Annotated in this window: 41 protein-coding genes, 4 pseudogenes and 1 other annotated feature; of the genes and pseudogenes, 31 read left to right on the plus strand and 14 right to left on the minus strand. The window is 34.0% G+C overall.

The window, feature by feature from the left end; all coding sequences use genetic code 11:
* Positions 1-689 precede the first annotated feature (689 nt).
* Complete coding sequence (locus AC1VNJ_RS24575; protein WP_482641461.1) at positions 690-911, minus strand: DUF2188 domain-containing protein; 222 nt, start codon at positions 909-911, stop codon at positions 690-692.
* Positions 912-1,066: 155 nt separating this feature from the next.
* On the opposite strand from AC1VNJ_RS24575, the gene AC1VNJ_RS24580 reads away from it, so the two are divergent.
* The 4 genes and pseudogenes from AC1VNJ_RS24580 to AC1VNJ_RS24595 all read left to right on the plus strand — a co-directional run.
* Positions 1,067-1,255, plus strand: coding sequence for a hypothetical protein (locus tag AC1VNJ_RS24580; RefSeq protein ID WP_482641462.1), 189 nt, complete (start codon positions 1,067-1,069; stop codon positions 1,253-1,255).
* 41 nt (positions 1,256-1,296) lie between these two features.
* Entirely contained in the window at positions 1,297-1,419 is a 123-nt protein-coding gene (locus tag AC1VNJ_RS24585) for a hypothetical protein (protein WP_482641463.1), read from the plus strand.
* Between the two features lie 19 nt (positions 1,420-1,438).
* Positions 1,439-1,855 (plus strand): DUF3908 family protein, encoded by a 417-nt coding sequence (locus AC1VNJ_RS24590; protein WP_482641464.1) that lies wholly within the window; start codon positions 1,439-1,441, stop codon positions 1,853-1,855.
* 37 nt (positions 1,856-1,892) lie between these two features.
* Positions 1,893-2,003: pseudogene (locus AC1VNJ_RS24595) on the plus strand (DUF771 domain-containing protein); the annotation flags it as partial.
* Positions 2,004-2,287: 284 nt separating this feature from the next.
* On the opposite strand, the gene AC1VNJ_RS24600 reads toward AC1VNJ_RS24595, so the two are convergent.
* The 3 genes and pseudogenes from AC1VNJ_RS24600 to AC1VNJ_RS24610 form a co-directional block, all read right to left on the minus strand.
* Positions 2,288-2,743, minus strand: a complete 456-nt coding sequence (locus tag AC1VNJ_RS24600; RefSeq protein WP_482641465.1) for a hypothetical protein — start codon at positions 2,741-2,743, stop codon at positions 2,288-2,290.
* Positions 2,736-3,410: a S1 family peptidase gene (locus tag AC1VNJ_RS24605; RefSeq protein WP_482641466.1), complete on the minus strand. Its 675-nt coding sequence runs from the start codon at positions 3,408-3,410 to the stop codon at positions 2,736-2,738. Before AC1VNJ_RS24605 ends, AC1VNJ_RS24600 begins: the two co-directional genes overlap by 8 nt.
* A 495-nt stretch (positions 3,411-3,905) precedes the next feature.
* Positions 3,906-4,022, minus strand: a pseudogene (locus AC1VNJ_RS24610) (IS256 family transposase); the annotation flags it as partial.
* Positions 4,023-4,303: 281 nt separating this feature from the next.
* Here AC1VNJ_RS24610 and AC1VNJ_RS24615 point away from each other — a divergent pair.
* The 3 genes from AC1VNJ_RS24615 (at position 4,304) to AC1VNJ_RS24625 (ending at position 8,420) form a co-directional block, all read left to right on the plus strand.
* Positions 4,304-5,254, plus strand: coding sequence for a hypothetical protein (locus AC1VNJ_RS24615; protein ID WP_482641467.1), 951 nt, complete (start codon positions 4,304-4,306; stop codon positions 5,252-5,254).
* A gap of 182 nt (positions 5,255-5,436) precedes the next feature.
* Positions 5,437-6,246: a hypothetical protein gene (locus AC1VNJ_RS24620; RefSeq protein ID WP_482641468.1), complete on the plus strand. Its 810-nt coding sequence runs from the start codon at positions 5,437-5,439 to the stop codon at positions 6,244-6,246.
* Positions 6,247-6,962: 716 nt separating this feature from the next.
* Positions 6,963-8,420, plus strand: a complete 1,458-nt coding sequence (locus tag AC1VNJ_RS24625; RefSeq protein ID WP_482641469.1) for a DUF6602 domain-containing protein — start codon at positions 6,963-6,965, stop codon at positions 8,418-8,420.
* Positions 8,421-8,624: 204 nt separating this feature from the next.
* Here AC1VNJ_RS24625 and AC1VNJ_RS24630 read toward each other — a convergent pair whose 3' ends face one another.
* The 5 genes and pseudogenes from AC1VNJ_RS24630 to AC1VNJ_RS24650 all read right to left on the minus strand — a co-directional run bounded on the left by AC1VNJ_RS24630 (position 8,625) and on the right by AC1VNJ_RS24650 (position 16,345).
* Positions 8,625-10,244, minus strand: a complete 1,620-nt coding sequence (locus tag AC1VNJ_RS24630; RefSeq protein WP_482641470.1) for a GmrSD restriction endonuclease domain-containing protein — start codon at positions 10,242-10,244, stop codon at positions 8,625-8,627.
* A gap of 437 nt (positions 10,245-10,681) precedes the next feature.
* The gene (locus AC1VNJ_RS24635) at positions 10,682-14,683 is read right to left on the minus strand and encodes an Eco57I restriction-modification methylase domain-containing protein (protein ID WP_482641471.1); all 4,002 of its coding nucleotides are present in this window, start codon (positions 14,681-14,683) and stop codon (positions 10,682-10,684) included.
* Positions 14,676-15,464, minus strand: a complete 789-nt coding sequence (locus tag AC1VNJ_RS24640; protein WP_482641472.1) for a hypothetical protein — start codon at positions 15,462-15,464, stop codon at positions 14,676-14,678. Before AC1VNJ_RS24640 ends, AC1VNJ_RS24635 begins: the two co-directional genes overlap by 8 nt.
* A gap of 108 nt (positions 15,465-15,572) precedes the next feature.
* Positions 15,573-15,809: pseudogene (locus AC1VNJ_RS24645) on the minus strand (TIGR04540 family protein); the annotation flags it as partial.
* A gap of 335 nt (positions 15,810-16,144) precedes the next feature.
* Positions 16,145-16,345 carry a helix-turn-helix domain-containing protein gene (locus tag AC1VNJ_RS24650; protein WP_482641473.1) on the minus strand — a complete coding sequence of 67 codons (201 nt, stop codon included), beginning with the start codon at positions 16,343-16,345 and terminating at the stop codon, positions 16,145-16,147.
* A 130-nt stretch (positions 16,346-16,475) separates the two neighbouring features.
* Between AC1VNJ_RS24650 and AC1VNJ_RS24655 the strand changes: the two genes are divergently transcribed.
* The 4 genes from AC1VNJ_RS24655 to AC1VNJ_RS24670 all read left to right on the plus strand — a co-directional run bounded on the left by AC1VNJ_RS24655 (position 16,476) and on the right by AC1VNJ_RS24670 (position 18,011).
* Positions 16,476-16,628, plus strand: a complete 153-nt coding sequence (locus tag AC1VNJ_RS24655) for a hypothetical protein (RefSeq protein ID WP_482641474.1) — start codon at positions 16,476-16,478, stop codon at positions 16,626-16,628.
* Between the two features lie 69 nt (positions 16,629-16,697).
* Entirely contained in the window at positions 16,698-16,994 is a 297-nt protein-coding gene (locus AC1VNJ_RS24660) for a hypothetical protein (protein ID WP_368895022.1), read from the plus strand.
* Positions 16,995-17,326: 332 nt separating this feature from the next.
* The gene (locus tag AC1VNJ_RS24665) at positions 17,327-17,554 is read left to right on the plus strand and encodes a hypothetical protein (RefSeq protein WP_482641475.1); all 228 of its coding nucleotides are present in this window, start codon (positions 17,327-17,329) and stop codon (positions 17,552-17,554) included.
* Positions 17,555-17,612: 58 nt separating this feature from the next.
* Entirely contained in the window at positions 17,613-18,011 is a 399-nt protein-coding gene (locus tag AC1VNJ_RS24670) for a hypothetical protein (RefSeq protein WP_482641476.1), read from the plus strand.
* A 60-nt stretch (positions 18,012-18,071) separates the two neighbouring features.
* On the opposite strand, the pseudogene AC1VNJ_RS24675 reads toward AC1VNJ_RS24670, so the two are convergent.
* Positions 18,072-18,314 (minus strand): annotated as a pseudogene (locus AC1VNJ_RS24675) (IS3 family transposase); the annotation flags it as partial.
* A gap of 60 nt (positions 18,315-18,374) precedes the next feature.
* Positions 18,375-18,605 (minus strand): helix-turn-helix domain-containing protein, encoded by a 231-nt coding sequence (locus AC1VNJ_RS24680; RefSeq protein ID WP_025753619.1) that lies wholly within the window; start codon positions 18,603-18,605, stop codon positions 18,375-18,377.
* A gap of 371 nt (positions 18,606-18,976) precedes the next feature.
* Here AC1VNJ_RS24680 and AC1VNJ_RS24685 point away from each other — a divergent pair, with 371 nt between their 5' ends.
* Positions 18,977-19,462, plus strand: a complete 486-nt coding sequence (locus AC1VNJ_RS24685) for a hypothetical protein (protein WP_482641477.1) — start codon at positions 18,977-18,979, stop codon at positions 19,460-19,462.
* Positions 19,449-19,613 carry a hypothetical protein gene (locus AC1VNJ_RS24690; protein ID WP_482641478.1) on the plus strand — a complete coding sequence of 55 codons (165 nt, stop codon included), beginning with the start codon at positions 19,449-19,451 and terminating at the stop codon, positions 19,611-19,613. The genes AC1VNJ_RS24685 and AC1VNJ_RS24690 overlap by 14 nt, the downstream gene beginning before the upstream one ends.
* 326 nt (positions 19,614-19,939) lie before the next feature.
* On the opposite strand, the gene AC1VNJ_RS24695 is transcribed toward AC1VNJ_RS24690, so the two are convergent.
* Entirely contained in the window at positions 19,940-20,524 is a 585-nt protein-coding gene (locus tag AC1VNJ_RS24695; protein WP_280166646.1) for a helix-turn-helix domain-containing protein, read from the minus strand.
* Positions 20,525-21,661: 1,137 nt separating this feature from the next.
* Here AC1VNJ_RS24695 and AC1VNJ_RS24700 point away from each other — a divergent pair.
* The 14 genes from AC1VNJ_RS24700 (at position 21,662) to AC1VNJ_RS24765 (ending at position 38,790) form a co-directional block, all read left to right on the plus strand.
* A complete protein-coding gene (locus tag AC1VNJ_RS24700; RefSeq protein WP_482641479.1) occupies positions 21,662-23,632 on the plus strand; it encodes a primase C-terminal domain-containing protein in 1,971 nt (656 codons plus the stop codon).
* Positions 23,633-24,329: 697 nt separating this feature from the next.
* Positions 24,330-27,401, plus strand: coding sequence for a TraM recognition domain-containing protein (locus AC1VNJ_RS24705; protein ID WP_482641480.1), 3,072 nt, complete (start codon positions 24,330-24,332; stop codon positions 27,399-27,401).
* 115 nt (positions 27,402-27,516) lie between these two features.
* Positions 27,517-28,362, plus strand: coding sequence for a replication-relaxation family protein (locus AC1VNJ_RS24710; RefSeq protein WP_482641481.1), 846 nt, complete (start codon positions 27,517-27,519; stop codon positions 28,360-28,362).
* A gap of 14 nt (positions 28,363-28,376) precedes the next feature.
* The gene (locus AC1VNJ_RS24715) at positions 28,377-28,592 is read left to right on the plus strand and encodes a hypothetical protein (RefSeq protein ID WP_025753473.1); all 216 of its coding nucleotides are present in this window, start codon (positions 28,377-28,379) and stop codon (positions 28,590-28,592) included.
* 12 nt (positions 28,593-28,604) lie between these two features.
* Positions 28,605-29,741 (plus strand): conjugal transfer protein, encoded by a 1,137-nt coding sequence (locus AC1VNJ_RS24720; RefSeq protein WP_482641482.1) that lies wholly within the window; start codon positions 28,605-28,607, stop codon positions 29,739-29,741.
* A gap of 104 nt (positions 29,742-29,845) precedes the next feature.
* Complete coding sequence (locus AC1VNJ_RS24725; protein ID WP_217599852.1) at positions 29,846-30,037, plus strand: hypothetical protein; 192 nt, start codon at positions 29,846-29,848, stop codon at positions 30,035-30,037.
* A 12-nt stretch (positions 30,038-30,049) separates the two neighbouring features.
* On the plus strand, positions 30,050-30,451 hold the full coding sequence (locus tag AC1VNJ_RS24730) for a hypothetical protein (protein ID WP_482641483.1): 402 nt from the start codon (positions 30,050-30,052) through the stop codon (positions 30,449-30,451).
* A gap of 143 nt (positions 30,452-30,594) precedes the next feature.
* Complete coding sequence (locus AC1VNJ_RS24735) at positions 30,595-33,015, plus strand: ATP-binding protein (protein ID WP_482641484.1); 2,421 nt, start codon at positions 30,595-30,597, stop codon at positions 33,013-33,015.
* Positions 33,016-33,089: 74 nt separating this feature from the next.
* A complete protein-coding gene (locus AC1VNJ_RS24740) occupies positions 33,090-33,644 on the plus strand; it encodes a hypothetical protein (RefSeq protein WP_482641485.1) in 555 nt (184 codons plus the stop codon).
* A 20-nt stretch (positions 33,645-33,664) separates the two neighbouring features.
* Positions 33,665-35,983 carry a CD3337/EF1877 family mobilome membrane protein gene (locus AC1VNJ_RS24745; RefSeq protein WP_482641486.1) on the plus strand — a complete coding sequence of 773 codons (2,319 nt, stop codon included), beginning with the start codon at positions 33,665-33,667 and terminating at the stop codon, positions 35,981-35,983.
* A 14-nt stretch (positions 35,984-35,997) separates the two neighbouring features.
* Positions 35,998-36,573, plus strand: a complete 576-nt coding sequence (locus AC1VNJ_RS24750; protein ID WP_482641487.1) for a Tim44 domain-containing protein — start codon at positions 35,998-36,000, stop codon at positions 36,571-36,573.
* Positions 36,554-37,684, plus strand: coding sequence for a bifunctional lytic transglycosylase/C40 family peptidase (locus AC1VNJ_RS24755; protein ID WP_482641488.1), 1,131 nt, complete (start codon positions 36,554-36,556; stop codon positions 37,682-37,684). Before AC1VNJ_RS24750 ends, AC1VNJ_RS24755 begins: the two co-directional genes overlap by 20 nt.
* An 18-nt stretch (positions 37,685-37,702) precedes the next feature.
* Complete coding sequence (locus AC1VNJ_RS24760; protein ID WP_482641489.1) at positions 37,703-38,200, plus strand: hypothetical protein; 498 nt, start codon at positions 37,703-37,705, stop codon at positions 38,198-38,200.
* 203 nt (positions 38,201-38,403) lie between these two features.
* Positions 38,404-38,790 (plus strand): hypothetical protein, encoded by a 387-nt coding sequence (locus AC1VNJ_RS24765; RefSeq protein WP_325076151.1) that lies wholly within the window; start codon positions 38,404-38,406, stop codon positions 38,788-38,790.
* 764 nt (positions 38,791-39,554) lie between these two features.
* Here AC1VNJ_RS24765 and AC1VNJ_RS24770 read toward each other — a convergent pair.
* Complete coding sequence (locus AC1VNJ_RS24770) at positions 39,555-40,892, minus strand: PIN-like domain-containing protein (protein WP_482641494.1); 1,338 nt, start codon at positions 40,890-40,892, stop codon at positions 39,555-39,557.
* A gap of 262 nt (positions 40,893-41,154) precedes the next feature.
* On the opposite strand from AC1VNJ_RS24770, the gene AC1VNJ_RS24775 reads away from it, so the two are divergent.
* Entirely contained in the window at positions 41,155-42,657 is a 1,503-nt protein-coding gene (locus tag AC1VNJ_RS24775; protein WP_482641490.1) for a hypothetical protein, read from the plus strand.
* 476 nt (positions 42,658-43,133) lie between these two features.
* Here AC1VNJ_RS24775 and AC1VNJ_RS24780 read toward each other — a convergent pair whose 3' ends face one another.
* On the minus strand, positions 43,134-43,889 hold the full coding sequence (locus AC1VNJ_RS24780; protein WP_482641491.1) for a S1 family peptidase: 756 nt from the start codon (positions 43,887-43,889) through the stop codon (positions 43,134-43,136).
* 488 nt (positions 43,890-44,377) lie between these two features.
* On the opposite strand from AC1VNJ_RS24780, the gene AC1VNJ_RS24785 reads away from it, so the two are divergent.
* The 3 genes from AC1VNJ_RS24785 to AC1VNJ_RS24795 all read left to right on the plus strand — a co-directional run bounded on the left by AC1VNJ_RS24785 (position 44,378) and on the right by AC1VNJ_RS24795 (position 48,506).
* Positions 44,378-45,064 carry a hypothetical protein gene (locus AC1VNJ_RS24785; RefSeq protein ID WP_482641492.1) on the plus strand — a complete coding sequence of 229 codons (687 nt, stop codon included), beginning with the start codon at positions 44,378-44,380 and terminating at the stop codon, positions 45,062-45,064.
* A gap of 742 nt (positions 45,065-45,806) precedes the next feature.
* Positions 45,807-46,022, plus strand: a binding site (T-box leader).
* Positions 46,023-46,073: 51 nt separating this feature from the next.
* A complete protein-coding gene (gene argS / locus AC1VNJ_RS24790; RefSeq protein ID WP_482641493.1) occupies positions 46,074-47,762 on the plus strand; it encodes an arginine--tRNA ligase in 1,689 nt (562 codons plus the stop codon).
* A gap of 147 nt (positions 47,763-47,909) precedes the next feature.
* Complete coding sequence (locus AC1VNJ_RS24795) at positions 47,910-48,506, plus strand: GNAT family N-acetyltransferase (RefSeq protein WP_482641495.1); 597 nt, start codon at positions 47,910-47,912, stop codon at positions 48,504-48,506.
* The last annotated feature ends 102 nt before the right edge of the window (positions 48,507-48,608 follow it).

The following is a 48,608-nucleotide window of genomic DNA, read 5'->3' on the forward strand; positions in this document are numbered from 1 at the left end:
TAGGGGGAATACGTTATTAGTCTGGCCAGATTTATAGATTCATATACATATATCCTTAAAGATAAATGTTGTAATGGAGTGATTTTTTTAAAATAACCTTATATACGTTTTGTTATTCGTTGAGTAAATACTAAATTATTTTAGTTATTATTAAGGTTTCACTATTTACTCTAACTGACGACAAATACGCAGATTTCCCTCGTTAAATGTATGTATAAATGGTTTTCTTGGATGATATAGCTAACATGTCCATAACATCTTCAATGGTAATGATTTTACTGGGATATCAATCATACAACACATTCCTTTTCTTTCTATTATCTAATAATTTATTATATTATAGTAATACAAAGTTACAGATTAAAAGTTTTTATAGTAGCTGTGTAAAAGGTATAACTAACTTATAAAAAGTTAAGTTCTATCATTTACTCTTAGTGACGACAAATTGTGGGTTTTTCTACAAGATAGGTAAATATTAATATGTATTTTAAGATGGTAATTTACTAATTACCTCATAACATTTCATCCATATGTAAAGGTACTAACAAAATGTAAAACAAACAGAATTCTTCCTCTTAATATAGAACTTGTTGATTTTATACACATCATTGAATGAAAAAGGAGGTATTCATATATTTCAAAATAAACAAAATAAAAAGCGAACCTTTAGATAAAGTTCGCCTTCCCTTTTAGCCTTTAGGTGGATAAGGGTCATTACCATAACTATCTTTAGCTCTAATTTTCCCATTTTTCCCATGAATAACAACCTCTTGACCCTGATTCTTAGCAATCTTTTTAGCAGCGTCAATTGCTTCTTTTTGAGTATCGTGTATTGATGTTGCTTTTGAATTGCCAGCACCTTTTACCTGCCAACCTCCATCTTTACGGGGAGTTACATGTTGATCAGCCATTTATATCACCTTCTTAATTTTTACATTATTCGTCAATATATAAGACTATTCCTTCTCTAAAATTTATAACATTTTCAATTTTCAGTCAAATATATTCATTTTCAAAGAGGGGAAATGTCATAACTCGTCGTATTGTTAGACGGGGAGGTGATAAAATGAGTATATTTAATGCTATAGAAAAGAAGCTTAATCTTTTAGATACTGAATCTAAAGATGCACTTATATCAAATATTGTATTAGTTATAGACCAAGTTAAAACACCAGCTACTAAAGATTCGTATACTAAGTCAGAAGCTTATGATCGTATTCTTGAAGAATTAAAAGAATACCGTGTAATTGAATAATTAAAATTGATACATATGCAATTAGGGGCGGTGGTCAAAATATGAGTACGGCAGGACGTTGGGGATTATCTGACCTAGGCAGGGGCCGTAAGCCAAGTGCGTTAGATCCAAGTGGAATTAGCCCATTGAAAAGACCAGGTGCTATTGACCCAAGCGATATATAGAAATTAAAGAGGTGCGTATATGGCATATACCTTTGAAGAATTTAAGGGAAAAGTAAATGATCGGAATTTTTACGGAAGACGAAAGTATTTTTCTATTGTAGAAGATATTCAAAAGCTTTATGATGAATCGAAAATTAAGTTCTTTTATCCTAAAAACCTTATAAATGATAAAGAAAAGGAATTATATATTTTCTTCGAAGATGGATATGTGCTTGTACAAGTAAATGAGCAATCCCAAACCCAAAATAAGTATGAGCATTTCTATTGTAGGCCTGTATCCAAAACAATAGTTACATCAGAATATGGAGAAAATGAAGAATTAGAAATTAAATTTAATAACGATCATACTCTCGTATTCAATAGTCTTGCTGATTCTGATAGGGATTGGCGAGCGCAATATGCGGATTGTATTAAGGAATTATATAAAATAATTTAAGTAGAGAGCATCCAGACAATCGGATGCTTTTTTTGTTTTCTATCCCCAATCTAAAGATCAAACATGGGTGTTTCAAGCTAGTAGGATGTCAGATTTCCTTGAAAAGAACTTTTGTTTAATCTTTTTAAAAGAAAAAAATGAAGGCTAGAATATACATGATTTTATGCATTATAAAAAGTGCTACCCTCACATGGATTGCCCTTGAAATGTTGATAAATCAACAAATATATATAAACGTATGTATAGTAAATTTTTGGATGTTTTCAAAACCTTGATATATAAGGGTTCGAAAAATGGTTCCTGGAATAATGGTCATGTTAACTAAAAATGGATAATATATACATATTAAAAAGAAACCAACTATCTTCGTACAAAGATAGTTGGTTTCTACTAATAGTCTTACACATTAACATTGACTTATCCCTAAAATATTTACATTTCTGCCTCATTATCATCTGAGTAAAGTTCACACCATACATTTTTTCCAATACTGGTCATGCTCATAAATAACATTACTATAATTGGCGCTAGATATACCGCAGAAGCTCCTATGGAAGCAGCAATAGCTGCAGATACTCCTGATACTACTGTAGTATGTAGTGGCTTTATTTCACCTATAAATTTTTGTCGTTCCTCTGAGTATTTTTCATGACCACAAATAAAGTTATGAAATTCCTTTTTTACTTTATCTACAAATATGCTTTTTTTAGATCCGGCACCAAACGGCGCTGTGTGAGATGTATTTAAATTAAGATAAAGAGCAGTTGCCTCATCTAAATCCCCATGAGTATTCTCTACTAATCTAGAGACGAGATTTCTTTGATAATTAGGAAGAGCATTTAACCATTCTTCAGGTGATTCAAATAATTGATCTAATTCATTATTCATAGTCCATTAACTCCCTTATATATTCAGCTGAAATAATATGTGTAGCAGGGTGGAATGTTAATGGATCTAACCCACCAATAAGAATTCCACCATTCCCATTGTTAGGTACATATGACCCTACAAGTATGCCAATTAAATTAAGATTTACACTATTAAATACAGGGCTCCCTGATTGTCCTTTTCTAGATTGAATATTAATTACAGCGTGTTTTAATTTTTCACCACCATTTTCTAATAAAATCTTAGCACCAACATGAGTATGTTGTTGAGTTAATACCCGTTTGCCAAAATTCAAGTCTGGAAATCCAAACATAGTTACACTATCGCCTACATTTACCCCTTCAAGTGATGAAATATTAATATTCGAACTATAATCTTCATTTGTATTTACTTTTAAAATGCATAGGTCATGTAATGGATTAATAGCTACCATTCTTACATTAACATAACGGGCTTCTACTATCGAAGTATCTTGATATTCAGATAATCCATTAGTTTGAGGCATTAAAATAACTAAATTACTATCATCATTACCTGTAGTATGTGCTGCTGTAACAAAATGCCCTGACTTATTTAGCAAAGTGGCGGTCCCCAATAATTCACTTCCATTAGGAGTTACCCTTGCTACTGTTAGTACTACTCTGGTTATATCTTCAAATCTATTCATAATTAAATCTCCCCCTTTCCAGTAATAAATTTAACTTTACTATACATTTCCAAAAACATCCTCCAAAAACAGATATTTTGAATCTTTTCTGCATGAAAACACTGCATAAAAAAGACGTTTTTATGCAGTGTTTTTATAATAATTCGTTTGCTAATGCAGCCCTTTTTATAAGGTATATAGTAGGTGAAATATCATTAATAATAGAGATTAATGGTTATTATGGCATACTAGATATTTAACTATCCTTCAAAATATATATAGACATAAAATAATATTTATTGTCAGAAATGAAGCTCCTTTTGTACTTTATGGATCTTTTACTAAAATTCATTAATTAAAGGGGTTTTAATGATGAAAAAAAATATATCTAAAAAAAGCATTTTTAAACAAATTTTAAGTATATTTTAGTAAAATTGAATTAGATAGTTATTCATATAAAAATATAGGAATATAATGGATTTAATAGGGGACGTCGATAATTCTGTAAAAATAAAAATTTTTATTATTAAATTCAATGCGACTATATTTTTCATCGTTTAAGAAAGCTGTTAATTCGCTCACTAATAGCGTATTAACTGTACATTATTAGTGAAAACAAAAAATTCTCGTCATATCTTCTTTTTAGGCTGAAGCTTGAATAGAATCTGTTGTAAACTGATCTAGAGGAAGACTCTCTTTCTTTGAATTGGTGGTGGTGACTTAATTCTAGGAGAAAAAGTCTTTCTTTTTTTATTCATTTATACAAAATATTTTATGATCTTGTAGGGCATTTAGACAACTAGCAAAGAAAAAGGCATGTTTATAGGAGAATTATGAAAATAAGATTCATATAATTTATGTATATTTAAACCCTTATCATATTTATTGTATTTCAAAAGAGAGGATTAATTATTATGAAATTTAAAGCTGTAGTTGCTACAACACATATTGATAAACATCAGGTGAGAATAACCAAGGAAGCTTTAGAACAAGCTGGAAAAGATATTAGAGTTAGTGGTGCAGTGCCTGCTATAAAAATTGAGCATGACAATATTATTCCTCCTATTGGAAAAGTAATTGATGGATGGGTAGAAAAGAGAGAGGATGGCGAATATCAATTAGTTGTAGTTCAAGAAGTATTTAATAAGATTTCTGAAGTGAATCTACCTGATAGTTCAATAGCATATTGTGAGTCATCAGAAAGTGACAGCAGACCTTTTGTAGTAGAGAAAGAAGGTGATTTTTCAAAAGACCTAAAGATATCTGTTGATCTTGTGAATTTTGAAAAAAAGGAAGAATATGAAAAATTTATATATGAGATTAAACAGATAGGAGATTTTGATTCCGAAATTATTGGTAGAAAATCTTTCATTCCGGATCCTGAAATGATCATCGCCATTTCTAAATTAGTGTTAGTTACTTCTATTGGGAAAAAGGTTGTTGACAAATTAGGCGATAAAGCGATAGATACTGTACTGGACGATATAGTACCTAAAGCTTATCAGGTTATTAAAAAAGCAGTTTATTTAATGGCTCAGTATGCTATTCCAAAGAATAGGCCTATTACTTACATTTTTTTAATACCAGGTGATTTTAATATTAAATTAGCAGTGAGAACTAATGATCCGAATATAGCAATGACGGCAATTCTTCAAGAAAATATAGCTGAAGTCCTAGAAAAGGCGGAGGAGTTTAATGAAAATTTCGATGCTAGTGAAATCCAATTTTTATTTAATGATAAAGGAGAATGGGAATTCAATTTTCTATTAACCAATAAAGGGGAAGTTATAGGAACACCTGCAAGTTTTGATAAAAGAGAAAAAAGATTTCAATTATTACAAAAACAATCCCGAAATAAAGAATAAGGTTCTAATATAAAGATAAATTACAAACACAGGACGTGAGTTCATGTTAAATTTAAGGACTAGAATAGAGATAAGACATTAGCTGTAAGTGACTTAACACCTTTTTTTCAATACCTAAATTAAGGAGTATCAGAATAAAAAAGAAAAGATACATAGAAATATAAAAGGAATAGAGGGAAACGATGAGCCGGTGGAAAAATATAAGCGCTGAAACATTTGGAAGAAAAAGGGAACTTTATATATGGGAAAAAGAAAAATTGGAAAGTTCGGATTTTGAATTTATAGGGGCCTATGCATTATATGGTTATTACAATGATATCCTTTATACTGGAATAACCAAAAGTCGGGATGTTGGTTTAAGGCTAAGAGAGCATATTAAAGATACAAATGTAAGGGCTTCAGGATATTTATGTAAGGAACTGGTTCATTCTACAGGTAATTTTTCCGGAATAAATACAGGTTATGAAAAATACGTATATCGTATGGAAACATATGAGTTTAAGAAAGTGAATGCTCATATGTGGTACGAGCAATTTATGATTACAGAGCATAATCCTCCTTGTAATATGGAAGGAAGGACAAATTTAGTTGCTACTGATAATTTGGACAAGTGGAAGGAGTGGGATATTAAAAGAAAAGAGTATTTTACAACTAAGCTTCCAATTAATAAATGGAGTCTATATGAAAAAACGGCAGCAGAGAGAAAAAGAAAGATTGAAGAGATCGTATTAATGGAAGTTGCAAAGAAAATGGGATACGAGTTTCCATATTTCTTTGCTAATGATAATCCGATTGCTAATTTCAAGAGTAGAAACTATCCAAATGAACGGGAGTTTGTACAAGAACTCATTAAACAATGGAAAAACAAAGGAGTAGAATACACTTCAAAACAGATCTATCAATTAGCAAGGCAAATTGGATTGAGTGCTAATATGTATGAAAGAAAAAGATTAAATTTTGAGTCAAAAACAATTAATAATCTAATTCCTTAAATTATACCCTGAGTCAAGGTCTCGATTGTCTTACTGACTAAGCTCATAATTGGATTCTACCTCTTCCTTTAATACTGCAGTGTTTGATAGTATGAATACGGTAAAAAACAGTTTACATAATAAATATTTGTAGTATGCGAAGAAATACCTACTTGGTACTCAAGAGGTATTTTTTATGCATACACTCCAACCTTTATAAAATAGCATCAAGTGTAGTTTTCAATAAGAAGAGAAAAAGGTAAAACTTAAATATATAAATTAATTTTATGAGTCAGAATGTTTAATAAATTATATTTTTCTTATGCGGTCTAATTTTTATTTTATGAAGAAAATATTTCTTATTAACTATATAAATAGTTCTAAAGATGTATAATTAAAATTATAAGAGAGAATATATTTTTTTGAAATTTCTGGTGGAAGACGTATAAGTGTCGGTATGAAACGTTTTATTGAAGAAATAAATAATAGTGATTCAGCGCCTTTTTTGTTCTTGGGTTCTTAATTTCAAGAAGGTATATAAAAATACTTAAATGAGAGGGAAGGTACGGTTTGACTACAATATGTGTAAGATTAAGGTAGCTATAAACAAAATAAATTAAAAGTTACTCTTATAAATAAAATAAATTTAATTACTTATCTAATTTGTTTGTGCTTTATAACTTAATCTCGATTATATAAATCTATATTTAATTAACATGAAAAAGGCGTGAGTTAGTATGACTAGTAAAATTTTCGATGAAGTTTTAGATAAACATATTAAAGTGTTTGTTGAGGACTTTTGTTTTAGATCAATTGAATTATTTAAGCCCTCCCCAGAAGATAGGATTTTTCATAACGGAGAGTTCGGTATGCACCGTGAACAATTAGTCCGTACTTTTTTGAGAAAGCTTATTCCTACTAATTTAGAAATAGGTACTGGGTTTATCATTAATGATAAATCTGATGTGAGTACTCAGTGTGACGTCATTGTATATGATAAAATTAACACACCTCTTCAAGACGAAATTCCTTTCTTTCCAATTGAAACTGTTGTTGCAATTGGTGAAGTAAAATCCACTCTTGATACAAATAAATTAAAAGATGCCTTAAAAAAACTAGCAAAAATCAAAGAATTTAGAGCAACAGTTAGTATTCCAACTGTTTTGCGGAGAGAATGTCCAATAGATGCGCCTAATTTAACAAGAATTTATATATTTAAAATGGCTGATCTAATAAGAGAACATTCAGGCTTTTCTGCAGAGGATGAGTTTTGGGGATTACCTCTTCCCAAGTATAGTGCTGGATTTGTCGGTGGCCTGGAATCGTCAATCCAAGCAATGCGTGATTTTGTTATTAGTAAACCCTTCGATGAAGATACAACAAATAAATTGTTAATAATAATTAAAAAGTTAAAATACATATGCAGATTGCCAAATATATCAAATTATAATATTGAACATTATCACTTTGATCATATAACCTCATTCTTAATATGTGATAAAATTGATTTGAAAATGAATGGAAAAATGGAGGATTTACCCACTATTATAAATGACTGGTATGATGAATTAGATATTAAAGTCGAGCACCGGCATAATATGATTCTTAGCTTAAAAGATGGGCTACTATTATACTACGATCCAATTGATATAGATACAAAGGAGCCTAAATTTAAATCTTATCCTAAGGTGTGGAACGAACCATTAGATAATTTATTTTTTCCTTGCTTTGATCCATTAACACAGGTTATCGAAATAATAAATACTGAAATCTCCAATAAAAGAAAGGGACCAAAACCTAAAAAACCTAGAGATTTAAATGATGTACTTGCTCAGTTAGTTGATGGAATTAATATAAAAATTAAGGAAAAGATTCTTAAAGATGCTAAAGAAGCTGATATAGCTGTAGTCTTTCAAATTATTGACAATTTAATACATACATATATTAATGATTCTACATTTGATGATGAAAGTGAAAAGTTAAATTTGTATATTGAATTATCAAACCTTGCTTATAATCTTTTTCAAAGCATTCTACCAAAATATGAAAAGCAGGAACATTTAAGAATTTTCGCACACTACATTTGGTTGAATAGCGTTGATACTACTGTTCTACATACTGAAACTGCTATGTATATGTCTAGAATTAATTTACGGGAAAAGACATACCACTTACAAAAAAACATGATGACTTAAAAGATTAGACTATAATATTTAAAGTTCTCTGTTATTTTGGAGGAAGTAGTGCCCTCTGTTGTCTTAACGCATTTATTTGCATGTTTATCATTATTATTTTTCAACATGATAAGTAATTAATAGCAATAATTTTAATAAAATAATGAAAAAGCCCTTTTAAAAAATAAAAAGGGCTTTTTCACATACTACTATCTATAAGACATGTCAGTTTTTAAGTATTCCAACTGGTTGTTGAATAATTCTCTTTGTAAGCTCATTGCTAATTTTTTGAGCACGACAATCAAAAAACGCATCGTAATCATCATCCCATATACCGTAGATATTAAGGTCATCAATCAAATGTGTTTTCATTGTCTGAATTAGATCTTTATTTTCCTGTTTAAAAGCTGTCATATACTTTGAAGGTGCTTGCGCACGTATTCTTCTTTTATTTAGAAAATCATCAACAATTGTTATATTTGCGATGTGATTAATATAAAATTCGTCTTCGCCTTGTTTTTTTAGATAGGCACGTGGGAAAAAGTGGTGATAATTCCGACTATTTGCCTGCTTAAGCCAATCATTATTCATTCTGACAATTGAATTATCGTTGAATGATTTTGGCTCTTGGTATGCCATTAAACATAAAATGGCTTTAATAAAGCTACGATTAGCACTAAACCCTCCATTATTAATGATAAAATCTTTACTCGTGTCAACTTGAAATTCATACCTGGGTAGTTCGCTGTTTAGAATTAGATCAATCTTTTTAATATCTTGAGCTAACTTTGTTTCGGTTGAGCTTGAGTAGCGCTCTGACAATGACACCCGCCAGAAAAAATCATCTAAATAATTCTTAATATCATTAACAGGTTTATCTGGGTGATTATAAAAAAAGTAAGAAAAGGGTACAATTAATGCGTTATAAGGTAAAATTTTTGAAACAGGAATGCGATAGTAATTTCTAAAATATTCAACCGACCTCTCAATTGCATCTACTACATCATCCCAAATATCAATAAACCTCTGTTTATCTAGTTTTAATATATTTTTTCTAGTGCATTCCCTAACTAGAATTACTGAAATGGTCTGTAAAACTGTAATGTCAGGTATGGTTTCATAACCCACTTGTTCTAGCCGTGCTATTAATTGCTCATATTTTTGGGATAAATCGAATTTCTGGCTATCGTCAAATGTTTTAGCTACCATAATTTCAAAAACTGTAAGACTTTTCCCACCAACGTTTAGACGGGTAAATACTTCTGTTGCAATGTCTATAGATGCTCCTCTCAGTAAAATAGTAGAGAAACGGTATGTTTGTAACCTGTTTTTATATTCCTCTAATTTTTGATACATCGTTTTAGGGTACTCCATTAGAACAGGAATTCCCCCATGAAGTAAATTACGTAATGAAATTACTTCTGTGGCATTTCGGTCTTCAATATTTGTAATAATAATAGAATCTTCATCATTCGCCACCAAGTCTACATAAATTTCCGAAAAATCGTCTGATCCTTTTTCCCTCTGAACTTGTAAACCTTTTAAACTAGCATATAAGCTAGTCATTCTTTGTTGTCCATCTAAAACGTATTGAACCATTGATCCTACAGGTGTATCTGGTAAGTCAGCTCCACCGATATTACGAACAGAGCGAAGTTTTTCTTGAGATTCCCATAAAATAAATGTTCCAATTGGATAACCTTTAATAATACTGTCAATTAACTTAGCCGATTCTTCTATAGACCAAACAAAATCCCTTTGAAATTGAGGTATTTTTATAATACCTTTGTCTATATCATTAATTAATGTAGAGAAGGTGATTGAATGTGGTTCTGGTGAATACATATCGTTTCATCCTTTTAAAATAAGTTATTTCTTTCTATTTTACAGGAAATTAAAAAATATTTATACAAATCCAATACTGTCTAACATATACAAATTGTATAATTTCAAGGAGTTAGTAGGAAGTGCATTTAAGGTCATGTTTGAGGGGATAATCCTTTTTAAACAAATTTATTATATAAAAAAGAGTAATATAATTTTATTTTTAATAAAATTATTTACGCCGATATGGTTCTTACTTCCATAATCAGCCTTCCTCCTCCTAGACCTAAGCCTGTGTGAGCTATAAATTGATACACTACGGTGCTATTTTTTATTTATAGAAAAAAACCTAGATAAATCATCTCGCCTTCATTGATGTTTAACCAGGTTTTTTTATTATTCTTTGAGTTGCTTATCTTATGACGATGTATCGTTTGTTCAAGAAATTAATATGGGGTTTATTTCATAGGCTTTATTTTTTTATCAATATGTTCTATTTCTTCTTCTGTAAAACCATATTTTTTGTATAGTTGCTGATCTATTTCCTCAATTGTGTTAGACCAATTAATATCAGACCTATTTGAGAAATTTTGTAAAGGTATAAATCTATAAGTTAATTTAGTTCCATGTTGACTTGATTTGGCAATGCTATGAAGAAATCGCGAAAACTTTGTTTTTAAATAAATCGATAAATTTTTGGCACGTTCTTCATCTAAATCTAAATCTGCACCAATAACAACAAAAGTTTCCGTACAAATAGTTCTTGGTTTACCGATTATTGTATTAAAGTTGTCGTCTTTCAACTCAGTTCCGATGTTATTTGATTCAGCAGTATATACTTTCCATTTATCTATCCATTCTAACCTACTAGGAACTTCGGAACGCTCAACATATCCAACTGCGCCTTTTAAGCCATAACATTTGATTGGATCGAGTAGTCCATGATTTGTACTTCTAAACTTTTTATCCTTAACAAAAAAACCTCTAAAACCAAATGCTTTTGCAGAAGATACGTAATTCATCATTGTGTTATTAAGTTTAATTTCTTTATCCGTGTCATCACCATGAACCTTATATAGTAATTTTAAAGCTATGCTATCTCGAATAAAAATATCAACACCGGGAACTTTCATAGCTCTCATTACATCGGAAATGACCGTATTATTCTCGTGAGTGACCACTCTAATTTGATTTTGAGAATTTTCGTAACTATTATCTATTAAAAAATAGCACACTCCTCCACGAATATTTGTATTAGGGAAGATATCTTCAGGAGTTAACCAATCATGTAACTCTGTGAGGTGAGGGTCATTTAACATTTCTTCGCGGAAGTCATCTAATCCCTTACCTCCAACATACCATCGACTTGGAGTAATCATGGAGATATATTTAGGGTTCATAACTTTAGCTGCACGAACAAAGTTTTGATAAATAGGTCTTGCACTCACTTGTGCACCACCGTCTATCTCTTGATAAGGAGGGTTTCCTATAATGACATCAAATTTCAAATCTTTCTCTCCTTTGTAATTAAACATAGATTGAACAATTCTAAGAATCTCAGCTCTGTTATTTTTAACATCTTCCATTATCGATTTATAATAGATGACATTAGTATCCCAGGAATTATATCCACGTAATGTTCTTATAGTAATGGATTTTGCCATAGGTGTTTTTGCAATGACAAAAATATTATCTTTTAATGTTTCGGCCCAAAGTTTAAAGTGTGTATCACGATCTAGTACCTCGTAATATTTAGTTTCACGCCATACACGAACTTTTTCTCTATATATGTTATAACAAGCTAATAATGGATATAATCCTGATTTAGAATTTATTTCAAGAACCTTTGAATGTGTATTTGCTAAGGAATTTCTTGTAATGTTGCTTTTTACCTCTAGTCTCGTATTTTCACCATTGTGTAAAGCGTATTCGAAGTTTTCATCGAAGAAGGATTCTCCACCTAGTGTATTGACTAGATGTCTATTCACAACTTTCCATGGAGTTAATACAGTTTCTTTATCTGGATTTTTAAACGTTGAGAAAATATCTGCAATTTTCATTACTCGCTCTCTAACAGTATCAGCTTTATCTGCTACTTTTACCTTGCGGCGAATTTTCAGTCCTGCCTCCACAAAAACTTCAGCATCGTAGTACTTTATAAATTTTTTAAACATATCTTTTGTAACACCTTGAGGCATGAACTCTTTCCAAGATTCATCATCCACGATATCTACAAAGTTACGGATAGTTATTTCTTTTTCCATATCAATGGTTGCGCCATAAATCATCATTGGAATACGAATGCTAATCCCTCTAAGGATACTGATCATTGTTTTACGCTGCTTGCGAAGTTCTTGCATTTTTTCAAGCAAAGCTTGTTCTTCTGGCGTTCGTTGTTTCTTAGGTTTTTTTTGAGTCTCTTCAGCCTTTTCCCATTCTTCATCATTAAAACCTTGATTATTTACTGTTACATCTAAAGGTTTTTTTTCTTGCTTTGAGGTACCGATAATTTCTTTCAGATTATTAAAGTCTTGAATATCAACTTCATCTAATTTTAGTAATTCATCATTATATAAATTCATATCATCAAAGCCAGTTGTAACTACTCGATCAATGGCAGCTTTTTTTAGTTGACGTAACATATGTTCTACATTAATAGCAGCCATTTTGCTTTCATCAATACTAATAACTGAGCAATAATTTAGAAATGTGTTCATTGCCTCTTTTTGGGAAGGTGAATTTAAACTCCCTGCTTTTATATTTAAACTAGCAGCTTGTGCAACCATTTTTAGTGTTCTGTCTGGTGCAAAATCAAATACGTAACAATCGGTTTTTATTTTCCCACCGATATTTGCAGGAGTTTGGACACGAAAAGCTGTTTGTAAATATGTAGCTGGAGATGATGTGTTAGAAAGCATCAAGACACCAGTCCATGCAGGAACACTAACCCCTGTCGTTAATTTACCACAAGTAATAGTAATAGTATAAGCGTTATCAGGGTCATCACCAATTGCTTTTTTCACTTTGGCTAAGGCGTCTATATTTTCTGAATCATTACCACCTGAGCCTGCAACATTTACGATGTCAAAATTCCCAAATATAGCATGTTCTTTCATTAGTTCACTAAGTGCTCTAGCTTCTGAAACACCTGGGACTAACCATAATGTATTTTTAAGATTATCTCGATAGTATTCTGTAGAGAATGGGAAATTTGTTTTGTTGTTTTCAAACTGTCCTTTATGAGATATTAAGTCTAAGAATTTTAAAACATCTTCTTCATGAATAAATTTTCCTCTTTTTGAAATATGGGGATCATCATTACTATAAGTTCTGAAAAATTCTCTAAAGTTAAAAGCCTTATCTTCAATATCAATATATTTCTGTCCATTAAATTCTTTGTCTAATTGGTATGTAAAGATAGACAATTTAGGAAGACTTGCATAAGGATTAGAATCCCCAAAATTATTGATTTCCCATTCATATTTGGCTTTTTGTTCCATGACATAATCCCAGGTATAAATATCTTCCTCATCCTGGTAATCTTCAAATATATTAAAAGGAGTTCCAGAAAGTGCAAGCGTAAATGTTCGTTCAATATGTTTATGAACATTTCTAGCTAGTTCGGTCTTATTACCTTCGTGAGCTTCATCAATAATAACACAATCCCATGTCGTTTCAAAAATGTGATTATTTTTATTGAATTCGCCACCGATCAACGAGGAACCGCGTAAATCCTGCATAGAAGCGAAGTAGATAAATGGATTTTTCATACTATGTAGAACTTCAATTGTTTCTCCTTTTACTTTTGAACCATAACCATAATTAGATTCTACAAAGATTTTATGAAAATCTTCAAACCATCCTTCTGATACAACAGGTCTATGTGTGATAATAAGCGTTTTTTTAAATTCTGCACGTCTAATTAGTTCAAGGGCACTTACAGTTTTACCAAATCGCATTTTTGCGTTCCACAACATTCTTTCTTTGCCTTTTTGAATTAAATCTAAAGTTGATTTTATAGCCTCTTCTTGTTCAGGACGAAACGTAATTGTAGTTTTATTTTCAGTAATAGGTGCATGTCCTAAAGATCGTTTTCCATGCTTTACAGCTTCAATGGCTGAAATAGCAGTCTTTAAATCGATATTAAACCACTCTCTGCCTCTGCTCCCTTCAGTGGGGCTTATTCCTGAACGCTTCAAAACACTATGCACATCGTTGTCTCTAAAAGGAGCCCCTTTATAAGTGATTGCTAAATCAAAGTATAATAGCTCGTAATCAATATCTGCTGTTTTAGTGTACTGGTCAATCCTAGATTTGGCGCTTTTTTCTATACTGTCTTTGTCGTATGGATTTCCTTCAAACGTTGTTTCTCCGATTTTTAATCTACCTTTATGTGTTTCACTAGGAATTGTAAAGATATAGATAAGTTTGTGCTTAAAAGCTCGATAGTTCTCATTCATTTATTTCTCCATCCTCCACAACAATTGCGTTAATTAAATCTCTATATGAGGTTTTTTCAAACACCCTAATTGGCTTGGCAAATGTAACATAAGTATCAAAGTCAAATAAGTCATTTTCTAGATCTGAATCAAATAGACTTAATTGTAATGGCTCATTAGCCTTTAACATCTTTTCATAATAAAATCGATCCTCTTGTTCTTTAACAATATCCTGATATAAATATTCAACCCTTTTTATTTCTTTTGTTTCATAATCTATTTCCCATTCCGAAATTTTCCCTAATTTATTTGAATAAACTATATTTCCACAGTTGTCTCGAACTAATTCATTATTGTTAAAAATCGGTATTTTGTATGTTAGGGCATCCATATTGATTATATTTATGTTTATAACATGTTCTATTAACTTAAAGAATTCAATCCCAGTACCCAGCTTATACCGATGGATAAAGTAATACTCAACTAAATTAAGTAAGCGAGATTTGCTAATTTCCACATTATCTTTTAGTAATTCCAACCCGTAAATGTTAGTAATACCAACTATCGCGAAAAATTCTCGATCTTTTGTATCACTGTAATTATTAAATATTAATGTTAATTTTCTATTCAGTATTTCCAGTAGAAATGCTCCTTCACCAGAGCTATTTTCTAAATAGCGACTACTTATTTTTGTACCATCAGCTGGAATTAAATCTAGCATTTCATTAACTAACCAACTTGGAGTCAACACTTCACCATGATCTAGTACTCGATTTTTAGATTTTATTTGATTAATATCCATAAATTAAACACCTTGTTTCTCTTAATTAAACACCTTGATGCATTTCTTCTCTAGTTAGTACAGAACGTCTGTTAATTACGGACTATTGTTCATACCATAATTTTTCTTTTATACAGAAATAGAAGGCTTTTTATTCTCCTCTTTTAACTTCAAAATACAACTTAAGACATCTAACCTCTCTTTATCACACTGTTGACGAATATTAGCTATAAATTGTCCATCTTTCCCCATTTTAGCCTCATTTATTTCATATAACTTTTGGGTTAATTCTATCATGTATGACTCTTTATGCTCATCTCTCCAGTAGTTGTCTATTAATTCATTGTTAGACGCTGCCAAATCTTCTGTGTTCTTTGAAGTAGCTTAATTTCTGTGATAATTCCAACTCTAAATTTAGACTTTTTTATACTTTATTTTTATTTTATATGTAGTTCTTTAGTAACACAACATTTTGGCGGTGAAATTTTATAAGCCATTTTTGATTTTAAAAAGAAAGGTTACGTGTTTATTCAAACAGCTTGATATTAATGTTATTTATACTTTATTTTTAATGGCAGAAGAAATCATTGTAGACAATTTTCTAATGTACATAAAAAAGCAGTCAAATAAAATATTTTGACTGCTTTTTAGCAAAATTGAACAACTAGATTTTTAATTATATCATATTTTCCTTTAACGAATCATTCTTCTACTTCGAATAGGTCTTCTATTGATAATCCCAGAGCTTTAGCAATACTAAACAAATGCCAATCTAAATGTTGTTCGTTTTTGTCGAAACGAGAAATGCTTGCCTGTGGGATTCCTGTCATTTCTGACAATTGTCCTTGTGTAAGACCTCTTTTTTTTAGTAGCTCTCGCAATCTGGGCTTTATAGTTACCATTTTCATTCCTCCAACTTGATTTCAATTCATTATACAATAGTGAATTAATTTTGTTAAACTTATTTACAATCCTCAATCCACTATCGTATAATGGATTATAGTGAAAGGTTAATTTTATGAGGTTTCAAAAATGAAGATGAAAGAAAGTTATTATCGCTTAGTTTTACGCCATTTTCTGAAATACCCTAACGCAATGTTAAGCACTATGAATGATGATGATTGCGAAGAAGAATACAAAAAAATCGTTAGTAATGCTGCTTGGAATGAAAATTTTCACGTGTGAATAATTACGAAGTTTTACTACATTTTTAAATTCTAAATGTGTAGTAAAACCCAAAAAGGAGCTGGTTTTATGAAGGTTAAAACAACAGAGCCAGGGTATCTTGCAAAACAAAAATCAAAAGGAAAAACGTATTTGTTTATTAAAAAAACCTATCGTGAAGGAAAAAAAGTGAAGAGTAAATCATTATATAGTTTAGGAGCCATGCCGGAGGCTCTAGAACGTCTTTATTGGCTTCGCGATCATCCAGACTATTTTCCAAAGGATTTGGAGAAAGCAGGATTTACACTTGCTCATATATATAAGTGGGTTTTAGCTATTGAAATAAGACAAAAAGAGAATGGATCCCCTTTCGATGTGTTTAATTAATCTTCATACAAATAAAAAAGCCACTTTAAATACTAAGTGGCTTTTAGCTACGTTAAAATCGTCAAAAGGTAGCAACCTTACTGCGGTACCTGCATAGTATCTAAAGGCTATCTACTTCGTCATTAATCAGTCTCTACCTCGGTAGTGTTACCGCGTTAATACAGGCTTTATGAGCGTATTAGAGCTGATTTTAGAATTTGTAAGAAAAATGATTTGGAGAGGCGGAAAGGTGGAAAGGCAAATTAGGGAGTAAACTGATGTGTAGAGCAATGAATGTAAATGTGAGATAATTCAGAATATAGGGGGAAATCGCAGGATGGGAGATTAAAAGGATGGGCATTCGAAAAACAGAAATCGAACTCAAAAAATTGGTCTGTGTCTTTGATGGTCTGGAAGAGAAATTACATATTAAAAAAGAAGAAGAATATTACGGATTTGAGACTGCTGACGCAAGGGGTTACAACGTTTTTTCGGATATGAAAGTGGATAGGGATGTTTTATCTAATTGGATAGGAACGTATCCAAAGGCTTATTTTGAGATAGTTGACAATAACACATAGGTGATTGGGTTGGGAAAGTAGTAAAAATATAATCAACACATGTAAAGGAGAAGTAGCAATGTCATTCCACACGTTTGTAGAACACGTTCGAGATCCATACTTTCGCGGTGAGGTTGATCATACGGCTGATTTCGCTAAAATGCTAGATGAATGTTCAGCTGAGGATTTAGTTAAAAGAGCACAGCAACATGTAACAAATTTATTGGCAGCTCAAAGAGAATTGTTTTCTATCAAGATGTATGCCGCAATTGAGGAATACTTACATAATGACATTTTCTTGTTGCTTAGTCTGGTTGCTGATGCTTTGCACAATATGCCTCAGCATTTGACAAACTCGGATAAAGAAGAATTAAAAGTTGAGTTGCTACGATTTTATCAACTAAAGGAATTAATTCTAAATTATATAAGCGAGTTTGCGGAAAATAAGAACGTTAAAATTGTATTTGAAGGACTATAAAACCAAAGCATCTGATTAAAAGTTAGGTGTTTTTTGTATGTTGAAGTTGGTATGTCAACACTAAGCTAGACAGTTTTTTTGGTTTCTCATTTTGGATTCAACCGGACTCATATAATCAAGCGTGTCATGAATTAGCACGTAATTAAACTAATGGACATAGTCCTGGAGCTCCTTTGTTAATCCTTCTAAGTTAGTAAAATGTCGTCCTTTCACAAATCCCGTTTTGATACTTTTAAAAGTCGCTTCAGCGACGGCATTGTCATATGGACAGCCTTTCATGCTTAATGATCGGCTAATCATAAACTATAAGATACTCCAAATAAAGTAAAAAAGATTCATCAAAAAAACAGAATGAATAATATTTTACATATCCCAAAAATCACTATAATCTACTATTGGATCATGCTTTTTGAGAAATTTAATAATCTTTTTAGCGTTTTTAAGGCTAGGCTCGTACCCCTTCGGGTCACATAAACGACTAATCGTACTTTTGCTAACTCCACTTTCTTCAGCTATTTCCTGTTGAGTAATCGAATTTTTATCAAGATATTTACCAAATCGTGATCGCTTCTTTCCTAAACCTAACCAGTTCATATAAAACACCTTCCGTTATGTAATTAGTATTCATTATGTCCAACCCTCCTACTTTTAAAACATTTTCCAATCCATAGGAATAGTGGACAAGCCATAGCACATATCATTTAGTAAGACGTCAGCAAAAGACGTCCCTAAAAACAGCATGAATGGAGCGAATACACATGACTAAAGAATTGGCTATCTCTTTATTAAATTCAAAACGTGTCTATCTGACGTTAGAAGGAAAACAAATGTTAGAGTTCATAATAAAAGAAAAAAAGGCTTAGAAAGGAAAATGAGAAGTTGGAAAACCATATTCAAAACTCCTGCATAGATGTTAGTGGAGTTATTCCTTTTAGAGGTTATTCTATATAAGGAGGTGTGTTTCAATGTACAGACCCACTGTCCGTTACGATGATATCTATCGTACATATGTAGATGATTTATTTAAAGCCACCAAGTTAGATCGAAATCAGATTCTTCGCTGTGCTTTATTTGCAGCTGCCTATAATCATCAATTTTTAACCTTGATGAAACACTATAAAAAAGATGACGTCCCTCTTCCCTCCCCTCCATGGAGCCATTCCTCACACCAATTATGGTTGGAGCAAGAAGCAAATAGAGAAGAGAATGGAGGAAGTGAGCTTGATTACATTGAACGAAAAAGAGCGTCTTCAAACATTACTGAGATATCTGGAGTACCAGGAGTTAGCCGATCAATACCAGGAACAGCTTTTTCATCGAAACCCCAACATTCTTCCAACCGTGAGACGTCACAGCAAAATAGACGTCAGCAACCGATTGAGAGACGAGCAAGGACGCTTCCTGCCGTCCAATTATCAAATAATGGAGGAATCCGAATTGACTTTCGATAAGGAGCAAGATATGCAGCGCAAATTAAAAGTAAAACCAATTGCTGACTCTTACAATAGCTATGTAATTGAAGAGAAAGAAAAACGAGATTGGAGTGGGAACATTTATTTAGGGTGTGTAGCAGCGATTTTGGCCATTGCGTTTTTTAACTGACGTCTTTTAGAATAATGTCGATATTTTTGTCATAATCATATAGCATGAATACAGTTAAGACCGCCTTATACACTGATACGTAATGGGCGGTCTTTGTTCTAGATATTCGTATTTTAATAGAAAAAAGCCTTGTTCTTATAAAAACAAGGCTTTTTTCTATTGTGCACAACGGGATAAGATCGTTTTAGTATACCACTTTTTGAAAATGTTTTTTAGCTGTTATAAAACTATTCCTTTATTATATTAAAAGTAAAAATTCCTAAAAGGCAATTACAGGTTTTTCACTACTCGCTCCTGCAACTTAAGATTTTACTTTTTTAAAACTCTTACTTACCTAATAATCTTTGAAACCAACCTTTCTTCATAGGTTGTTCTTCATGCTGGCTTACTGCAGCTAGCTTTTTACCTTCTAACATCTCGCGCATAGCAGTAGTAAGATTTTCATTTCTTTCTTGCAATGTATGTTCTATATAAGTATTTTGCTTATTAAGCTGTTCTGCTAAGTTCATAAGTATTTCATCACGTTTTTTATCACGCTCCTCTAACTGATCAAGGCGTTCTCTCATCCTTCTCATTTCATCAGCTAATATGGAATCAGCGCTGATTTCTGGAACAGGCTTAAATGCTTCTCCTCCAGTGTCAAGGTATAAAGCTATCTCTTTAAGTGTATACTCTTGATCTCGGTTTAGATGTTTAATTAATTGAAATCTTTCTAACCCCTCTTTTTTAAAAATACGATATCCATTTTTCTTTTTGGTGAAAGGAATATAACCTTCAAGTTCTTTTAACCAATTACGTATGGTATGTGGCTCTTCTTCTAAAATTTCAGATATATCCTTTATAATGTATTCACGTTCATCATTTTGTCCTTCAAACTCTTGATTCTCAACTTGATTATCATCAGTATTCATGTTTTTACCTCTCTTTCTATCAATATAACTATACAGCTTATGTAAACCTGATTATCAGCACTATAATAGTTGAAACCTAATTTTAAACTTATAAAAAACTATTACGTTAAAAGCATAATATATCCTCTTTTTAAATTCAAAAGCTTTTTATTCGTTTTTCTGTAAAGATGTTTATCTTAGATGATAATACATATGTTGAAAGGTTGAAAGTGCCTATAATAAGCTTTGAAAATGCTGTTGGAATAGGATTAAATAAGCGAAAAACCATTTAAGTTTAACTTAAGTTAAACTTAAATTTAAAATTCAGCTATTTTTTATTATCAAATCAATTAGTTGAACTTATAAGGTGATTATGCTGATATATAGCTTTTCCGAAAAAATTTTAGTTGAACTTGTTAAGGTATAAACCTATGTAGTTATGAAATTACCAACCTTAAGTCAACCTTTAGTTCAACTAAAGGTTGACTTAAGGTTGGTAATTTTAAGTATATTTAGATTTTCAAGAAATAATAAAATCCAATATGGGTAATAACGAAGTATTTTGTTTTAGGAACGACAAAACGCGTAAAATCTTAAAAGATCTTACGCGTTTTGAACATAGTCTACATAGACTATAACATTAAAGGTGTAACTCTATAACATAATATTCGATAAACAATACACTAGTATTATAGCATATTTTAAGAGAGTAAGGTATTAAAATCCAATGAAAGATATGGTTGTTTGGACGCTTAATTATTAGATAATTTAGAATAAAATGGTTACGTTTTTTTAATTTATACTTGTAAAGTGGTTAAGTTTAGCAGTATCATAGAAGTACAACTAAATGAACGGAAAAAAAGCAAAAAGCTCAAGCGATTAGAATCGGACGGCAATCCTATCTAATCGTTCACCGTAACTTCCCTACGGTAAACTGCTGCTCAAGCTTTTCACTCAATGTACGTATTCAACGTACATAATGTATTTTCCTACTTGGAATTTTACTACAAGTAGGAAATATAATCAAGATATTATGAGTGATTAATTTGAACAGATAACGCTAAATTTATAGGGTTTCTCTATACATAAAAGCGTCGTTTACCATTTAACGGTAAACGACGCTTTTTGTGTTTCCGAGTAAATGGAGGGACACGTGTAATGAGAAACCTTGCGCAACAAATCTATGGAAACCAGTTGACAGAATATTCTAAAAAACAAACACAAAAGCAAAAAAACGGTTATAGCAGCTGTTTAGGCTGGGTATTCGTATCAAAAGATTTTACAAAAGAAACAACAAAAGCTGTTCGTACATATGGTTCGTTGTTTAATGTCAGCAAAGACTATACATACTTCACGCCAAATACGTTTTATCGCAATGATCTACGTCGTTTAAGTACGCTACGTTGGATTAATGCGATGTCTATTGATATTGATGCAAAGAACGGTGAGAACGAGGGGATGACTCTTCCGGATATGCAAGAGTTGATTACACAAGCAGGACTTCCAATGCCTTCTTTAATCGTTCAAACGCCTTCTAAAGGGTTTCATGTTCATTGGTTTTTAGAACAGTCAAAACGGGCTTCGGACAAGTTAAATGCTCATTATAGCCGTATTCAAACATGCATCGCTGAGATGTTAAAAGGGGACGTAAATGCGATTGGTCCTGAGCGATTATTCCGTTTACCAACTGATGAAAATACGGTCTTTCATTCACAAGAACGTGTATCTTTTGATGAGCTATGTGAATGGTTCCAACTGGTTCAAGAACAAGATCAACAAGACGTACATACATACAAAAAAGGATTCTGCAAAGGCTATGAATCTCTTTTAAAACATCCTGCTGTCCAAAAGATCCTAGAAGGTGTAAATAAAGGTCAACGTGATACGGCTTGCTACACACTTGCTCTTGCTTACAAGGCAGCTGGATACGATGAAAAAACAGCAGAACAATACTTACATAACTGGAATCAAAAAAATACACCTCAAATGCGTCAAATTGAGGTTAAACGAAAAGTTAAGAGTGCCTATAATGGTCGTTTTCATGCTCCATCTGCGAAAAAAATTCGCGATTTATCGGGCATGCTATTTAGCTATGTCATTTGGGAAGAAGCGAAACCACGTGAAGAACGTACATATAGCCACATTCAAGAATGGGAAGGGGACGTATTAGCATTTATTCGTGCTCATGGAGGACGTATATTAGGATCACAACGTGATCTTGCTGAGCAAATTACTTCAAGTGTGAATGCTGACAAGAAAATCCCTTATGCTACGTTTAAGAAAGTGATTGCTAGATTGGAAGAGCAAGAAATCCTTTCGAAAAAGGTCTCTGGCAAAGGAAGAGGGGCTTCAACAGAGTTATGTATCATTGACGAAATAAAAGCTCATAGAGCTCAATCTGAAGCCTCAAAAAAAGAACAAGACACTGCTCCTAAAAATAATGGGCTCAACTCAAATACAATTAAAGATACGGTGGTGGGTGGGATGGCTCTATTGCTTTATCAGTGTAACGAGGTTGCTCGTTCTTCTGAATATAGTATCTTAAATTTACCGCCTACGTATTCTAGTACTCTACAGCATGCACCTCTTCCCGGGAATGTTCCTTCCGCCTTCTCGAGCGCGTTGTTTAACCGGGGTTTTACAGATGGTCGTTTTATCTTTAGGGCCTGGGGGAAGGTTCAATTAGCCTTTAAAGAGTTTGCTATTTCTTATCGTTCTATTTCGTCTACTCCGCATTATGTACGTTTATCCGTGGAGGCTGTTGGCTTAACGGTTCAGAAAAAGGGTTCTGTGATTGCAGGAGATTTCCAAGGAGAAGATGGTTTCTTTAAGTACCTTTATGGGGTGATGAAAGGGCTGTTCAAGAAGCATCGATCTGCTCAATTGACTCAATTTGTGGAAGAGATTGAGCGTTTAAGTGATGTCATGTTGTCTCATGTAGGTATGGAGTTAGGAGATACATTGAAGAAAACGCATGTAGTGGATCGAGAACTGCAGGTTGCTAAATTAAGAGAGATAGAACGTGAAGAATCGGCTCGCCAAAGACGCAAGCATTATGTTAATCATGCTGCTTTTGATCTTACTTCAAGTTTGAACCAATTCAAACTTTTCATGAAAACAGATGATTAATGTTCACAAAAAAAGCATCGAGAAAAGATCTGAAATCCTTTCTCGATGCTACTCACAAACGTAACTATTCTCCTTACAGAATAATCACTGTCATTGTATAAAAATGATGAACAAAAGGCAATTGTAACTTTTGTTTTGCCAATGTCTGATTAAAGTTTGAAGTGGTATATGACTCAGTATGATAGCTCATACATAATGGACTAAATGTGCGCATGTTTCACAACAAATATGCATTAGGATGAAAGTAATAAAAATAGGAGGTTTTATTACAGTTTTGTTAAAAAATGTGACCTTAAAGGGCTATGTAGTAAAACTTTTACTAGGTATTAGGTTGTTTTCTTTGGAAATCCCTTGAAGCACGTGTGGGGAAGGAATATCATGGAAGTAAGCAATAAACATCCTACTTTTTTCAAGATACTTTCCCTGAGGTAACATTGATTACGTTAGTAATCATGTACCGATGGGAGAAGTCCTACTAGTACTCCTATTTTTATTTGTATTCGTTATTCGTATTGGCGGCGGGCGCACCTAGCGTCAACCCAACATGGCCTTACACATGCTGGCAACCATACGAACCTATACACTTCACCCTAGAAACGTACTTCACTACAACTCGGAAACAAACACCCTATGAACCTTGTTCCTCGAAAACTTCATAGCTCTTTTCCTTCCTCTCTTCACAAGGAGGGGAAACCAAATGAAACAAAAACCATCTAAAAAACAATCGACCATCTTTGACGATATCCTGGATCAACTACTTGAAAATCCACGGCAGGGGGGAGCGATTGCTGTTTTTGGTTTGGCTGGCATTGGTATTTGGAAGAAAGAATGGCTTTTGTCGCTTCTCCCGTACCGTCCAGAAGTCGTTCAGCATTGGCTCACACTCTTTATTCACAGCATTCAATTACTAGTGGCCTTGCTGCTGTTATTTCTCGTAATTCGATGGATATGTGCTGTCTTTCGCATTCAACGACAGTTTGAGTATGTTCAAATGCTGCCGCATGCAGATGATGGCGTGTCGAAAGAAATGTTAGGACAATTAATGAGACGGATCCATGGAACAAAACGTAGGTGGATTGAACGGATCTTTCTTGGAAAGGAACGCTTTTCATTTCTTATTCACCACGTAGTAGATGAATCTGCAGGTATTCAATACCGTTTCTATATGGGGGCTGAAAAGAATCAGTTAGAAGCCATTAAGTCCAATTTTCAGAGTGTCTATCCAAATTTAACGTTCTTTCCGGCGGATGACTTAGAATTTCCAGAAAAGAAGGCCGTGGGTGGACGACTAAAATTAAAAAGCAATAATTTGAAAAAGTCACTGCCTCTTTCACGGTATAAGTCAGATCAACTACCTGGGATCATTTCACATATGAAGCCTGGTACATGGTTACAGGTAGGATTTACGCCTAATGATGGGTGGAAGCTTCGCAAAGCCATCCAGAAGCTTGAAAAGGACTTAAAAGGGGATAGACCTCTCAGAGATCAGTCGGCATTTGATAAAGAGGAATTAGTAGGCCTAAAACATCGTTATTCAGGGAATGAAGTAGCCTTTGACTGTACAGTGTCCATGGCTTCTGAATATTATCCCGGTGTACCTGTCGTAAAAAGTATGGCCAACGCGATTAATTCCGTTTTACATCATGTGAATGAATTGAAGTACAAGAAGTGGAAAAAGGCGGTTCAATGGTATCCCACTATGAGTCCGTATCGGATGACATGGACGGGTGGAGAGCTTGCGAACCTTCTTCATTTGCCACACTTTGATGAACGAACAATTATGCAAAAGCTCGCAAAAGAGGTCCCACATTCGAAACGTGGTGAAGAACTTCTTCCAGACCATCTTTTGAGCCATGAAGAAGGGTCTGTCGATTTTGGAGTACAATATCACCCGTTTGTCAAAGATCGTATGATCAGGATTTTAATGAGTGTTCTTCAGAAGCATTGGTCCTTGCTTGGCGTAACGGGTTCTGGGAAATCAACGCTACTCAATAATGTGTTGATGAGTTATGTTCATCAATTTATTAAGCAAGGTATGGAAAACAAACCATCACCTGGCTTTTCCTTTGGTGATCCTGCCAGAAACACAGCCATGATTTTATTAAATCAAATGCTAAAAGCTGAACATGATGGAGCATCTATTAATTGGGATAAAGTTCATTGGATCTCTTTTAAAGATACGGAATATCCACCAGCTTTAAATTTGCTTCATCGTTTTCCAGGTGAATCACCTGAACGAGTCACACAAATCGTCATGCGGATTATCGGTGAAAACTTCCAAGTGGCGAAACAAACGGAACGTCTTTTGGTGAATTGTATTAAAACACTTGTATTAGACGTAGAAGGCCAACATACGATTTTGGGTGTAAAACCATTAGTAAATGATTTTACGTTCAGACAACGGATTTTGAGCCGTCTGGAGAACAATATTGAAGCGTATGACGTGTTAGATTTTTGGGAGAATGAAGCAGAAGATTTAATTGATGCTAGTCGCATTGCATTATTTAATCGTTTAGATACCTTTTCAGCCAATCCATTATTACGTCGAATGTTTGGCCAAAAAGAGTTTACTCTTCCTATTCGAGAATGGATGGATGAAGGACATATTATCTTTTATGACTTTAGTGGATTAAGCGAAGAAGAAACAGGATTAATTGGTGGGTTTCTCACCTACTTGTATTATCGAGTGGCGGATACAAGAACACCTAATCCTTTAATGCATCAGTTCGTGTTTGATGAAGCTGCCAGACTAGAGAAAATGACGATTCTGCCTCGTATCATTGCGGAACAACGTCAAAAAGGGTTGTCGCTGGGAATTGGTACACAGTCCATGCATCAACTGGACCAAGAGCTTAAAAATGCCCTAACAGAAGTTCAAGGAAATTTCTTTGTTTGTCGACAAGGTGCTGAAGGTGCAGCCGCAGCCAGTAAAATGTTCAGTGTCCAAGGCACCAAAAAAGATCAACCTCTTTTTTCGGAATCATATTTTCGAAACTTGCCTGATTTAGTCACGGTTATTCGTACGCAGGATAATGTGAATGGTGTGGATGAAATTGTGCAATGTGTGGCCAAGTTACCTCCACTAGATCGGTATATGCCGAATGGAAAAAAAGCACGATACAAACATGCAACCGAAGAAGCAAAGGCTGATGCTTGGACCAAAGCCAAAGTAAAAGAGTTGTCATCAAAAAATGGCCATCATCAATCTGAAGTTGATGTGATGATTCGGGCTTACTTACAAGGGGAGACCTATGAACCGAAACAAGTGAAGAAATTACAGCCTAAGAAACCGAAGGCCCCGTTACAAGCACAGCCAGAGGCGCCGGTTTCCTTAGAAAAGAAAACGGATTCAAACGTTGAGTCACCAAAAGGCATTACTGCATCATCTGTTAATGAAATTGAACCAAGTTCAAAAGAAGGCGTAAAGCAAGAGAATGAACATGAAAAAGATTCTTTTGCAACGATTACCCTTTCAAAAAAACAGAGAAAACAGCGAGAACAGGAACAACCAGTAATACGTACACCGTTCAAGCCGATGCTTACCCTTTCATGGGAGAATCCTATTCATAAAGAAGAAGACCAAGGAATGAGCGAAACGGCGGCAGCTGTCGAGCCTGTTTTAGAGGAAAAAGAACAAGTTCCAGAAATGGATTCTACATCGATGGAACCTGACGTGAGACCTTCAAAGGAAAAAATAGAAGATTTACCAATGGAACCACAGCCCATTGTGTCACTACGAAAGAAAAAACCTTCAGAAAAGAATGAGTAGAGATGGCAGGAAAAGAGTGGAGTAAGCGTTTTACTATAAACAGAGATAGAAAAATAGGTTAATGGCTCACGAACGTAACGTTTCTCTTACAGACAAAGGAGAGAGGGGAAACAACATGAAAAAATATATCACACTGAATGAACAAGACACGGATTTACTTATTAAGTTACATGACTTCATCTACATTGATTCAAATTTTATTGTTGATCACATTTTAACGAATTACGCAGACCGAAAATATGTGATGCAGCGCTTGCGATTGCTAGAGGAATCAAAGTACCTTAAGAGCTTTACTGTTCCCATGCCAGGCTATGAAAAGCCAGGCAATCTATATACACTCGATGCATTTGGCGTAGAGAACGTACAGGAATTGCAAGGGTTCTCGAAATGGCAGAAAAAATGGTCAACAGATGTACCTGCCTGGTATCAACATCAGTTGATGTTAAATCGTTTAGTTTTATCCTACAGAAAACAGGCAGAAGAAGTAGGGCTAGCTGTTAAGGAATGGATTCCAGAAGCAAGAGGAACCTTCCAATATGGAAAGAGCAAGTCAGAGGTCATCAAACCGGACGGCGTATTAGTTGTGGGAGAAGCAGATAGCGAGCAAAATATTGGCTTGTTTATTGAGCTGGAACGTAGTGTAGCCAAACGACAAAATACCATTCAAAAGATACAAAGGTATAACGACTTTTTGAAACGTGGAAAAGAAACACTCGAAAAATATGATCTTTATGTGGGCTTTGAAGAACCTGTTTTAGATTGGCGAGTCTTGTTTGTCGCTGGAAATCAAACAAACACGAAAAAGACCATGCGCGATATCTTAAGCATTCCAACTCAAGAACGGTCACATATCAAGATTCCCGTTTTGACAGCAAACATTGAAGACGTACAAAAAGATGCCTTTGGAGATATTTATCACTATATATTCAGTGAATCAATAGAGGTAAAAAGAGGGTTGTAAGGAGGGGACGTCTAGTGGTTCGTAGTTTATTTAAAACCCTTCTATACATCGCTGGAATTTGTCTCGTAGGAAGTTTCATCCTACGGACATTCCCAGAAGCGAACGTACTTTGGGAGACAGGGAAAGAACAGTTTTCGGTTTTTTATAACCAAAGTGTAGCAAGTTATGGCGTGACAGGTACACTCATCATCATAGCGATTGTAGCCTTCTTGTTCTTTGGTAAAAAGTAAGGAGGAATGACGATGAAGAAATGGCAGAAGAAAAAGAAGCCTGTTTCTACTGACCCTTCACAGGTGCCAAAAGAAAAAGGAAAAGAAAAAGTCGGTTCATCCAAGAAATATATGCCGAACTTACTAAAGAGAGATGAAAAAGAAAAGCAACAAGAACAACGGATGATTAAGCGAGCAACAATGAAACGCTCAACAGCAGCCATTATAGGAAGAGCCATTGTGATTCTAAGTCTAGTGATTATAGCTTTAGGAGTCTTTAGTGCCTTTCGCCACAACCTGGCCATTAGTGATCTAGAAGACAAAGTGTCAGCCCAACAACAAGGTACGAGTGAAGGAAAAAGTCGAAATAATCAAAATATTAAAGCTGTCGAGTACTTCACAACTCAATTTATGCGTCAGTACACGAGCATTGAGCCAGGAGAGGATAAACAGAAAGCAAGGGAAGAGGCTTTGCAGAACTTTTTAGCAACCGGTCTAGATAAAGATGCTGGAATTGATTATGCCAATCTCTCTAGTAGTCAGCGTTATGACAGTAGTGACGTCGTTTCGATTACACAAAAAGATGCCCACATTTCAGATGTATCCATAAAAGTTCAGGTCACAGCAACAAAAGAAGTGGAGAAGAAATCGAAAGACAAAGATGGAAAAGAGAAAGTGGAGAAAACGAAAGAAGAGAAGCCGGCTACCGTTTACTATCTAGTCAGAGTTTACGAAGGTAAAAACGGCTATAGCGTCATTGATCTGCCACAACCGTATATGCCAAAAGAAAATCAACGCGTCACGGTTTCCGAGAATGAACAAAGCAAAAACACGGATTCAGTTGTCAATCATGAGGTTCAAAGCTTTCTAGAATCGTTCTTCAAAACCTATACAGCAAAAGATCGACGTGATGAAACTAAGTTCTTCTTTAAAGATTCGAAAAAAGCGCAGTCGTTAAATGGATTAATGAACTATAAATCTTTAAACAAGGTATCGGTCTATGAAGAGAAATCTTCTAAAGGAAGGTATATTGTCAGATGTTCAGTCAAGTTAGAACAGCCAGATACAGGCATTCAAAGTAACCATAGCTACGAATTTAATGTTCAAACGGATGGGCAAGACAAGTTTGAGATTTTAAATATGAAACCTGTCTCATATGACATTCAATAAGTAAACCATTGGAGGGATTCAGTATGCTTACAAGCTTCTTACACACATTTATGATAGGCGACATTAATTTGCAAGGTGTTAGTAGTCAAGGAGACACCAATGTAATGGGTGTTTTACAAACCGTGTTCATTTGGGTGGTGCTATTTGCGATCATCGGTTCGTTGGTCATGAAAAAATATCGTGGTGCTCTTATGGTTGTGGTCTTCGGCGGGGTAATTGGTGTTTTCATCTATGGTCCAAGTAACATCGTGTCGCTAGGTGATTCCCTTTTAAAATTCTTTGGGCTTTCAACCTAAGGAGGTCTATGCATGAGACGTGTTACCGGCTATTGTACAAACAAAATTTTTGCTATTCCAAATATCGTAAGAGGGCTAGCTGGGGGAAGGGAAAGCATTTCGCTTCCCTTTTCTGTTACCGTTACTCAAATTATTGTGATCTTTATCTTCTTTCTTCTTAGTCTTCTTCTCGTTGTTCCTTTAACTCCTCTGATCCCTAATAAAATTGCACGCGTCATTGTTGTTTGTATGGCGGCGCCCATGTTCTTTGGTTATCTCATTGGCTCTCAGACAAAAGAAAACATGAATATTATTCGCTATTGGCAAGTGAAGTTCAAAACGTTCATGGAGCCAAAGGAGCTCTTTCGATTTGAAGAAGTGGAGCAAGCCAAAAAAATCACGTATAAGCGCAAGATTCCTATTTATCGAAAATGATGTAAGGAGTAGTGATGGAAATGGATATTCAAAACGACATTATAGCTGTTTGGCGAAACACCGTCATAACAAGGGATTCACGAGATCAAGGCTGGTTTAAATTTAGTGGATTTCATACGAGTTTTGATTCAGAAGCCCAGTTGATGGCTCACTTCTCAGAGTTGAAGCGCTTATTTAAAGAAATTAAGCGAGAAATTCAATGCATCGTTGTACCAACACGTCAATCCATTGATGATGTTCAAGAAAAATATGCATCTATGATTCGTGGGAACTTGCGAATCGTAGCAAGCTCTCATATCCAGTCGGTTTTTAATTATCTTAAAACGAGTGATGAATTAGGCGCAGAAGAGCGTCGCTATGACTTTTATATTGGCATTGAATTAGGTAAAAGCACCCTAGATGACGAGGCAGAGGATATGACGTACAAGGAAATGTATCAAGCCTTAAAAGATTGGGTGTCTTCCAAATTTGCCAAAATCCGTGGAGATAGTCATGTTCATTTAACCGAAGATCGCTTACGAAGAATTTATCGTGCCAATCGAGAGGTCACACGATTGCTTGAAGGATTACCCTTTGCCTTTACGCCTGTTACACCAGAAGGAATGACAAAATTAATTCCATGGATATTTAATATAGGATTACGGTTCCCACCTAATTGGCAGAACTGGGAAGATCGTTTTACTCCTATCTTCAATAAAAAAGGAGAACTGATTGCTCGTATACAGACAGAAGAAGATGTACTTAATCTTCAATTAACGGGCATCGAAAACCCGCGTTCACGTCGATATTTAACGCTGCATCAAACCGATGCGAAAGGCTACAATCATCAGACCCACGTGGCGTTCTTGCATATGGTCGGCATGCCGGAAGAGATTCATTTTCCTGAAACTCGATGGCTAGAAGCCTTACGTTCTCTGCCCTTTGCGGTAGGCGTTAATTTGAAGATGAGCTATCAAGATGCGGATCAACGGTTGCGCAAGTTGCGTCGCAAGAAATCTAATTTAGAAGATCAAGCCAACCATTTAAATACCTTTGGAGAAGATGCCGGATCCAATGTGTATCAAGGGATTTTACATGCTGAAAGCATTATCTCCAATGTAGAAAAGGAACGAGAGGGTGGCTATTTAATGAGTGCTATTTTCTCGGTTAGTTCTTCTGATAAAGATGAATTAATGCAACGAGTGAACGACCTTATTGATGAATACGCTGGAATGGGCATTACCTTGCAAAACACATATGGCCTTCAATTACGCAGTCTGCTTGAATGTTTACCAGGTTCAAGGCGCTACGTAACGGAGTTTATCCAAGACGTAGACATTAATGCCGTCACAGCTAGCTTCTTTGGAAATCGACAAGAATTAGGTGATGAATACGGCTACTATGCAGGCAGAACGTTAAGTGGTACGGCTGTTTATGTCTTACCTGGACTCGCCGCATCAGGCGCGGCTCTCACACAGTCGCTTGTCACGGTCTATACAGGAAAAACGGGTTCCGGTAAATCCATGGCTGCCAATCGAGATATTTACGAGACAGCATTGAGTGGAGGGAAGGTATTGCTGCTAGATCCAAAATCGGAACGCAAGGACATCTGTAAATGGGATGAAAAATTAACGGAATTGGGAAGCGAGCTCAACTTTATCTCTTTTTCTACCAAAGATGAAGATGCTGGAAAGCTAGATCCGTTCCTCTTGTTCGATAATCGAGCCGAAGCCGTGGAGGTTTCAAGAGAGATTATTTATTACTTGTTAAATATCAATATTCGAAATGATAGCGTTAAAAGTTCGATTGTCACCAAAGCCGTTAAGCGTGTTGGTCAATTGGCAGAGCCATCTATTCGATTTGTAAAAGATGAGTTGCGCGACTTAGTTCAAGAGAACAATACGTTACCAGAAGACCACCGTCCACTGGCATTAGAGTTAGCTTCGATTTTAGAAGAATTTGAAGATGTGTCCCTCGCCCGTTTGATTTTTGGAAAGCGTATGAATGATGAAAACGTCTTGAATTATGCCAATCAATTCAATGTGCTGCAAGTTGATAATTTACAGCTACCCAAAAAGAGCACATCTGCAGAGGAATACACAGAAGCGAATATTGTGTCAGTCGCTATATTGTTTAGTCTAACAGCCTACATGATGAAGTTTTTACGGATGTTCCAGAATGAATTAACGGTTGTGGCGATTGATGAAGCGTGGAACTTCTTCCAAAACCCAGCAGGTGAACGTTTAATTGATCGTTTATTCCGTGAAGGACGGTCCTTATTTTCACCGATTTACTTAATGACCCAAAATTTAATGGATATTCCAAGCAGTATGCGTGGTCAAATTGGGACGGCCTACTGTTTCCGTACCGATATACCAGAGGAAATCGAAACGATTCAAGAGTTTATGAAACTAGAAGATAGTGCTGGGTTAGAAGATATGATGCCTAAAATGCAGTCGGGTTATTGTTTATATCGTGACCTGCATCAACGAACAGGTGTCATGCAGGTTCGTATTTTACAGGAGCATCTATTTGATGCCTTTGACACATCTGTAGACGTAAGAGAGCTTGCAAACCAAGTGTAGAAGGTTTCACCCTTCGTTTACATACAAAACGGAGGGATCGCTTTTTAAGAGGTTTAGAGAAAGGGAGACTAAATATGAAAAAGATACTTGCCTTTATTTCGACTATTGCGATCGTTGGTATGCTTGCAAGTTGTGGGAATGATGAAGCTACTACAGAGCCAAAACCAAAAACATGCGAACAAATTGAGCCTTGTAAAACAGCTTTACAGTACGCCACATACGTAGAGCAAGGCGCAGAAGATAAAGTTTATGAAATGGAAGACCAAACGGGAGAGCACAAAAGTTATGACAGTTTGGAAGAAGCTAAAGCAGATATTAATGACGATTATAAACAATATCAAAATCAAAAAATTAAGCATTATGGAGTAGTGGAGTATGTCCTTAATCCAGATGAAAAATATATCTATAAATTCAAATATAAAGATTTCCGTACTGAAGAAACAAAAAATATAACAGTAGGTATTACTAAAAAACAAAATCAGTATTTTGCAAATGAATACTACAGTGGAGCAACTAAACAAGATGTAACAGTAAATGGGGATATAGCAAAACATAAAAGATACTATTCAATAGGTATAGATAAGCAAATGAAAGAAGACTTTACTCCAGACTTAATTGAGCAATATTGAGAAAAAAGGAGGAACAAGCAGTGAAAAACAGTCTTCATATAAAAATAATGATGGCGCTGTTTATATTATGTTTTTTATGTCCTTTCTCATCAGTCTCAGCAGCTGCACCAAATGTCATGGATGAATTAATGCCCAAAAGTGATTTACCACAAACAAATGCACCTTTACTTCGACACAATGAAGTACCTCTGGAAAACTACGACATTGATGTGTATGTAAAAGATGATGACGATAAAGGTTGGTTTGATTCCATTAATATTTTTAAAGTAGATGAAAAAGTTTATAACAACATCGCAGCCTTTCAACAACAAATCTTAAGTGGCATTTGGTACGGATATTTAGTAGTTGTGAATTTCGGTATTTTCTTAATGGAGCAAGCGTTCACTTTTGACATCATCGACAGCATGCTTTCATACATTACTGGATTTATTTCAGAAACGGGTGGAACGTATGGAATCGGTCAATTTATGGGCTTTATGATGATTATGGTGGCTGGATGGCTGGTCTATTCTTTTGCTCAAAAGAAATATCGCGCTACCGTTTCAGGGCTCTTTATGGCAGCGCTCTTATCTGCGGTTTTCACTGTTTATGTACAAAACAGTGATCAGCTACTAGGTCAGTTAAATCAAGCTCGTAACTATATATCAGGTGCTGTTTTAACTTCTTCTACTTACTCATTAGGTGATGGGAATGAGGAAGCCATAAGAGAAGAAATGATTGCAGATAGACAACGAGATCAAGCTACACAAAGCTATAAGGACACATCATCTGTAAGGTATGGTGTATCAAGAATACGGAACTTAATGCACGATTTATTGATTGTAAAACCGTACTTGTTACTAGAGTTTGGTACAACAAATTACGGTGTTATTGGTGGGGGAAAAGGTGATAATGCTTCACCAGCACAAATAAAAGAGGGGAAAGAAGCAGTCAAAAAATTATTAAATAAAAAGCCAGGAAGTGACGAGCGAAAAAAAATAGTTAAGAAGAATGCTGAAAACTCTCTTTTTGCTCCAGAACATACAAATAAACGAATTGTTCTATCTCTCTTAATTTGGGTTCCGGCACTTGTCATATTAGCAATGGTAGGCTATTTAGCCACATTCATTCAGATATATGGAGTAGGTTTCTTACTAACAGCCATTACAGGGGTATTTGTTTTATTTCTTAGCATCTTTCCAACGTTTCAACGGTTCGCCAAGCAATTTGTTGGGAAGTTAGTAGGGTTCTTGGCTATGTGTATCGGACTGACAGTTTTACTCATTTTATTATTTAGTTTTGTTAATATCACCTACAAAGTCGCTAGTGAGAATAATTGGGCCTATGCTCAAACGATTGTAGCCGTTCTGATTGTGGTTGCAGCCATATTTGCTCTTCAAAAACAGCTTTTCGGGTATAAGATTTATTCAGAAAAGAAACAACAAATCCAACAAGCGTGGAGACAAAAAGTTGATGCCATTAAATTCCGAGATGCGCAACGTCAATATGCACATGTAGAGCCATTTTATACAGGGGATAATGTACATTCACGTTCAAGATCTGGCCAAAGGGGAACAACAGACGCAAGAGCTAGAGAACAGATGGAAAAAGCAATGGAACGACAAAGTAATAAACCGACTTTGCGAAGAAACAAACCTATCGATAGCAATGGGAACGTGATTGAAGATGCACCAAAACGAAATGTAATGCCGTTTAAAAAACGACAAGATAAAGAACGGAAAAATAATTTATCGTCTGAAAATGGTGTAATTCCTAATCCTCACAAAAAGGGTCAGGCATCAAATCATAATCAAGCTGTGTCTAATCAGATTGATAGGCAACAGAAAAAACAAGAGCATGCACCATTAAAGGCACAGCCTGAAGGACCTCAACAAGAGGGTGTAAAAGAAAATGTACCTACTTCTGGGAAACAAAATGAACAAGTCATGAAAAAAATAAGACAACAAGAAAAACAAGAAAACTCACCATTGAAAGCACAGCCGCAGCAAACATCAAGTTCCTCTCAATCAAGTAAAGTTGTAGAGCAAATGAGACGACAAGAAGCGCGTTCAGGAAATCAGCAAGCGCCTATTCAACGTTCTCACCGTTTAGTTCCAGCCAGTGGAGACGTCTCAACGAAACAATTCAATCAAGAAAATGCACCGTTAAAAGCACAACCTAAACCACCACAAACAGACAAAACAAATCAGCAATTTCATAAACAAATGAGGCAACAGCAGGCACAACATGAAATTCAGCAAGGAAAAGAAGAAGCGTCTGCTGCGAATGATTCAAACGGAATTCATATAGACCGTTCTAAAGAAATTGAACAAATGAGGCGACAGTCTCAACAAGATTAAAGGGAGGGCTTTTCATGAGTGTTCAACAAAAGAAAATGCTTGTATTTCTAAGTGTGGTTGTCTTTTTGGGCATTATGATTAGTTCCTTTCTTTCAAAGGAAGAGCCTGCTTCTTCGCAAGGGGAGAAGCAAGCTCCTTCTTCTGAGTCCATTCAAAAAGAAGAGACGTCATCTACACAAAATAACGAGAATCCATATGATCAAACACAACGAAATACAAAAGAAGACTTACAGAGTACGAAAGAAATCGCAAAAGAGTTTGTCAAAGCCTTTGCTAGTTTTAATGCTAAGAACCCTTCAGAACATATTGAAAAAGCTAAGCCTTATATGTCAGAGGACATGTATGAAAATTATAAGGAACAAAAAGAACGAGGTACGCTTACTTATGATAAGGTTGTCCCGAAAAACCTTGAAACCACAGAGGTTTCAAATAATAATACAGATGTTATTCAATGGAATGTCATTATGCAAGGGGACGTGTACGACGTAAATGGAAACGCTGAACCGGAGGAAGATTGGTATTTAGTCACACTTGAAAAGCAAGAAGCCGGATATAAGGTGGTGGGTGTTCGTGTCAACGTATCGAATTAAGCCCATCCATAAATTAAATCACTCTGCCAAACGAAAGTCTAAAATTTTACTAGCTATTGTGGCAGCTTTACTAGCATTAGGCGTCGTCATAAGTGTGATGGCTATGGTGAGTGTGTTTGGTATTCTTTTACCAGATCAGGAAGACGTAGCAGAATTAGATGGTACAGCTGTAGATTTCGGAGATATTCAAATATCCAAGGTTGGGGAAGGCCAGATACCGAAAGAATATATTCCTATTTATAAAGCAGCAGGTGAAAAATACAATATCCCCTGGACACTCATTGCCGCAATTCATCGTGTCGAAACGAACTTTGGCCAAGACTTAAATACCTCTTCAGTTGGGGCCATTGGACATACTCAGTTCATGGTAAAAACATGGGTGGGATGGTCTTTTCCAGGGGGAACTAGGCTCGGTGACGCCTCTATTCCTAAAGAAACTCTAATGAATCCAGCTGCTATATCAAAGTACGGCGGTTTTGGAGTTGATGGCGATGGGGACGGAAATGCTGATCCCTATAATGTAACGGATGCCATGTATTCAACAGCGAATTATTTGGCTGCAAATGGTGGGGCTTCTGGAAACTATCAAAAAGCTGTGTTTGCTTACAACCACGCCTCATGGTATGTTTCGCGAGTCATGGGATTTATGAAGGAATACACAAATGGTTCTGTTGAAGCTGTTTCCATTAAAGGTGGTTCGGCAAAGGGTTCAGAGGCTATCGAAAAAGCCATTAAAGTGGGATCATCTATCGTTGGAAAAAGCCCTTATGTATGGGGCGGTGGACGAAATCAAGGAGATATTAACGCACGTAAATTTGATTGTAGTTCGTATGTTAGATGGGCCTATAGTTCAGCAGGGGTAGATTTAGGGCTGGTAAGTGCTACGACAACAGACACCTTAGTCAAACTTGGTAAAGTCGTAAAGGCAAGTGAAATGAAGCGTGGAGACGTCATTTTCTTTGATACGTATAAGATAAATGGACATGTTGGAATATACCTGGGCGATGGGAAGTTTCTTAATGACAGTAGTTCACAAGGAGTATCAGTGGGGGATTTAAATACAAAGTACTGGAAAGATCGATTTAATGGAAATGTGCGGCGTGTAGCTTAATAAAAAGGGGGTAAGTGCATGGAAAAAGAACAAGTGGAAGACATAAAAGCCATTGTAATTAGGAATGTCAAAGGCGTTTGGAGCGATTATTGGCTACCTATTACGGCGTTCGTTGTGTTGATTGTATCGTGTCAGCTGTTTAATTTAACCCATAGTGGATTCTTTTATCCTCTTATGTTCGTTTCGGGATGGATTGTTGTGATGTTTGCCTTGAAATTTAAGAGTGAGAGTTCAGTATTCTCCTTGAAAAAACTTACAAAACACATGCAGCAAGATACCTCATATGAAATGTATACCGTGTTACGCGTCTATACCAATGACTCAGACTTTCAAGAATATATGCACATACAGGAGTATTTTGATAGTCAGCATGTCCAAATGGAAAATCGAGTGATTGATCATCATCAAGATATTGAATCACAAATCATGTTCATCCGAAAACCGGAGTTTGCGTATTGCTATCACTTGTTAATGGATCAAAAAAACGAAATGTATTTTATTGGTGAATATGTGTAAAAAGAGGTCCATTCTCTTAAATAAATAGAAAAAAGGGTGTTGCTGAGAAGTGCTGTGACAAACTTAACTTCTGTTTTGTTGATGATAGTGAATTTAATTAGAAATTTAGTGTTTCTTACATTAATCCTCTAATAGAGTAGTTAGTTTATTAGAAAAAAGGTGTTTATAGATTAAAAATATAAATAGGATTGGGGAAAACTCTTATGTCAAATTCCATTATTATAGCATTAATCATAACAAGTTTAATTTTTATTGTAGCTACTGCAATTGGTAAGGCTAACAGAAAAATAGAAAGTGAAGCCATTAAAAAAAGACCTGCGATGGTAAAGACGTTTATTGCTCAAAAAGAATTGTTACTAGAAAAAACAAATCAACTGTTAAAGCAAAGCCGTCTTCTTATGCTTCTAGCTCTAGTTGCAAGTGTTTTTTTCAAATATGTAACTCCTTTTCCTTTCCTTGCTCCTTTGTTTTTTGTTGCTACTTATGCATTTCTAGTGATGTATATCCTTACAGCGATAATAAGAAGTAGCTTAACAAAACGTATTGAGGACCTAAAGGGTTACTCCAGTAGAAGAAAAAAAGTAAATTAATAAGTAAGTCATAAAATAGTTTTTGTAACTTAATTGGAAATAGGCTTACAATTAGAAAGTCTAAAGTGATTTTTTAGATGTGGGAAAGATATAATAGAGGGAGGATTATGGTTAAATTGTTTTGGACATGGTTGGAGCCAAAAACAAAGCAAACAACCTTGAGGCTGTTGATTACTAAAAATTAAAATATTAATTATTTGATGAATCATTCAAAGGAAAAAGGAGTTATCAATTTACTTTTAAATTCCTTAAAAAGAAGCAAGCTATTAAATATATGACAAACGTCAATAAAAATGATGGACTTACTGAGTTTCAGGGTGCATACGAAACACCATTGAATAAATAAAAGTCATATACTTTGTATAAAAAGAATAATGAAAGTTTTAAAAACTGTAGATCCTAGTTCAAAAGAAGGAAACTTCTTCAAAACATAAAAGGCACATATGTTGTGCCTCTTATGTTTTAATTTGCATTTCAAATAGCCACATATTCGTAAACTAAAAGATACTATAAAACCAATTCTAAAACCAAAGTAAATTAACAAGATAAGTAGTTTCTTATTTGCGTTACAAAATCAAGAAATCTGTCTTTATACTCAGGGTAGAGAAAAGTTGTAAAGTTCAATATAGAAGAAGTCAATAGGGATCTTAAAAACTAAGTTATTTTCATCATTTAAACTCTCTGAAAAAAGAAATGGGAATATAAAATCCATAGATCTGTTTCTTTTGTTCTAAAATATAAATTACTTATTTGAAATAGAATGATTAGAAACGTTTAGTTTGTAAATTATTTATTAATTCATCTAAAACCTTTACTGTCTCAATTTTATCTTCAGGGAGATTATTAAGTATGGTTTTTGCTTTTTTTACTAAGTTTCCAAATCCTGTGAATTCTAACGTAGCCATTATGAGTTTAGCTCGATCAATCATGTTTGGAATTGCAGCCTGTAAGGCAAATCTTCTTACTTTAGTAGATTCGAGTTCTTTAAAATATGGCTTCTTATCTATTTTATTAATTTCTATGATTTTATCGTTATATACTTGTAGATCTTTATCATCTAGATACATAAGAACTTTAGAAAGTAATTCTTGTTCATCTTCAGTACTTTGAAATTTAAGGAATGATAATAAACCCGTTCCATATTGGTTAAGTCCACTTAGAGAGTTTTCTTCAACCTCTATGGACAATCTAATATTATTTACATCCCTATTTATAGATTCTTGTTCATCATTTGTGACCTCTATATCCAAATACTGCTTAGCATACCTAACAAAGCTGTCAGTTCTATATATATAGAATTGTTGTTTTGTCTCTTGCATAAATTCTTGAATTAGTAGAGGATGAGGTCTCTTAATATTGGTACCTTCTTTTTCCCACCAATCTTCTTTTTTATCTTCTGTAATAAAAATTACTGGAACAGATTCATCTTTTGCCTTAATATGATCAATTATTTGTTTCCATACAATTAAATCACCATATAATCTTTCGTACTTTAAATTTCCGAATACTCTAGAGCCAAGTTTTTTCTTTTTTTCTATATCTCCAAATCCGGGTGGAATATTATGTTCATATCTATACTCTCCCTCTTTTTCTATTTGGATAATTTCTTGTTGGTCATAAGGTTGACCAACAATATTTTCTAATAAATTGTATATCTTATCCTTTGTGACATTAGGATCAGGAAGGCTATCTATTTCCTCTTTAATAAGTTGCTGTGCTTTTTCATTAGTAGCTTTTAAATCATCTAATATAAACCTAAACCTATCAGTAGTAATATAGGAATGTTGACTCTTTACTGTGTCAAATATTTTTTGAATTTCTCCTTCAATTTTTGAAATCTTTTCTTTTAATAAAGTATAACCTTCTCTCGGTTTATTTAAATTATTTTCGTAATTAAAAAAATATTCTAAGGCCACTTGATGAGGAATCCATAATCTTCCCTCTTTTTTTAGATCTGTAAGTATCTCAAACAACTTAGTAGTATTCTCTTTAGAGGTAAATTTATAGAAATTGACTAATATATTTGTATCTACTACAAATATTGCTTCATTCCACAATTCTTGATAATCTTCTTCACTATAATCTATTAAACCCGCGAACATGTTTTTCAAATAAATACTCCCTTATATCTGCTAATTTTTAAATGTAAGAAGTAAACCTAGGAATATAATACCATACAAATATGTTTTTAATGATTTTTTAGAGTTATAATATGATTTATATAGAAAATACTTCAAAAAAAAAGAAAAGCCTTATAACGGAATAACAAATATTTAAGGCAATCTTAGAAGAATTACCTAGTAGATCTAATGATTTATTCACTTATATCTATTGAATAGTTACCTTTAAGGAGTGAAGATAAAAATGGAAGTTGAATTACCATGGGAAGCAGATCAAAAACAGAAAGACGTCATAGAATTTTTTAAAAAAGTTCAAGAGTTATTAAATCAGTACTCTAACGTTAAAATTAAACCTTCTTATAATAATAATGAAGGCAAAATTGGTATTAACTTAAAAGTAAGTACTGGTGTAAATCTTCCAAAATTTATTATAGAAGAATTTGCAATGCAACCTCTCTACAGAGCGTTTGATTTAATATTCAAACACTTTAAAACAGACGATACAATTAATTATGACATACTTCAAACTATTACAAGAGACGTATCACTTTCTTTTATATTTGAAAAATACTTGGAAGCAGATAAATCAACGCAATATAGCTATATTAAAATGGTCAATGAACTAAAAAATATTGGTGCAAAAACTTATGAAAACTCTCCAGTAAATATTGGGGTTATTTATTGTGAAAATGATCTAGATAAAGAAGATCTTAAATTACTTGATGTTGATATTATTTCTTTATCTAAAAAAAAGCCACTTCAACGCTTTTTTTTAGAGGAAAAACCCTTGTTAAAGTTAATAGACAATCAATCACTCATTATTGTAGTCGATAATCAATTCGACGTTTTTGCGATTTTAAGAAAGAAATCTGAAGGGAAAAGTTTATCTTATTTACTAGAATCGCAATTCAACAGTTGGGCTATTAATGAGATGAATAAGCATATTTTACAAGAAATAACCGATAATATAGCTAAAAGATATATGAAGAAAGGAGATCCAATTCCACTAACTAACACAGCAGAGCAGATCATAGAGAAAATACTGACAACATCTAATAGTATTGAATCTAAAAGACCTCCTAGCTATATTTATTTTGCAGTTAGGGATAAAGAAATTAACATTTTCACAAAACAAAAATTTGTGATTTCGTATGCAAATGGAGATTGGCAGTTAAAACATTATAATTTTATGTTGGGAATAATTATGAAATCTGTATTTGTAAATAATATAGTTCAGTTAATTCGGTTTAATCATCAAAATTCAGAAAAACTGATAGGTGAATTAACGGAAGCAGTAATGAAGCTCTATAATATAATTAAAATAATTTCTCAGAATAATAAAAGCTCTATTTTTATTATTTCTCTGGATACAGATCACTTTAATTCTCTTTCATATTCTAACGCTAGACAAATATTAAAAGAAAATGGTTTTAAGCAAAATAATTTAAATCAAGATTATATGAATGTAATTAAAGATGGTAAAAATCATTCAAATATTAAAGATTTGGATCAGTATTTAATTCAATCTCTTGCTGCTATTGACGGTGCAGTAATATTGGATAAATGTCTAAATATAGTAAGTTTTGGTGAAATAATTTCTATACCTGCTTCCACAGAATATAAGGAGACTTTTGGAACGGGTACAAAAGCTGCAAGGTATGCTTCGAAAATGGGGATAGCTATAAAAATTTCCGAGGATGGAGATATTTGTATCTTTGATAATGAAAAGTTATTACTTAAAATTTAAAAGGCATTTAGTAAAAATAAAGTAAGTTATTCTTAATTTTATTTCAAACAACAATTGTGTTCCCATAATTATTAATTCTAGATCCCTTGTTATTGAAAACAAAGGATCTTTTGTTTTTTACTATTTCATACTACTTTCATGTTTCTCCTCATTTCATTCAAATAGATAGTTCGTAAAAGTGTGTGTGTTTTAAAAAACGTTCGTAATTATTTTTCGAACTTAAACGAACGATTTAAACAATAGATTTCTTACATAAAACAAAAGTCCGTAAATGTATACTTTTTCGAACAACCTTCATTCGTATAACATATATATAACGCTAATCAAGTATTTCAAACATAATATACAGAGATAAAGACCTTATAAATGATATAAGGTCTTTATTATTTCTAATTATAGAAGTATTACAGTCATCTTGGTAGTGATACAAATTAGTATGCAAAACGGAGATTATTCGCTCTCTGTTTTATGTGTTCCTATTCAAATGGCTTTATTATTTTAGTAGTTAGATATTCGAAAGGGTCATCAGGAAGATCCCAAATTGTTTTTTCGAATCCTTCGATTCTCCAAAATTCATTTATCCTTTTAGGCATAGCTTTATTATGAGCTAAACAAGAAAGTATGGGTTCGATTGTTAGGACAGAAAAATACCCTAATTCTGCAGGTTGGTTATTGGAAACTAAAGATTCAGTAATAACCCCAAGTGCAGAACCATCATTTAATAATGCAACACCTCCACTAAACCCTCCCCTTGCCATAGAGGATAAAATAAATTGTGGATGGTTGCTTCCAAGATATGTATCAACTATTCCATTTATTTCTGCCATTGTTGTCACAAGAGTAGGTTCTTTTGAAAGTGGAATTGGTGGGTACCCCATTACTACTACTTTAGAAAGTATAAAACTCTTATTTATCCAATCATCTAAATGCCCCCCAATTTCTATGAAGGGAAGGTTAGAATTTGCTGTTTTAATGATGGCTACATCTATATCTGAATTAGGATGAAATAAGGGATCTTCTATTATTTCTATAACCTTTTCTTCATCGTATTTCTGCTCTGTGCGTGCCATTTTTAAAATTTTATTATTATCTACTACATGTCTTGCTGTAACAAATACTCCTTCACCAATATGAAATGCACTTCCTATTCCAGTTGTGGAATCAGGACTTTCGACTTCTATATAAGCCATAGCCTTACAATTTTCACGATAAATTCCAATAGCGTTATCCACCTGAAACCTCCCTAATTCTTTGACTGGTTACTCCTTAATGGTGTGAACCGTAAGCTTTATGATTATTACATAAAGTTTCCACACTCTTATTATACTTAAAAAGTCTTTACACTTGTTCAATTAGCAAATTAATTTCTGATTGTCTGTAGGTACTCAAAAGGGGAGTCCTTTTGTTTGTACTGGGGGCATGGTTATTACCGAATTTAATACCACTTAAAAGAAATCAACTATAAGCACCTCCGCTCCCGCAATCAGAGTAAAAAATACCACCGTGTAAAGCATAAGAAAATACCCTCAATTGAGAGTGTTTTAACGTATAAAACCCCTGTGGATCATCATGTCAGAGACAGCCTTTACTGGGTTGTCTTTTTTCTATAAAAGGAATGTTGTTAAAATCCTATCTTAGTCTATACAATGTAAATAGAAATTTTAAATCTTAATATTTCAATTAATATGAGAGTGAGGAAACTATGGGAGGTGACAGCAGAGTGGATAAAAAGTGTTCAAATTGCAGGGAACTAAAACCTTTAAATTTATTTGGGAAAAATAAAAGAACTAAAGATGGATTGCACTATTATTGTAAAGAGTGTCAAAACAGCAAAATCAAGAAATATTTTAAGACTGAAAAAGGGAAACAAGCTTTAAAAGAATATCAGTCAAAGTATTATAAAACTGAAAGAGGGAAAGAATCATTAAAAAAACAAGTCCAAAAAAAACAGGAAGAGGGCTATTACAGATTTGGGAAAGGTGCAATTCCGATTTTAAAGGCAGGAGCAACTAAAAGAGGAATAAGTTTTAACTTTACTGCCGAGGAGTTAGAGAACTGGTGGTTATCAAAAGAAGATATTTGCCACTATTGTAATATGCCAATAGAGGAATTTAAATACCTACGGGATTTTATTCTAAATTATGATGGGGAAAACAGAGGTGTATCCAAATTTAAAAGGGCTTTTGTTACTGAGAAACAGGCGAAAATAAATTGGATGACATTGGATAGACGTGATAATAATCTCGGTTATGAAATAGATAACATTGTTAAATGTTGCTGGTTTTGTAACTTCATTAAAAGAGATTTTTTATCCGAGGAAGACATGTTGCAAATTGCTGAGGGAATAATGAATAGATTAAGGAACGAAATACAAAAAGAAATTCAATATATAGACCCTAATCAGTAAAAAAGTTGTTTTTTACAGGAGTTAATTATCGTGTAATAAATCTTAATACCACGCAATGAAAGACACTCAAACAAGCATAAACCATTGATATAACAACTTCTAACGAACTTTTGAACCAATTGTGGTTCAAAAGTATAAATTGCAAAAAAATCCTATCTGATTTCGAGTAAATGGAAAAAGAAATCAGATAGGAGAAAGATAGAGACACATGTAAAGTGTGTGCAAATTACGAAAAGAATTTAACCTATATTAAATTCAATCGCTACGTTTGCAAATAAATTGGTATAGATATTAGTTTCTTTAGGAACTGAAATGATAAGTTTATAGAGGGAAAAAGATCCCTCTAACCCCCTGGCAAGGAAAGAGAAATCCTTCTACCCACGAGTTATAAATGGAAATATGCCATACCGACATAAATTATCATAACATGTCTTTATGACAGTAAAGGGGCAACACTATTTCTTTTTATAACGGTACTATTTCAAAGAGGTTGCATGATATGTATAAAAGAAGCTCTTTTTATACATTCTCGTTTCTTTCAACTACCCAAAGAACGTAGTCATCTCAACGATGTATAAAAAGATGCATACTCAAGCAAAAGAATCCTTAGCTGAACCTTACTCCCGCAAGGGTTCTTGTGCTTGCTTGGTTCCGGAAAGAGACATTATGGTAACTAAAAAATGTTAATTCCTATAGATCATATTGACTTTAAGCTAGACCTATTATAAGATTGTTAAAATATTGAAAATCTATGAAGAAGAGAGTAATCTTAATGAAGTCTTAAAGCGAGTTAGGGATGGTGCAAGCCTAACAGTCTAGTTAAGGTGAAGCGCACTTCTGAGATGCAACCTGAAATCTCGCAGAGTAGGGTGAGCCGGATCAAAATCCGTTATGTTCTTGGTAAGAAGGTTCAATTTGAACAATAAGAGTGGTACCGCGGGTAAATCTCGTCTCTAATAAGAGACGAGATTTTTTTGTTTTCTAAAAATAAAAGGAATTAGGTGATGACATGGAATTTGATAAAGTATTCGCTAAAGAAATAAGCAAAATATTAGATAACAAACTAACCGTTAAAAGTATTATGAAGTTAATTGAAAAGCCTAAGCATAGTACCCAAGGAGATATTGCTTTTCCTTGTTTCACATTAGCTAAACTACTTAAGAAATCACCTCATGCTATCGCCATAAATTTGGCTGAACAATTAAAACATCCCTTGTTTGCTAAGATTGTAGCTGAAGGACCCTATGTAAATGGATTCTTTAATAAGGAGACAGTTGGAAAAAAGGTTATAAACAATATCTTACAACAGAAAAGTCTCTACGGAACACCTGAAGTAAAAAAAGAAGGGACTATTACTATTGATTTCTCCTCTCCAAATATAGCTAAACCATTTTCCATGGGCCATTTACGATCAACAGTTATAGGAAACTCATTAGCCAACATAGCTGAAAAATGTGGTTACAAGACTGTACGTATAAATCACCTAGGGGATTGGGGAACACAATTTGGAAAGTTAATTGTTGCTTATACATTATGGGGAAAGGAAAGTGATATAAAGAAAAATCCAATTCATGAGCTATTAAGCTTGTACGTGAAATTTCATGAAGAAGCTGAGTTGAAACCAGAGCTAGAGAACCAAGCAAGAAAGTGGTTCAAAAAACTAGAAGACGGCGATAAAGAAGCAATAATGCTTTGGCAATGGTTTAGAGAAGAATCACTTAAAGAATTTTCTCGCATTTACCAGCTTTTAGGTGTTCATTTCGATTCGTATCACGGAGAAGCTTTCTATAATAATAAAATGGACAAAACAATTGAGCTATTAAATAATCATGACCTGTTGTCTAATTCAGAAGGAGCTCAGGTAGTGAATCTAGAAAACGATTCTTTACCTCCATGTCTAATTAAAAAGTCAGATGGTGCTACATTATATGCAACAAGAGATCTAACAGCAGCATTATATAGACAAGAGACCTATCAGTTTACGAAAGCTTTATACGTAGTAGGGCACGAGCAAAGCCTTCATTTTAAACAAGTATTCTTAGTCTTAGAAAAAATGGGATACAATTGGGCAAAAGAATTAATTCATGTCCCTTTTGGCTTTATTTTAAAAGAAGGCAAAAAGATGTCTACTCGTAAAGGTAAGGTAGTTCTTTTAGAAAAAGTTATTGAAGAAGCGATAGTCTTAGCCAAACAAAATATTGCCGTTAAGAATCCAACGTTACCAAACAAGGATGAGGTTGCCCAGCAAGTAGCTGTAGGTTCTATTATTTTTCAAGATTTAAAAAATGAGCGACTCAATAATATTGAATTTTCAATTGAAGAGATGTTAAAAGTAGAGGGAGAAACAGGACCGTATATTCAATACACATATGCTCGTGCTTGCTCCATTTTAAGAAAAGTAGCTGAACCTACACATTTCGTCTTCAGTGAAGGAGCAAATGAATACAATTGGTTGTTAATAAAACAACTCATGATATTTCCTAACATTATTGAGAGAAGCTTTGAGAAGTACGAGCCATCTCATATTGCTAAGTACTTAATTGATGTAGCACAAGAGTTTAATAAATATTATAGTCAAGTCAAAATCCTTACAGAAGACAATCAGAAGGAAAGCCGCCTTGCTTTGGTAGAAAGTACGACGATTGTTTTGGAAGAGGGGTTAAGACTACTAGGAATTCAGACACCGAGTGAAATGTAATGCACAAGCGTTTCTCAAATAAATATGTTTATAAGTTAATCTAGAAAAAAGGGGTTATGTAAACAAATACATTTATCCTCCCAACTAACAAGGACATTAGCTAATGCTTAAAGAATGTCCTACTAAAAGTTTCTCAAATTTAGGAGGATTTTCTTGTTTATAAGAGATTATAAAAGTACAGATGAAACTGGCTGGGTCCAATGTAGAGTATTAGCTTTCTTAGATACTGCGTATTTCGATAACGTTCTTACAAAAAAGGAACAATATGAAAATTTGACCGTTGAACTAGTAGCTATAGAAAATAATCAAGTAGTAGGACTTATCGATATTGAGTGTGAAATACAGGCTGGGACGATTTGTTCTAAAAAAGAGAACATTCTTGGAGGTATGGTTTGGCATATTGCTGTTCATCCAGATTTTCGTCGTACAGGAATTGCTTATCAATTACTTTGTGAAGCAGAGAATCGAGTTAAAAAACTAGGTGTTAATTATCTCGAAGCATGGACTCGAGATGATAATTGGGTAAACAACTGGTATTTAAAAAACAGTTTTGAACCTAAGACATCCTATTTACATGTATTCCTTGAAAGCTCTAAGGAAATACAGAAAACTCTTAATAGCTCAGTGAAAGATTTACATCCAGTTCAAGCATTCGCACATTATACAGGCACTGAGAGGGAAAAAATTATGAGTGAATATAAAAGAGTGCATGAATGCATTTGTTATCAAAAAGAATTACTTTAATAAAAATATATATTTCCATACACCCTGTATTTAAATAAATTAGAACAAAAAAAGAAACCTTTGCCCATATTAGGCAGAGGTTTTTCAAATTTGTTGGAATAG

The sequence above is a fragment of the Priestia sp. 3CA3 genome, from assembly GCF_056836725.1.

Coding starts and splice junctions, on each gene's coding strand:
- AC1VNJ_RS24575 (WP_482641461.1), bottom strand. CDS start 911: ATGGCTGATCAACATGTAACTCCCCGTAAAGATGGAGGTTGGCAGGTA.
- AC1VNJ_RS24580 (WP_482641462.1), top strand. CDS start 1,067: ATGAGTATATTTAATGCTATAGAAAAGAAGCTTAATCTTTTAGATACT.
- AC1VNJ_RS24585 (WP_482641463.1), top strand. CDS start 1,297: ATGAGTACGGCAGGACGTTGGGGATTATCTGACCTAGGCAGGGGCCGT.
- AC1VNJ_RS24590 (WP_482641464.1), top strand. CDS start 1,439: ATGGCATATACCTTTGAAGAATTTAAGGGAAAAGTAAATGATCGGAAT.
- AC1VNJ_RS24600 (WP_482641465.1), bottom strand. CDS start 2,743: ATGAATAATGAATTAGATCAATTATTTGAATCACCTGAAGAATGGTTA.
- AC1VNJ_RS24605 (WP_482641466.1), bottom strand. CDS start 3,410: ATGAATAGATTTGAAGATATAACCAGAGTAGTACTAACAGTAGCAAGG.
- AC1VNJ_RS24615 (WP_482641467.1), top strand. CDS start 4,304: ATGAAATTTAAAGCTGTAGTTGCTACAACACATATTGATAAACATCAG.
- AC1VNJ_RS24620 (WP_482641468.1), top strand. CDS start 5,437: ATGAGCCGGTGGAAAAATATAAGCGCTGAAACATTTGGAAGAAAAAGG.
- AC1VNJ_RS24625 (WP_482641469.1), top strand. CDS start 6,963: ATGACTAGTAAAATTTTCGATGAAGTTTTAGATAAACATATTAAAGTG.
- AC1VNJ_RS24630 (WP_482641470.1), bottom strand. CDS start 10,244: ATGTATTCACCAGAACCACATTCAATCACCTTCTCTACATTAATTAAT.
- AC1VNJ_RS24635 (WP_482641471.1), bottom strand. CDS start 14,683: ATGAATGAGAACTATCGAGCTTTTAAGCACAAACTTATCTATATCTTT.
- AC1VNJ_RS24640 (WP_482641472.1), bottom strand. CDS start 15,464: ATGGATATTAATCAAATAAAATCTAAAAATCGAGTACTAGATCATGGT.
- AC1VNJ_RS24650 (WP_482641473.1), bottom strand. CDS start 16,345: ATGGTAACTATAAAGCCCAGATTGCGAGAGCTACTAAAAAAAAGAGGT.
- AC1VNJ_RS24655 (WP_482641474.1), top strand. CDS start 16,476: ATGAAGATGAAAGAAAGTTATTATCGCTTAGTTTTACGCCATTTTCTG.
- AC1VNJ_RS24660 (WP_368895022.1), top strand. CDS start 16,698: ATGAAGGTTAAAACAACAGAGCCAGGGTATCTTGCAAAACAAAAATCA.
- AC1VNJ_RS24665 (WP_482641475.1), top strand. CDS start 17,327: ATGGGCATTCGAAAAACAGAAATCGAACTCAAAAAATTGGTCTGTGTC.
- AC1VNJ_RS24670 (WP_482641476.1), top strand. CDS start 17,613: ATGTCATTCCACACGTTTGTAGAACACGTTCGAGATCCATACTTTCGC.
- AC1VNJ_RS24680 (WP_025753619.1), bottom strand. CDS start 18,605: ATGAACTGGTTAGGTTTAGGAAAGAAGCGATCACGATTTGGTAAATAT.
- AC1VNJ_RS24685 (WP_482641477.1), top strand. CDS start 18,977: ATGTACAGACCCACTGTCCGTTACGATGATATCTATCGTACATATGTA.
- AC1VNJ_RS24695 (WP_280166646.1), bottom strand. CDS start 20,524: ATGAATACTGATGATAATCAAGTTGAGAATCAAGAGTTTGAAGGACAA.
- AC1VNJ_RS24700 (WP_482641479.1), top strand. CDS start 21,662: ATGAGAAACCTTGCGCAACAAATCTATGGAAACCAGTTGACAGAATAT.
- AC1VNJ_RS24705 (WP_482641480.1), top strand. CDS start 24,330: ATGAAACAAAAACCATCTAAAAAACAATCGACCATCTTTGACGATATC.
- AC1VNJ_RS24710 (WP_482641481.1), top strand. CDS start 27,517: ATGAAAAAATATATCACACTGAATGAACAAGACACGGATTTACTTATT.
- AC1VNJ_RS24720 (WP_482641482.1), top strand. CDS start 28,605: ATGAAGAAATGGCAGAAGAAAAAGAAGCCTGTTTCTACTGACCCTTCA.
- AC1VNJ_RS24725 (WP_217599852.1), top strand. CDS start 29,846: ATGGGTGTTTTACAAACCGTGTTCATTTGGGTGGTGCTATTTGCGATC.
- AC1VNJ_RS24730 (WP_482641483.1), top strand. CDS start 30,050: ATGAGACGTGTTACCGGCTATTGTACAAACAAAATTTTTGCTATTCCA.
- AC1VNJ_RS24735 (WP_482641484.1), top strand. CDS start 30,595: ATGGCTCACTTCTCAGAGTTGAAGCGCTTATTTAAAGAAATTAAGCGA.
- AC1VNJ_RS24740 (WP_482641485.1), top strand. CDS start 33,090: ATGAAAAAGATACTTGCCTTTATTTCGACTATTGCGATCGTTGGTATG.
- AC1VNJ_RS24750 (WP_482641487.1), top strand. CDS start 35,998: ATGAGTGTTCAACAAAAGAAAATGCTTGTATTTCTAAGTGTGGTTGTC.
- AC1VNJ_RS24760 (WP_482641489.1), top strand. CDS start 37,703: ATGGAAAAAGAACAAGTGGAAGACATAAAAGCCATTGTAATTAGGAAT.
- AC1VNJ_RS24765 (WP_325076151.1), top strand. CDS start 38,404: ATGTCAAATTCCATTATTATAGCATTAATCATAACAAGTTTAATTTTT.
- AC1VNJ_RS24770 (WP_482641494.1), bottom strand. CDS start 40,892: ATGTTCGCGGGTTTAATAGATTATAGTGAAGAAGATTATCAAGAATTG.
- AC1VNJ_RS24775 (WP_482641490.1), top strand. CDS start 41,155: ATGGAAGTTGAATTACCATGGGAAGCAGATCAAAAACAGAAAGACGTC.
- argS (WP_482641493.1), top strand. CDS start 46,074: ATGGAATTTGATAAAGTATTCGCTAAAGAAATAAGCAAAATATTAGAT.